General features: G+C 68.9%; 55 protein-coding genes (1 of these 55 running past the window's edge). 19 read left to right on the top strand and 36 right to left on the bottom strand.

Annotation, left to right across the window (positions count from 1 at the left end; all coding sequences use genetic code 11):
* Window positions 1–236: the end of a cytidine deaminase gene (locus tag N2M23_RS19535; protein ID WP_265447882.1), read on the top strand. It extends 241 nt beyond the left edge of the window; 236 of the gene's 477 nt are visible here — the last part of the coding sequence; its start codon lies beyond the left edge, outside the window; the stop codon is at window positions 234–236.
* A gap of 7 nt (window positions 237–243) precedes the next feature.
* Here the strand turns inward: N2M23_RS19535 and N2M23_RS19530 are convergent, their stop codons facing one another.
* Both N2M23_RS19530 and N2M23_RS19525 read right to left on the bottom strand, forming a co-directional pair.
* Window positions 244–681 carry a hypothetical protein gene (locus tag N2M23_RS19530; RefSeq protein ID WP_265447880.1) on the bottom strand — a complete coding sequence of 146 codons (438 nt, stop codon included), beginning with the start codon at window positions 679–681 and terminating at the stop codon, window positions 244–246.
* Window positions 682–789: 108 nt separating this feature from the next.
* A complete protein-coding gene (locus N2M23_RS19525) occupies window positions 790–1,143 on the bottom strand; it encodes a hypothetical protein (protein ID WP_265447878.1) in 354 nt (117 codons plus the stop codon).
* 106 nt (window positions 1,144–1,249) lie between these two features.
* On the opposite strand from N2M23_RS19525, the gene N2M23_RS19520 reads away from it, so the two are divergent.
* Entirely contained in the window at window positions 1,250–2,533 is a 1,284-nt protein-coding gene (locus tag N2M23_RS19520; RefSeq protein ID WP_265447876.1) for a thymidine phosphorylase, read from the top strand.
* 10 nt (window positions 2,534–2,543) lie between these two features.
* On the opposite strand, the gene N2M23_RS19515 is transcribed toward N2M23_RS19520, so the two are convergent.
* A complete protein-coding gene (locus N2M23_RS19515) occupies window positions 2,544–2,750 on the bottom strand; it encodes a hypothetical protein (RefSeq protein ID WP_265447875.1) in 207 nt (68 codons plus the stop codon).
* A gap of 400 nt (window positions 2,751–3,150) precedes the next feature.
* Here N2M23_RS19515 and N2M23_RS19510 point away from each other — a divergent pair, with 400 nt between their 5' ends.
* Both N2M23_RS19510 and N2M23_RS19505 read left to right on the top strand, forming a co-directional pair.
* Window positions 3,151–3,507, top strand: a complete 357-nt coding sequence (locus tag N2M23_RS19510) for a cupin domain-containing protein (RefSeq protein ID WP_265447873.1) — start codon at window positions 3,151–3,153, stop codon at window positions 3,505–3,507.
* Entirely contained in the window at window positions 3,500–4,600 is a 1,101-nt protein-coding gene (locus tag N2M23_RS19505; protein WP_265447871.1) for an adenosine deaminase, read from the top strand. The genes N2M23_RS19510 and N2M23_RS19505 overlap by 8 nt, the downstream gene beginning before the upstream one ends.
* On the opposite strand, the gene N2M23_RS19500 is transcribed toward N2M23_RS19505, so the two are convergent.
* On the bottom strand, window positions 4,578–5,432 hold the full coding sequence (locus N2M23_RS19500; protein ID WP_265447869.1) for an RDD family protein: 855 nt from the start codon (window positions 5,430–5,432) through the stop codon (window positions 4,578–4,580). The genes N2M23_RS19505 and N2M23_RS19500 overlap by 23 nt on opposite strands.
* Window positions 5,433–5,454: 22 nt before the next feature.
* Between N2M23_RS19500 and N2M23_RS19495 the strand changes: the two genes are divergently transcribed.
* Window positions 5,455–6,450 carry a stage II sporulation protein M gene (locus N2M23_RS19495; RefSeq protein ID WP_265447868.1) on the top strand — a complete coding sequence of 332 codons (996 nt, stop codon included), beginning with the start codon at window positions 5,455–5,457 and terminating at the stop codon, window positions 6,448–6,450.
* A gap of 325 nt (window positions 6,451–6,775) precedes the next feature.
* On the opposite strand, the gene N2M23_RS19490 is transcribed toward N2M23_RS19495, so the two are convergent.
* From N2M23_RS19490 to deoC, 9 genes are read right to left on the bottom strand one after another with little or no spacing between them, the layout of a single operon-like run.
* Window positions 6,776–8,065 (bottom strand): DUF58 domain-containing protein, encoded by a 1,290-nt coding sequence (locus N2M23_RS19490; RefSeq protein WP_265447867.1) that lies wholly within the window; start codon window positions 8,063–8,065, stop codon window positions 6,776–6,778.
* A gap of 7 nt (window positions 8,066–8,072) precedes the next feature.
* Window positions 8,073–9,056 carry an AAA family ATPase gene (locus tag N2M23_RS19485; protein ID WP_265447865.1) on the bottom strand — a complete coding sequence of 328 codons (984 nt, stop codon included), beginning with the start codon at window positions 9,054–9,056 and terminating at the stop codon, window positions 8,073–8,075.
* Window positions 9,053–10,162, bottom strand: a complete 1,110-nt coding sequence (locus N2M23_RS19480; RefSeq protein WP_265447863.1) for a DUF4350 domain-containing protein — start codon at window positions 10,160–10,162, stop codon at window positions 9,053–9,055. The genes N2M23_RS19485 and N2M23_RS19480 overlap by 4 nt, the downstream gene beginning before the upstream one ends.
* Window positions 10,159–10,797: a DUF4129 domain-containing protein gene (locus N2M23_RS19475; RefSeq protein WP_265447862.1), complete on the bottom strand. Its 639-nt coding sequence runs from the start codon at window positions 10,795–10,797 to the stop codon at window positions 10,159–10,161. The genes N2M23_RS19480 and N2M23_RS19475 overlap by 4 nt, the downstream gene beginning before the upstream one ends.
* Window positions 10,787–11,926, bottom strand: coding sequence for a DUF7847 domain-containing protein (locus N2M23_RS19470; protein ID WP_265447861.1), 1,140 nt, complete (start codon window positions 11,924–11,926; stop codon window positions 10,787–10,789). Before N2M23_RS19470 ends, N2M23_RS19475 begins: the two co-directional genes overlap by 11 nt.
* Before the next feature lie 9 nt (window positions 11,927–11,935).
* A complete protein-coding gene (locus N2M23_RS19465) occupies window positions 11,936–12,544 on the bottom strand; it encodes a uridine kinase family protein (protein WP_265447860.1) in 609 nt (202 codons plus the stop codon).
* Window positions 12,541–13,425, bottom strand: coding sequence for an aldehyde dehydrogenase family protein (locus tag N2M23_RS19460; RefSeq protein ID WP_265447858.1), 885 nt, complete (start codon window positions 13,423–13,425; stop codon window positions 12,541–12,543). Before N2M23_RS19460 ends, N2M23_RS19465 begins: the two co-directional genes overlap by 4 nt.
* Window positions 13,425–14,876, bottom strand: coding sequence for an aldehyde dehydrogenase family protein (locus tag N2M23_RS19455; RefSeq protein ID WP_265447857.1), 1,452 nt, complete (start codon window positions 14,874–14,876; stop codon window positions 13,425–13,427). Before N2M23_RS19455 ends, N2M23_RS19460 begins: the two co-directional genes overlap by 1 nt.
* An 18-nt stretch (window positions 14,877–14,894) precedes the next feature.
* On the bottom strand, window positions 14,895–15,878 hold the full coding sequence (deoC, locus tag N2M23_RS19450) for a deoxyribose-phosphate aldolase (protein ID WP_265447855.1): 984 nt from the start codon (window positions 15,876–15,878) through the stop codon (window positions 14,895–14,897).
* 18 nt (window positions 15,879–15,896) lie between these two features.
* Between deoC and N2M23_RS19445 the strand changes: the two genes are divergently transcribed.
* Window positions 15,897–16,571 (top strand): hypothetical protein, encoded by a 675-nt coding sequence (locus N2M23_RS19445; protein WP_265447853.1) that lies wholly within the window; start codon window positions 15,897–15,899, stop codon window positions 16,569–16,571.
* 12 nt (window positions 16,572–16,583) lie between these two features.
* Here N2M23_RS19445 and N2M23_RS19440 read toward each other — a convergent pair whose 3' ends face one another.
* The gene (locus tag N2M23_RS19440) at window positions 16,584–18,233 is read right to left on the bottom strand and encodes a phospho-sugar mutase (RefSeq protein ID WP_265447852.1); all 1,650 of its coding nucleotides are present in this window, start codon (window positions 18,231–18,233) and stop codon (window positions 16,584–16,586) included.
* Complete coding sequence (locus N2M23_RS19435) at window positions 18,230–19,078, bottom strand: purine-nucleoside phosphorylase (RefSeq protein ID WP_265447850.1); 849 nt, start codon at window positions 19,076–19,078, stop codon at window positions 18,230–18,232. Before N2M23_RS19435 ends, N2M23_RS19440 begins: the two co-directional genes overlap by 4 nt.
* A 38-nt stretch (window positions 19,079–19,116) precedes the next feature.
* Between N2M23_RS19435 and N2M23_RS19430 the strand changes: the two genes are divergently transcribed.
* On the top strand, window positions 19,117–20,529 hold the full coding sequence (locus N2M23_RS19430; protein WP_265448123.1) for an NAD(P)H-quinone dehydrogenase: 1,413 nt from the start codon (window positions 19,117–19,119) through the stop codon (window positions 20,527–20,529).
* 6 nt (window positions 20,530–20,535) lie between these two features.
* On the opposite strand, the gene N2M23_RS19425 is transcribed toward N2M23_RS19430, so the two are convergent.
* Together N2M23_RS19425 and N2M23_RS19420 are read right to left on the bottom strand one after the other, a co-directional pair.
* Entirely contained in the window at window positions 20,536–20,715 is a 180-nt protein-coding gene (locus tag N2M23_RS19425) for a hypothetical protein (protein WP_265447848.1), read from the bottom strand.
* A 98-nt stretch (window positions 20,716–20,813) separates the two neighbouring features.
* Window positions 20,814–20,993, bottom strand: coding sequence for a hypothetical protein (locus N2M23_RS19420; RefSeq protein ID WP_265447846.1), 180 nt, complete (start codon window positions 20,991–20,993; stop codon window positions 20,814–20,816).
* A 144-nt stretch (window positions 20,994–21,137) separates the two neighbouring features.
* On the opposite strand from N2M23_RS19420, the gene N2M23_RS19415 reads away from it, so the two are divergent.
* On the top strand, window positions 21,138–21,791 hold the full coding sequence (locus tag N2M23_RS19415) for a TetR/AcrR family transcriptional regulator (protein WP_265447845.1): 654 nt from the start codon (window positions 21,138–21,140) through the stop codon (window positions 21,789–21,791).
* Window positions 21,792–22,022: 231 nt separating this feature from the next.
* On the opposite strand, the gene N2M23_RS19410 is transcribed toward N2M23_RS19415, so the two are convergent.
* A complete protein-coding gene (locus N2M23_RS19410) occupies window positions 22,023–23,795 on the bottom strand; it encodes an acetyl/propionyl/methylcrotonyl-CoA carboxylase subunit alpha (protein ID WP_265447843.1) in 1,773 nt (590 codons plus the stop codon).
* Window positions 23,796–23,909: 114 nt separating this feature from the next.
* Between N2M23_RS19410 and N2M23_RS19405 the strand changes: the two genes are divergently transcribed.
* Together N2M23_RS19405 and N2M23_RS19400 are read left to right on the top strand one after the other, a co-directional pair.
* Window positions 23,910–24,770 (top strand): aldo/keto reductase, encoded by an 861-nt coding sequence (locus N2M23_RS19405; protein WP_265447842.1) that lies wholly within the window; start codon window positions 23,910–23,912, stop codon window positions 24,768–24,770.
* Window positions 24,771–24,981: 211 nt separating this feature from the next.
* Window positions 24,982–26,244 (top strand): serine/threonine-protein kinase, encoded by a 1,263-nt coding sequence (locus N2M23_RS19400; RefSeq protein WP_265447841.1) that lies wholly within the window; start codon window positions 24,982–24,984, stop codon window positions 26,242–26,244.
* Between the two features lie 16 nt (window positions 26,245–26,260).
* Here N2M23_RS19400 and N2M23_RS19395 read toward each other — a convergent pair whose 3' ends face one another.
* The 6 genes from N2M23_RS19395 to N2M23_RS19370 all read right to left on the bottom strand — a co-directional run bounded on the left by N2M23_RS19395 (window position 26,261) and on the right by N2M23_RS19370 (window position 32,392).
* Window positions 26,261–27,526 carry a hypothetical protein gene (locus N2M23_RS19395; protein WP_265447840.1) on the bottom strand — a complete coding sequence of 422 codons (1,266 nt, stop codon included), beginning with the start codon at window positions 27,524–27,526 and terminating at the stop codon, window positions 26,261–26,263.
* 48 nt (window positions 27,527–27,574) lie between these two features.
* Window positions 27,575–29,050 carry a VWA domain-containing protein gene (locus N2M23_RS19390; protein ID WP_265447838.1) on the bottom strand — a complete coding sequence of 492 codons (1,476 nt, stop codon included), beginning with the start codon at window positions 29,048–29,050 and terminating at the stop codon, window positions 27,575–27,577.
* On the bottom strand, window positions 29,034–29,912 hold the full coding sequence (locus tag N2M23_RS19385; protein WP_265447837.1) for an AAA family ATPase: 879 nt from the start codon (window positions 29,910–29,912) through the stop codon (window positions 29,034–29,036). The genes N2M23_RS19390 and N2M23_RS19385 overlap by 17 nt, the downstream gene beginning before the upstream one ends.
* 45 nt (window positions 29,913–29,957) lie before the next feature.
* Entirely contained in the window at window positions 29,958–30,926 is a 969-nt protein-coding gene (locus N2M23_RS19380; RefSeq protein ID WP_265447836.1) for a cutinase family protein, read from the bottom strand.
* A 63-nt stretch (window positions 30,927–30,989) separates the two neighbouring features.
* The gene (locus N2M23_RS19375) at window positions 30,990–31,898 is read right to left on the bottom strand and encodes an SMP-30/gluconolactonase/LRE family protein (protein WP_265447835.1); all 909 of its coding nucleotides are present in this window, start codon (window positions 31,896–31,898) and stop codon (window positions 30,990–30,992) included.
* Window positions 31,899–31,990: 92 nt separating this feature from the next.
* Complete coding sequence (locus N2M23_RS19370; protein WP_265447834.1) at window positions 31,991–32,392, bottom strand: MerR family transcriptional regulator; 402 nt, start codon at window positions 32,390–32,392, stop codon at window positions 31,991–31,993.
* 80 nt (window positions 32,393–32,472) lie between these two features.
* On the opposite strand from N2M23_RS19370, the gene N2M23_RS19365 reads away from it, so the two are divergent.
* The 3 genes from N2M23_RS19365 (at window position 32,473) to N2M23_RS19355 (ending at window position 36,740) form a co-directional block, all read left to right on the top strand.
* Window positions 32,473–33,654 (top strand): acyl-CoA dehydrogenase family protein, encoded by a 1,182-nt coding sequence (locus N2M23_RS19365; RefSeq protein WP_265447833.1) that lies wholly within the window; start codon window positions 32,473–32,475, stop codon window positions 33,652–33,654.
* 133 nt (window positions 33,655–33,787) lie between these two features.
* A complete protein-coding gene (locus tag N2M23_RS19360) occupies window positions 33,788–35,344 on the top strand; it encodes an acyl-CoA carboxylase subunit beta (protein WP_265447832.1) in 1,557 nt (518 codons plus the stop codon).
* Between the two features lie 136 nt (window positions 35,345–35,480).
* Window positions 35,481–36,740, top strand: coding sequence for a YihY/virulence factor BrkB family protein (locus tag N2M23_RS19355; protein WP_265447830.1), 1,260 nt, complete (start codon window positions 35,481–35,483; stop codon window positions 36,738–36,740).
* Window positions 36,741–36,758: 18 nt separating this feature from the next.
* Here the strand turns inward: N2M23_RS19355 and thpD are convergent, their stop codons facing one another.
* The 6 genes from thpD to N2M23_RS19325 form a co-directional block, all read right to left on the bottom strand.
* Window positions 36,759–37,655 (bottom strand): ectoine hydroxylase, encoded by an 897-nt coding sequence (thpD, locus tag N2M23_RS19350; RefSeq protein WP_265447829.1) that lies wholly within the window; start codon window positions 37,653–37,655, stop codon window positions 36,759–36,761.
* 20 nt (window positions 37,656–37,675) lie between these two features.
* On the bottom strand, window positions 37,676–38,077 hold the full coding sequence (locus N2M23_RS19345; protein ID WP_265447827.1) for an ectoine synthase: 402 nt from the start codon (window positions 38,075–38,077) through the stop codon (window positions 37,676–37,678).
* Window positions 38,078–38,123: 46 nt separating this feature from the next.
* Window positions 38,124–39,410, bottom strand: a complete 1,287-nt coding sequence (gene ectB / locus N2M23_RS19340) for a diaminobutyrate--2-oxoglutarate transaminase (protein ID WP_265447826.1) — start codon at window positions 39,408–39,410, stop codon at window positions 38,124–38,126.
* A 27-nt stretch (window positions 39,411–39,437) separates the two neighbouring features.
* Entirely contained in the window at window positions 39,438–39,956 is a 519-nt protein-coding gene (gene ectA / locus N2M23_RS19335; RefSeq protein WP_265447824.1) for a diaminobutyrate acetyltransferase, read from the bottom strand.
* A gap of 231 nt (window positions 39,957–40,187) precedes the next feature.
* Complete coding sequence (locus N2M23_RS19330; RefSeq protein ID WP_265447822.1) at window positions 40,188–41,471, bottom strand: MFS transporter; 1,284 nt, start codon at window positions 41,469–41,471, stop codon at window positions 40,188–40,190.
* A 77-nt stretch (window positions 41,472–41,548) separates the two neighbouring features.
* A complete protein-coding gene (locus N2M23_RS19325; RefSeq protein ID WP_265447820.1) occupies window positions 41,549–42,175 on the bottom strand; it encodes a Maf family protein in 627 nt (208 codons plus the stop codon).
* A 266-nt stretch (window positions 42,176–42,441) separates the two neighbouring features.
* On the opposite strand from N2M23_RS19325, the gene N2M23_RS19320 reads away from it, so the two are divergent.
* Window positions 42,442–43,581, top strand: coding sequence for a Cmx/CmrA family chloramphenicol efflux MFS transporter (locus N2M23_RS19320; protein WP_265447818.1), 1,140 nt, complete (start codon window positions 42,442–42,444; stop codon window positions 43,579–43,581).
* 10 nt (window positions 43,582–43,591) lie between these two features.
* Here N2M23_RS19320 and N2M23_RS19315 read toward each other — a convergent pair whose 3' ends face one another.
* Both N2M23_RS19315 and N2M23_RS19310 read right to left on the bottom strand, forming a co-directional pair.
* The gene (locus tag N2M23_RS19315) at window positions 43,592–45,478 is read right to left on the bottom strand and encodes a Na+/H+ antiporter (RefSeq protein WP_265447816.1); all 1,887 of its coding nucleotides are present in this window, start codon (window positions 45,476–45,478) and stop codon (window positions 43,592–43,594) included.
* Between the two features lie 45 nt (window positions 45,479–45,523).
* Window positions 45,524–47,176 carry a DUF885 domain-containing protein gene (locus N2M23_RS19310; RefSeq protein WP_265447815.1) on the bottom strand — a complete coding sequence of 551 codons (1,653 nt, stop codon included), beginning with the start codon at window positions 47,174–47,176 and terminating at the stop codon, window positions 45,524–45,526.
* 64 nt (window positions 47,177–47,240) lie between these two features.
* Here N2M23_RS19310 and N2M23_RS19305 point away from each other — a divergent pair, with 64 nt between their 5' ends.
* The 3 genes from N2M23_RS19305 to N2M23_RS19295 all read left to right on the top strand — a co-directional run bounded on the left by N2M23_RS19305 (window position 47,241) and on the right by N2M23_RS19295 (window position 48,984).
* Entirely contained in the window at window positions 47,241–47,945 is a 705-nt protein-coding gene (locus N2M23_RS19305) for an MOSC domain-containing protein (RefSeq protein ID WP_265447813.1), read from the top strand.
* A gap of 86 nt (window positions 47,946–48,031) precedes the next feature.
* Complete coding sequence (locus N2M23_RS19300; RefSeq protein ID WP_265447812.1) at window positions 48,032–48,721, top strand: HNH endonuclease family protein; 690 nt, start codon at window positions 48,032–48,034, stop codon at window positions 48,719–48,721.
* Window positions 48,721–48,984, top strand: a complete 264-nt coding sequence (locus N2M23_RS19295) for a hypothetical protein (RefSeq protein ID WP_265447810.1) — start codon at window positions 48,721–48,723, stop codon at window positions 48,982–48,984. The genes N2M23_RS19300 and N2M23_RS19295 overlap by 1 nt, the downstream gene beginning before the upstream one ends.
* A gap of 42 nt (window positions 48,985–49,026) precedes the next feature.
* On the opposite strand, the gene N2M23_RS19290 is transcribed toward N2M23_RS19295, so the two are convergent.
* Complete coding sequence (locus tag N2M23_RS19290; protein WP_265447808.1) at window positions 49,027–49,635, bottom strand: TMEM165/GDT1 family protein; 609 nt, start codon at window positions 49,633–49,635, stop codon at window positions 49,027–49,029.
* Window positions 49,636–49,913: 278 nt separating this feature from the next.
* On the bottom strand, window positions 49,914–50,927 hold the full coding sequence (locus N2M23_RS19285; RefSeq protein WP_265447806.1) for an alcohol dehydrogenase catalytic domain-containing protein: 1,014 nt from the start codon (window positions 50,925–50,927) through the stop codon (window positions 49,914–49,916).
* Window positions 50,928–51,114: 187 nt separating this feature from the next.
* On the opposite strand from N2M23_RS19285, the gene N2M23_RS19280 reads away from it, so the two are divergent.
* Window positions 51,115–52,134 carry an AraC family transcriptional regulator gene (locus N2M23_RS19280; RefSeq protein WP_265447805.1) on the top strand — a complete coding sequence of 340 codons (1,020 nt, stop codon included), beginning with the start codon at window positions 51,115–51,117 and terminating at the stop codon, window positions 52,132–52,134.
* A gap of 202 nt (window positions 52,135–52,336) precedes the next feature.
* Here the strand turns inward: N2M23_RS19280 and N2M23_RS19275 are convergent, their stop codons facing one another.
* Both N2M23_RS19275 and N2M23_RS19270 read right to left on the bottom strand, forming a co-directional pair.
* Window positions 52,337–52,540 (bottom strand): acyl-CoA carboxylase subunit epsilon, encoded by a 204-nt coding sequence (locus tag N2M23_RS19275; RefSeq protein ID WP_265447803.1) that lies wholly within the window; start codon window positions 52,538–52,540, stop codon window positions 52,337–52,339.
* Entirely contained in the window at window positions 52,537–54,177 is a 1,641-nt protein-coding gene (locus tag N2M23_RS19270; protein WP_265447801.1) for an acyl-CoA carboxylase subunit beta, read from the bottom strand. The genes N2M23_RS19275 and N2M23_RS19270 overlap by 4 nt, the downstream gene beginning before the upstream one ends.
* Before the next feature lie 109 nt (window positions 54,178–54,286).
* On the opposite strand from N2M23_RS19270, the gene N2M23_RS19265 reads away from it, so the two are divergent.
* Window positions 54,287–56,101: a biotin--[acetyl-CoA-carboxylase] ligase gene (locus N2M23_RS19265; protein WP_265447799.1), complete on the top strand. Its 1,815-nt coding sequence runs from the start codon at window positions 54,287–54,289 to the stop codon at window positions 56,099–56,101.
* The last annotated feature ends 82 nt before the right edge of the window (window positions 56,102–56,183 follow it).

Here is a 56,183-nt window from a genome sequence, read left to right as displayed (position 1 = left end):
CGGAGTGCGGCATGGTCAGCGAGCTGATCCGCACCGGCGGTGGCCGGCTGGTCGCTGTGTCGTGCGTCAACGCGCAGGGTGAGGCGCTGATGCCGTGCGGCCGATGCCGCCAATTGCTTTGGGAACACGGCGGACCGGAGTGTCAGTTACGCACGCCCGAGGGTGTCTGGACCATGCGGCAGGTGCTGCCGCAGGCGTTCGGCAACGCCGACCTGGAGCACGTCGCCGGCGGCTGAGCCGGGCTCAGCCGACGCTGGGTATGGCGCTGCCCGCGCCCTTGGCGAGGCACGAGGTGGTGGTGGTTGCGAGCTTGGCCGAGTCGAGCGGGTTGAGCTTGTTGATCTGGCCGGACTGCAGCGCGCGCAGGGTGGCGTCGGAAAAGCTGTCGTAGCCGTCGTCGACTACGCAGTCGGCGACGTTGCTCATCAGTGCGCGCGGCACGCCCTTGCCGACGAAGTAGTCGTTCAGGCCGGTCTTGACCTGCTCCTTGGTCGGCTTGCCGCCGGTGTCGCTGGACCCGGCGCTCGGAGCCTTCGTCGCCTGCGACGTGGGGGCGGCTGCGCTCGAGGAGACTGCCGCCTTGTTGTCGGAGGATGAGCCGAAGCTGCAGCCGGCCAGTCCGACGGGCAGCGCCAGCAAGAGCGCGGCGGCGCCGAGCTTGGCGGGAGTGGTCGAGCGCATGTGGGTTCTCACTTTCGGCAGGGTCCAGGTCGTGAACTCCCGCGTTGGACGTGGCGAAGCCGGTGTCGGTTGCATGGCAACCGGCACCGGCTTCGGCGGGAGCAGAGCTCAGCTGCCCGGCGTCATCGTCTTCTGGCAGGAGTCGGTTGCGTCGGTCAGGGTCTTCTCGTCGTCCGACTTGATCTTGGTGTCCTTGGTGAAGTTGCCCGAAGCCAGCTTGTCCAGGGTGTCGGCGCTCACTTTGTCGTAGCTCTTGTCGAAGATGCAGTCGGCCATCTTGTTGAACGTGGCATCCGGGACCGAAGAAGCGGCGGAGCCGGCCTCCTTCTTGATCGCCTTCACGTAACCGGCCTTGACGTCGTCCTTGCTCGGCTTGTCGCCTCCGCCGCTTCCACAGGCGCTCAGGGCGATCGGCAGGCTGACGAGCATGGCGGCGGCCGCGGTGCGAGTGATGATCTTCATGGTGTTTCCCCTCCTGGATGATGGTGTGCGATGTGGATGTCGGGGCATCGCAGAGACTGACGCACCGGTGTGACGACCGGTTCCCCCGCCCTGGCAAGATCCTTTCATGAGTGAAAAGTTCGATGCCGTCGACGTGATCCGGGCCAAGCGTGACAAGCAGCCGCTTGCGCCGGAGCAGATCGACTGGGTGATCGACGCCTACACCCGCGGGGCGGTCGCCGAGGAGCAGATGTCGGCCCTGGCGATGGCGATCCTGCTCAACGGGATGAGCCGCGAGGAGATCTCCCGCTGGACGGCGGCGATGATCGCCTCCGGTGAGCGGATGGACTTCGGATCGCTGTCCAAGCCAACCGCCGACAAGCACTCGACCGGCGGTGTCGGTGACAAGATCACCCTGCCGCTCGCTCCGCTCGTCGCGGTGTATGGCGTTGCGGTGCCACAGCTTTCGGGTCGCGGCCTGGGTCACACCGGCGGCACACTGGACAAGTTGGAGTCGATCCCGGGCTGGCGGGCGAGCCTGACCAACGAAGCGATGATGCAGCAGCTCGAGAATGTTGGCGCGGTCATCTGCGCGGCCGGCTCCGGGCTCGCGCCGGCCGACAAGAAGCTCTACGCGTTGCGCGACGTCACCGGCACTGTGGAGGCGATTCCGTTGATCGCCAGCTCGATCATGAGCAAGAAGATTGCCGAAGGCACCGGCTCACTCGTGCTCGACGTCAAGGTCGGCAGCGGCGCCTTCATGAAGTCCACCGACGACGCGCGCGAACTCGCCCGCACCATGGTCGACCTCGGCACCGATGCGGGAGTCACCACCGTTGCGCTGCTCACCGACATGTCGACCCCGCTCGGCCGCACCGCGGGCAACGCGCTCGAGGTGCAGGAGTCGATCGACGTGCTCGCCGGCGGTGGCCCGTCCGACGTGATCGAACTGACCGTGACCCTCGCCCGCGAAATGCTCGCTGCCGCAGGCAAATCCGACGTCGACCCGGCCGAGGCGCTGCGTGACGGCCGCGCGATGGACGTATGGCGCCGAATGATCGAGGCACAGGGCGGCGATGCTTCCGCGGCGCTGCCGGTAGCCGCCGAACAGGAGGTGATCACCGCCGACGCGACCGGGGTCGTGCAGCGCCTCGACGCGCTCTCGGTCGGGGTCGCGGCGTGGCGGCTCGGTGCGGGTCGGGCTCGCAAGGAAGACCCGGTGCAAGCCGGGGCCGGCGTCGTCATACACGCCAAACCGGGGGAGCCGGTGACCGCGGGCCAGCCGCTGCTGACCCTGCACACCGACACCCCGGAGCGGTTCGCGCGGGCGAAGGAAGCCCTGCAAGGATCCTGGACGATCGGTGAATCCGTTGCCGACACAACGCCGTTGGTCATCGACCGGATAGCGTGACCCGCGCAGATCACCTGGCGCAGAACCGGAAGGTGTTCACCAGGAGGGTGCCGTTGTGCCAGGTCTCGTTGTACTGATAGGCGATGCAGGGGTCCGTGGTTAGCAGGCGCTTCACCGGGTAACGCCAAGCAGGCCCGCCGGCTCTGGCGTGCACCTGGCGGCCGCCACGATCCCAGCCCGCCCAGTGCTGCAGGTAGGCCGAGGAACGGTTCACCATCTTTCTGTTCGTCACCCAGACCGTCACTGCGCGACAGTTGGGCGAGTAGTAGACCGTCAGCAGGGTCGCCGTGGACGGTCCCCCTTGGTGACCTTGGCTCACCCTGGCTTCAGGGATGTATGTGACCATGTGACCACCGGCGTAGGCGCCCGCCGCGATCTTCCAACTGCAGCTACTCGCGGCCGTCGGGTGACTGACCGCGTCCGCCCGGCTCTGAAAACCGACCGCACTTGCGCCGACAGTGGCGCACGCGACCGTCGTGATCGCCAAGGCTCGAATGGGCTTGCGAATGAATGACATTGGATTTCCCCCTGTGTGTTATCGCACGCTCTCCCCAAGAGCGTGCGACTCGGACGCGGATAGCCACTCGGCGGTTCCGGCGGCGCACTACAGTGAGCGAATGGTTGACCTCTATCCCGAGCCGGTGCGCATCCCGGTCCCCGGCGGCAAGATCATCGACGAGCACATCGGCCTGGCGAGCACCGGTGAGCCGCGCGTGAGTGTGGCGCACATGGTGGCGCCGGCCGGCTGGGACGAGCCGTTCCAGACGCCCGAGTTCGACGAGTTCACAGTCGTATTGCGTGGTCAGGTGATCGTCGAGCACGGCGACGGCGAACGCACCACGGTTGATGCGGGGCAGAGCGTCAAGACGACCGCTGGTGAACGCATCCGATACTCCTGCGGGCCGGACGGCGCCGACTACGTCGCCGTGTGCCTGCCGGCGTTCAGCCCGGAGACGGTGCACCGCGATGAGTGAGACCGCAATGACGGCAGCGAACGATGCGGCCACCCTGATCCGCCCGGAGATCAAGGCATTGCCGAAGGTGCTGCTGCACGACCACCTCGACGGGGGTCTGCGGCCGGCAACGATCGTGGAGCTGGCCGAAGAGAACGGCTACGAGGACCTGCCCACCACCGACCCCGAGGCGCTGGGCAAGTGGTTCCGCGAGGCCGCCGACTCCGGGTCGCTGGAGCGCTACCTGGAGACGTTCGACCACTCGGTCGCGGTGATGCAGACTGCGGGCGCGCTGCGCAGGGTCGCCTCGGAGGCCGCGCAGGAGCTGGCGGAGGACGGCGTCGTCTACGCCGAGATCCGTTACGCCCCAGAGCAACACCTCGAAGGAGGGTTGACCCTCGAGCAGGTTGTCGAGGCCGTCAATGAGGGCTTCCGCGAGGGCGAACGCGCTTCGGGTAACCGCATCGTCGTGCGGGCGCTGCTCACCGCTATGCGGCACGCGGCCAAGTCCACCGAGATCGCGCAACTGGCCGTCCGCTACCGTGACCAGGGCGTCGCCGGCTTCGACATCGCCGGCGCGGAGGCGGGTTTCCCGCCCACGCGCCATCTTGATGCGTTCGAATACTTGCAGAGGGAGAACGCGCACTTCACCATTCACGCCGGCGAGGCGTTCGGCCTGCCGAGCATCTGGGAGGCGATCCAGTGGTGCGGGGCAGAGCGACTCGGCCACGGCGTGCGGATCATGGACGACATCTCGACCGATGAGGCGGGCGCGGAGCAGCTCGGGCGCCTGGCGGCATACGTCCGGGATCGTCGCATCCCGCTCGAAATGTGCCCGTCCTCCAATCTGCAGACTGGTGCCGCGAATTCCATTGCGGCACACCCGATCACGCACCTGAAGGACCTGCGTTATCGCGTCACGATCAACACCGACAACCGGTTGATGAGCGGCACCTCGATGTCCAAGGAGATGCAGCTGCTGGTCGACGAGGCGGGCTGGACCGTCGACGACCTGCGCTGGGCGACGATCAACGCGATGAAGTCGGCGTTCCTGCCCTTCGACGAGCGGCTGGCGATCATCGACGATGTGATCAAGCCCGGATATTCGCGTTGAGCTGATCGGGCGGCAGCAGCCTCGCGCGGATCCCGTTGTCCCGCTGCAGTCTTGCGCCGTCGCGGGCGCTGCGCTCAGCCAGCACCGCGGACAGGAAGTCCTCGGGGTTGGTGCGCGGTGGGGGCGGCGGCGACACCAGCGGTTGCACTTGCGCCAGCAGGTTGTCGGTGAGCGCCGCGCGAGCCGCGGGGGAGAGGGTCCAGCGCCGGATCAGGAACTGGCGCATGGCCAGCGCCACGCCATCGGGCAGCGGCGCGATGTCGGCGCTTCGCGCCCACTCCCGCAGGTATGGCGGGGGCTCCGGCGGCGCCACGAGCTTCATGCCGGTCTGCTCGCGCACGACATACGTGCCCGCGGCCAGGTCACCGAGGCGTTTGCTGCGCAGGTTGCTCGCCGCGGCCACCAGGGCGGGCACACCCTGCAACGTCCAGATCTCGACGATCGACAACAGGCCACGGACGAACGCGTGGCGAAACACGATCGGCCCGCCGTCGTCGCGCACCACGCGCAGTTTCATGATCAGCTTGCCGAGTGACCGGCCGCGGGTCAGCGTCTCGATTGTCACCGGGATCACGAGCAGGCAGAGCACCATCGACAACAGCACCAGTGTGCTGAAGGTGGCGTCGCTCGCACCGCCGGACATGAACGTGAGCGCGAGGATCAGCCCCACGAACAGCAGCAGGTAGAGCGCCCGGTCGATGACGGCACCGACCACTCGGGTCGGCAGCGGTGCGGCGGGCACGTCGATGAGGACGGCCTCGCCGGTGATCATCAGGTCGCTGTCGGCGCCGCGCAGCCGCCGAGGGCGCTGCGGCGTGCTCGGCGCGGACATGTCAGCACCCTATATTGAGCGCGTGGATCTGGACGCTTACGTCGTGGCGCATCACGCCGAGTGGGAGCGGCTGCGGGTGCTCGGCGCCCAGCGACGGCTGAGCGGGGCCGAGGCGGACGAGCTGCTCGACCTCTACCAGCGGGTCGCCACTCAGCTGTCGGTGATTCGTTCTGCCGCACCGGATCCGACCGTCGTGCAATACCTTTCGACCCTGCTGGCCAAGGCGCGCACCGCGGCCCTCGGCCGGCGCACGGCGTCGTGGTCAGGGGTCGCGGACTTCGTGGTGCGACAGCTGCCGGCGGTGCTCTACCGGGCGCGCTGGTGGTGGATCGGCGCGGCGGCAGCCAGCATCCTCGCGGCGTTTGTGGTCGGGGCGTGGATCGCCCGCAACCCCGACGTGCAGACGTCATTCGTGTCGCCGGAGCAGGCCAGGCAGTTGGTGAACGGCGACTTCCGCGACTACTACTCCGAGTATGCCGCCACCGACTTCGCGGCGCGGGTGTGGACCAACAACGTCTGGGTCTCTGCGTTGTGCATCGCCTTCGGGGTGCTCGGCGCACCCGTCATCTACCTGCTCTGGCAGAACGTCGTCAATGTCGCGATCTCCGGCGGCATCATGGTGTCCTACGGCCACGGGGGAGAGTTCTTCGGCCTGATCCTGCCGCACGGAATCCTCGAGCTGACAGCGGTTTTCGTCGCTGCCGGTGCCGGGCTGCGATTGTTCTGGTCCTGGGTGGAGCCGGGGGCGCGCACCCGCTCGGACTCCCTCGCGCACGAGGGCCGCGCGACGGTGATCGTGGCGATCGGCCTGGTCGGCGTGTTGCTCGTCAGCGGCATCATCGAGGCGTTCGTGACGCCGTCGTCGCTGCCGACCTGGGCGCGGATCGGGATCGGCATACTCGCCGAGATCGCCTTCCTCGCCTACGTTTTCGTGCTGGGCAGGCGTGCCGCCCGAGCCGGCGAGACCGGTGATGTAGGCGAGATCGACCAGGCCGCGGTACGACCGGTCAGCGCCTGAGCGTGCTGGTGCGTTGATCCCGATGCGGGCCCGCGCGCGCTTCGCGGCGGCCGGGCGCGAAACTCACCGATAAGGTGTGCGGCGCGCCGCGCGAGCGCTGTTTTTCGGCGTGTCGGGCGCCTATTCGGTGAGTTATGCGGGCTCGCCCGTGCCCGCGCGCGCTTCGCGGCGGCCGGGCGCGAAACTCACCGATAAGGTGTGCGGCGCGCCGTGCGAGCGCTGTTTTTCGGCGTGTCGGGCACCTATTCGGTGAGTTATGCGGGCTCGCCCGCGCCCGCGCCCGCGCCCCGTGCCCGCCCGCCCCCCGCGCCCCCGCGACGCCGACCTAGAGCAGCCCGCGGCTCTTGAGCAACAGGTAGTGGTCGACGAGCGCGACCGGCAGCTTGTCCGGTGGCTCGTCGAGCACGGTGACGCCGAGGCGTTCGAGAGCCTCCCGGGTGCGTCGCCGGAGCAGCTCGGTGCGTTCGGCGGCTGCTGCGTCATACACCTCGGCGGGAGCGTCGCGACGCTCCGCCATCGCCCGCACGCTCGGGTCGGCGACGGAGGCGAGGACCACGCGATGCCGGGTTGCCAGGGTGGCGAGGACGGGGAGCAGTCCCTCCTCGATCGCGGCCGGCTCGAGCGGTGTCACCAGCACGACGAGTGACCGGTTGCGCGGCAGACCGGCACCGACCAGACGCGTCCAATCGGCTTCCACGAGAGTGGGTTCGAGCGGTGCCATGGCGGTGACGAGGGCGTGCAGGAGCTCTGCGCGATCAGTGATTCCGGACACCCGGGAGCGCACCCGTCGGTCGCCGGCGAGGAACTGCACCTTGTCACCCGCCCGCGACGCGAGTGCTGCGAGCAGCAACGTCGCGTCCATGCCGGAGTCCAGCCGGGTGATATCCCCGATGCGGCCGGCGGAGGTGCGGGAGGTGTCCAGCACGACGACGATGCGGCGGTCACGCTCGGGCTGCCAGGTGCGCACGACCGGGTGCTGCCGCCGCGCTGTCGCGCGCCAGTCGATGCTGCGTACGTCGTCGCCGTCGACATAGTCCCGCAGCGAGTCGAACTCGGTGCCTTGGCCGCGCACCCGCACCGCCGACCGTCCATCGAGCTGTCGCAGCTGTGCCAGCTTGCTCGGCAGATGGCGACGGGACGGGAAGGCCGGCAGCACGCGGACACTGCCCGGCACCGGTGTCGAGCGCTGCCGTTGGGCGAGGCCGAGCGGTCCGGCGGTGCGCACGGTCAGCAGATCGGTGCGACGATCGCCCCGTCTGGTGGGGGTGAGAGCCGTCTGCAGCCGAGTCTGTTCGCCCGGTGGGAGCCGCAGCGCCATACGCTCACCGACGGCGCCGGCGGACGGCGGCCACGCATCGCGGACACTGCCCCGGAGAGTGCGATCACCGGTGTTGCGCAACAACAGCGTGCTCTCCGTCGACTCACCGAGTCGCACCTGGCCGATCGGAACCCGCTGCGGCATAAGCGTTTTCGTCGGAGGCGCCAGCCAGAGATCGACTCCGACCAGCATCGCGACGAGCAGCAGCCACCAGAAGACCGTCCACAGCCCCGGGTGGATGACGACCGCGACGAAGCCGACCGCTGCGAGCAGCGCGGTGCGGCCGGTCAGCCTCATCGGCCAATCACCGTGGCACCGGGACGGATCCGATCGCGGAGTCCAGCACCGTCGCCACTCCGACGCCCTCCAGCTCCGCCTCCGGCCGCAGCTGGAGCCGGTGCGCGAGCGTGGGCACGGTCATCGCCTTCACGTCGTCCGGGGTGACGAAGTCGCGACCGTTCAGCCAGGCCCACGCGCGGCTCGTCGCGAGCAGGGCGGTCGTCGCACGGGGGCTGGCGCCGAGCGAGAGCGACGGCGAGGTGCGGGTCGCCCGCGCCACGTCCACGATGTATGACGCGACATCGCTGCCGACCTGCACCCGGCGCACCGCCTGGGCCCCCGCCTCGAGGTCGGCCGGGCCGGCCACCGCACGGACGCCTGCGGCCCGTAGGTCCTTCGGGTCGAATCCGGCGGCGTGCCGGCGCAACACCTCCAGCTCGGCATCTCGTGCGGGCAGCGGGAGCAGCACCTTCATCAGGAACCGGTCGAGCTGGGCTTCGGGCAGTGGGTAGGTGCCTTCGTACTCGACCGGGTTCTGCGTCGCCGCGACCAGAAACGGCTGCGGGAGCGGACGCGGTGTGCCGTCGATCGACACCTGACGCTCCTCCATCGCCTCCAGCAGCGCGGACTGCGTCTTGGGTGGCGTGCGGTTGATCTCGTCGGCGAGCAGCAGGTTGGTGAAGACCGGACCGGGGCGGAAGGTGAACTCCGATGTGCCGGCGTCGAAAACGAGCGAACCGGTGATGTCGCCGGGCATCAGGTCGGGGGTGAACTGCACGCGCTTGGTGTCGATGGCAAGCGCCGCGGCGAGTGCCCGCACCAGCAGGGTCTTGGCGACGCCGGGCACTCCTTCGAGCAGCACGTGACCCCGGCTGAGCAGGCCGATCACCAGCGCGGACACGGCGGCGTCTTGTCCCACAACGGCTTTGGCGACTTCGCCGCGCACCTCGCCGAGTGCCTGCCGCGCACGCTCAGCGGCCTCGTGTTCTTCGGGGGAGAGCGGGGTCATCCGCGGACCTGCCTTTCCAGGAGTTGCAGTCGCTTGCCAATGTCGGTCATCGATTGTTCGTCGGTGGCGTCCGGCCCGAGCAACAGCTCGTGCACCTCACGCGGGTCGATGCCGGCCGCATGTGCGACGCGCTCGACCAGCGGCCCGGTCGGCCCGGTCGGTGGCAGCCCGAGGTAACGGGCCAGTCGTCCCCGGGTCGCTGCGCGCAGCACGCGAGAGCTGCGCTCGGTGTCGCCGGCCTTGCGGTAGAGCAGTCCACGGCTGCGGGTCGTCTCGTCGGCACGCACGACGACCGGCAGCGGCTCCGGGACCAGGCGGCCGAATCGCCTTGCCCGCCATACGATCACCAGCACCGCGACAGCTCCGGCAAGCCAGACCGACGGTCCGAACCAGCGCGGCCAGGCCGGGCCCTGGGCAAGGGGATTGTCGGCGCTGCCGAGCGTCGGCGCGAACCAGACCAGCCGATCGGTGGACCCGAGCGTGCGCAGCGCAATGGCCGCGTTGTCGTCGCGCACAACCGTCTTGTTGGTGAACACTGCGCGGCTGCCGACGAGCACGGTCTCCGGGCGGCCGCCGTTGATCTCGGGCAGCACCAGCACCGCGCCGCTGCCGCCCTCGCCGAAACACGACGTGCCAACCGGCCCGGCGGTGTACTCGACGTCGGCATAACTCATCCGCAACCCCTCGAGCCACGGCACCGAACACACCGTGCTGGGCCGGCCCGCGACCGGGCCACCCTCAAGGTCGGGCAGCTGCATCGCGTGGGCTGTCTGCGGGTCGGCGTCGACGACCACGACCCGACGGGCACCGGAGGTGTGCCGCATGGCATCGCCAAGTGTGTCGTCGGCGAGCAGCTGGGGGCGAGTGATCAAAACCGTTGCCCCGGCTACCGATTGGTCGCGGAATTCATCGGGACTGCGTGCGATGTCGACCGAGACTCCCTGTTGCCCGAGCACTTGTGCGACAGCCCGGGTGCCGTCCGGGCCCGGGGCGTCGGGGTCCAACGGCTCGCTCGCGTTGCGCGGCAGCAGCAGGCTCACGCCGATCACGACGAGCACCAGCAGCGCGACGATCCCGCCGAGGATGAGGCGGCCGCGGGTGATCACGCGGGTGTTCCCGCCGTTGCGACGTGCTGCGGTCGGGCGCGGGTGAGCTCGTCGTCGAGGCTGCGCACGTGGGCGACGTCGTCGGCCGTTGCGGTCGCCCCGCCATACCGGACCCGGTCGAAGAGGTTCGCGCTGGCGAGCAGCGCGTCGTGGTGGCCCGGGAAGAAGGGTGCCAGTTCGAGACCGACTTCGTGCGCGGTGCGACCCGGGCGGGGGACGACCAGTGCGCGCTCCTCGGCCGACCGCGCGATCGCACGGAACAGGTCGAGCACGGCCGATCGCGAATCACCTTGTGACAGCGCGTGATTGGCCCGGCGACGTAACTGCTCCGCGGTCAGGGTGGTGTCGGCCAGCACCCCCGCCGCGGCAGTCGCGCGCCCCGGTCGGTCTCGTCGTCGCAGGTGGGCCAGCGCGTAGATGATGACGGCGACGAGCACGAGGAGCGCCGGCAGCAGCACCCACAGGGGGAGTGCGTCGCCGATGCCGTTCAGCAGCTCGTCGAGCTTGCCGGTGGCCCAGTCCCAGAGTCGCTGCAACCAGCTGCGCTGGTCGGCGTACGCCGGTTTGGCCAGCTCCCGGCGGAGCAGCTCGCGCGCCTCGCCGCCGCCCGGGTGCAGCGGAGCGTCACGCTGCACCGGCTTTGTCCTGACCGGCCGCCTGCATCAAGGTGACGTCGAGGGCTTCCTTGCGAATCCGCTGGTCCAAGTAGAGCAGGGCGACCACGCCCGCGGTGAACGGTGCGGTGAGTGAGCTGATCGCGACGGCCACCAACTGGTAGACGATGATCGCGCCGACCGACGGGGTGCCCGAGTCGGCCGCGCTAATGCCGAGGATGATGCCGGCCGGCATCATTGCGATCCCCGACACGAAGCCGACCATCAACTGCCCGAGGACGGTGATGCCGAAGATGCGCCACCACTGGCCTCTCGTGAGCGCCCAGGAGCGTTTGAACGCCGCGATCGGCCCGACGCGTTCCAGCACCAGCGCCGCACCGGCGAAGCTCAGCTTGAACCAGACGTAGACGAAGGCGACGAGCGCAACGAGGGCAAGGATGATCCCGACCGTCACCGTGAGCAAGACCGGCGCAGTGAGTGCCAGCAGCACGACGATGCCGACACCGACGCCGAGGACCACCAAGAAGGCGAGGGTCTGCAGCAGCGTCATCCCGAGCAGCGGCAGCAGCCGGCCGCGCACCTTCTGCCACGTCTCCCCGATCGAGATACGCCGGCCGAGCACCGCCTCGGACACCACGACCGTCAGCATGCCGGTGAGGAAGATCCCGGCGAACCCCATGTAGATGGTGCTGACGTTCTGCCCGATCTGGGTGCCGAAATTGAGCGTCGTGCCCGAGTCGTCGGTGGTGGTCAGATCGGCGTTGCTGAACGCGATCGTGGTCAGGATCGCCGGGATCGCCACGACGAGAGCGACGATTGCGGACAGCCCGAGCGTCGCCCCGGGGTTGCCGCGGATGGTGGCGAAGGTGCCCTCGAAGACGTCCCCGAGTCGTAGTGGCCGCAGCGGTATGACGCCGGGCTTCGGCGCCAGCTGGGCGTAACCGGGTTGCGGGCCGTGGCCAGGCGGCGGGCCGTAGCCCTGGTGCGGCGGCTGATATTGCTGCTGTGGCGGTTGTGGAGGGCCGTACTGCCCGTACTGCGGAGGCTGCTGGCCATACTGCGGCGGGGCCTGCTGGCCATACTGCGGTGCCGGCTGCTGCTGATCACCGCTCGGCGAGTCTCCCCCGGGGCTCGTCCAACCATTGCTCATGGAACGACCCTAGATGACGGCACGTTCGGCGAGCCGTCGCGCCAACTCCTTGGGCCGGATCGGTTCGGCGCCGAGCCGCGCCTGCTCGCCGACGATGCGCGGCTCGGCACGGGCCAGGCGCAAACCGCGGCGGATCAGCACGGTCGGCGGCTTGCGCCGCTCGGACAGGTCGCGCACGAGCCGCCTGGCGAAGGTCACCCACCGGTTGTGACACACACAGAAGGCACCGTCCAGCAGCCCGCGCTCGCGCAGCGGTTCGATCACGTATGGCGCGAAGATCCCTTCCGCCACGACGATCTCGGCACCGGCGAGCGTCAGCCGCTCGGAGCCGGTCGCCGACGACGCGCCGATGTCGTAGGTCGGCTTGACCACTTCCCCGGTGCGGCACAACTGCTCCAGCGCAGCGACTGCCATGTCGAGGTGCCAGGACCGCACGTCGTCCCAGTCGGCGATCCCGAGGCTCGACATCGGCAGGGTCGGGTCGTCGCCGTCCTTGTAGAAGTCGTCCAGCCGCAGGATCGGCCAGCCGTAGTCACGGGAGAACTGCGCGGCCCAGCGTGACTTGCCCGACCCGCTCGGGCCGCCGAGCACGAGCACGCGGGCGGGTGGAATGCTCACATTCCCTTGGGATGCCAGACCGTCTTGGTCTCCAGGAACGCGTGCATCCGCGAAAGGTCAGGCGTGACAAGCCAATCCGGCTCTTCGGCGCCGGAGCCGTCGCCCGCCGGGCGGACGACCCGCTTGAGGGTCTCCGCGGCCGACGCCTCCAGCTCGGCCCATGGCAACTCGGTCGCGCCGGTCAGGTCGAGGGCGTTGACGTCGGCGTGCGAGGCCAGCCAGGGCGCGAGTTCCGCCGTACGGCCGGTGACGATGTTGACCACGCCAGCGGGCACGTCGGAGGTGGCCAGCACCTCGCCCAGGGAGATGGCCGGCAGCGGCCGGTCTTCACTCGCGACGACCACGACGGTGTTGCCGGAGACGATGGCCGGCGCGATCACCGACACCAGGCCGAGCAGCGAACTGTCCTGCGGCGCAAGCACTCCCACGACGCCCGTCGGTTCGGGCGCGGAAATGTCGAAGTAGGGCCCGGCGACCGGGTTGAGGTTGCCCAGCACCTGCGCGAGCTTGTCCGGCCACCCGGCATACCAGACCCAGCGGTCGATGGCCGCGTCGACGAGCTTGGTCGCCTGCGGCTTGGTCAGGCCCTCGCTCGCCGCGACCTCGGCGATGAACTGGTCGCGGCGTCCTTCCAGCACCTCACCGACTCGGTAGAGCACCTGGCCGCGGTTGTAGGCGGTCGCGCCGGACCAGCCCTTGACCGCGCCGCGCGCCGCCACGACCGCGTCGCGAATGTCCTTGCGCGAGCCCTGCGCCGCGTTGGCGAGGAACTTCGGCGACCGTCCCGCGGAGCTGACCTCGTAGGAGCGGCCGGACTCCGAGCGGGGAAACTTACCGCCGATGTAGAGCTTGTAGGTCTTGCGGACCTCGAGGCGGGGCATCAGTGGGTTCCTTCCGTGTCGAGGTATGCCGCAAGGCCCTGTCGGCCGCCCTCGCGGCCGTAGCCGCTCTCCTTGTAGCCACCGAACGGCGAGGTGGGGTCGAACCGGTTGAACGTGTTGGCCCACACCACGCCGGCGCGCAGCTTGTCGGCGATCGCGAGGATGCGCGAGCCCTTCTCCGACCAGATGCCGGCCGAGAGTCCGTATGGCGTGTTGTTGGCCTTCGCGACGGCCTCGTCGGGGGTGCGGAAGGTCAGCACCGACAGCACAGGGCCGAAGATCTCCTCGCGCGCGATGCGGTGCGTTTGCGAGACGCCGGTGAAAACCGTTGGGGCAAACCAGTATCCGCGTTTCGGTAGCTCGACGTCCGGGCTCCATCGTTGCGCGCCCTCGGCGACGCCGGCGTCGGTGAGCTCGGTGATGCGGGCGAGCTGCGCGGCGGAGTTGATCGCGCCGACATCGGTGTTCTTGTCCATCGGGTCGCCCACGCGCAGCGTGCGCAGCCGGCGCTGCAGCCGGTGCACGACGTCGTCGGCGATCGACTCCTGCACCAGCAGTCGGGAACCCGCGCAGCAGACGTGGCCCTGGTTGAAGAAGATCCCGTTGACGATGCCCTCGACCGCCTGGTCGATGGCCGCGTCGTCGAAGACGATGTTGGCCGCCTTGCCACCCAGCTCCAGGGTGACCCGCTTGCGGGTGCCGGCGACCGCACGGGCGATCGCCTTGCCGACGTCGGTCGATCCGGTGAACGCGATCTTGTCGACACCGGGGTGGTCGACGATCGCCTGCCCGGTCGGGCCGGCGCCGGTGACGATGTTGACGACCCCGGGCGGCAGGTCGGCCTGGCGGCATACCTCGGCGAAGAGCAGGGCGGTGAGCGGTGTGGTCTCGGCCGGCTTCAGCACCACGGTGTTGCCGGTCGCGAGGGCGGGCGCGATCTTCCAGGCGAGCATCAGCAGCGGGAAGTTCCACGGGATGACCTGGCCCACGACGCCCAGCGACTTCGGCGCGGGGCCCAGCCCGGCATACTCCAGCTTGTCCGCCCAGCCGGCGTGGTAGAAGAAGTGCGCCGCGGCGGTCGGCACGTCGACGTCGCGCGACTCCTTGATCGGCTTGCCGTTGTCGAGCGTCTCCAGCACCGCGAACTCACGCGCCCGCTCCTGCAGGAGGCGCGCGATGCGGTAGAGGTATTTGCCCCGCTCGGCGCCGCTCATCCGGCTCCAGGTGCGGTCGTAGGCGCGGCGCGCGGCGCGCACTGCCTTGTCGACGTCGGCGGCGCTCGCCTCGGAGACGTCGGCGAGCTTCTCCTCGGTCGCCGGGTTGACCGTCTTGAAGGACTTTCCGTCGGTCGGATCGACGAAGTCACCCCCGATGAACAGCCCGTATGACGAGGCGATGTCGACGACGGAGCGTGATTCCGGAGCTGGTGCGTACTCGAACTTTGGTGTCATTGCTTGTCTTTCGCGGGATCAGTCGATCGTGACGTAGTCGGCGCCGGAGTAGGCCCCGGTGCGCAGCTTCTGGCGTTGCAGCAGCAGGTCGGTCAGCAGGCTGGACGCGCCGAAGCGAAACCACTGCGGCGTCAGCCAGTCGTCACCGGCGATCTCGCTGACCATCACCAGGTAGCGCAGCGCGTCCTTACTGGTGCGGATGCCGCCGGCCGGCTTCACCCCGACCATGGCTCCGGTCAGCTCCCGCCAGTCCCGCACCGCCTCGAGCATCAGCAGCGTCACCGGCATGGTGGCGGCGGGCTGGATCTTGCCGGTCGAGGTCTTGATGAAGTCCGCACCGGCCAGCATTGCCAGCCACGAGGCGCGGCGCACGTTGTCGTAGGTGGCGAGCTCACCGGTCTCCAGGATCACCTTGAGGTGGGCGTCCGGGGCATCGTCCGGCCGCGCGCAGGCCTGCTTGACCGCGGCGATCTGGTCGAAGACCAGCCGGTAGTCACCGGCGAGGAAGGCGCCACGGTCGATGACCATGTCGACCTCGTCGGCACCGGCCTCCACCGCGTCCCGGGTGTCGGCGAGCTTCACCGGCAAAGTGGCCCGTCCAGACGGGAAGGCGGTGGCCACTGCCGCGACGTTGATGTCGCTGCCCCGCAGCGCGTCCTTCGCGACGCCGACCAGGTCGCCATAGACGCAGACCGCGGCAACCTGCGGCGTGGAAAGGTCTGTGGGATCAGGCAGTTCGGCCTTGGCGCACAGGCTGCGCACCTTGCCGGGGGTGTCCGCACCCTCGAGAGTGGTCAGGTCGATCATGCCGATCGCGGTGTCGATCGCCCACGCCTTGCTGTCGGTCTTGATCGACCGGGTCGCAAGCGCCGCCGCGCGTCCTTCGAGGCCAACCTGGTCCACCCCCGGCAGGCCGTAGAGCCAGGTGCGCAATGCTTTGTTGGTGAGAGAAGAGACGCCGAGCAACTCCCGGGCCTGCGACGTTGCAGATGTTGGGCTCACCGCAGCAGCCTACCGGGCATGCGCCATCCGCTCGCTTCGTCCGGGTCGGGTGAGCCCTCGATGAACCCGTTCCGTAACGCCCCCGCCGAGGGGAGTCCGCGTCGCACCTATCGCCAGCCGACGATGCTGGTCACCGGTCTGGTCATCGCGCTCGCCTGTGCGGTCATTCTGGTGATGATCCTCGTCTCCGACGGTTTCGGTCAGGCGCGTGAGTTGCTCTGGCCGGTCGCCGGCTTCCTACTGGTATGGGTGGTCTTCATCCGGCCTTGTGTCGTGCTCGACCAGACCGGGGTGCGGATCAAGAACCTGGTGCGTGACGTCTTCGTCGGATGGCCGGCGGTCTCCTTGGTCGAACAACGTTGGAACCTCAAGGTTTACGGGCCTGACGACAAGGGTTACGGCTCCTGGGCGATCGCGGCGCAACGCCCCAAGCGTCCCGCCGGGCGGGGCACCGGTCTTGGGCTCGGAGCGATGCGCGGCACGACCGCAGAGCCGTCGGTCGAGTTTGACCACCGCCCTTCCTCCTCCGCAGGAGTCGCCGACGCGATCCGCCGGGGCAAGGACGACTACGACCTGGCGATCGCCCGCGACGCGGTCGGCAAAGCGCCCGATCGCGTGGTCGTGCGGCCCGCCGTGGACGCACTGATCGCGCTCGCGGCCGCCGTGCTCTGCATCCTCATCGCCGTTGTATGACGAGAGCCCCGATCAGGCCGGAGTCGTGAGCCGCTCGAACTCCGCCCGGGTCGCCGCGAGCTTGGCCGCGGCCACCGCCGGGTCGGGATCGATCGTCTCCAGGTAGACCTTCAGCTTCGGTTCGGTGCCGCTCGGCCGCACGATGACGCGGGTGTCGTCGTCGAGGAAGTAGCGCAGACCCTCGGTCGGCGGCAGACCACCGGCTCCCTGCGCCAGGTCGTCCACCCGCGCCACCTGCCGGTCGGCGACCGTCTGCGGCGGGTTCTCCCGCAGCCGCGCCATGATCGTGCCGATGATTGCCAGGTCGGTGACCCGCACCGAGAAGCTGTCGGTGGCGTGCGTGCCGTGAGCCGCGGCGAGATCGGCCAGCACGTCGTCGAGGGTGCGCCCCTTCGCCTTCAGGCCGGCCGCGAACTCGGCGATCAGCAGTGCCGCGCTGATGCCGTCCTTGTCGCGCACCGCGGCGGGGTCGACGCAGTAGCCGAGCGCCTCCTCGTAGCCGTAGGCCAGGCCCGGCACCCGGCTGATCCACTTGAAGCCGGTGAGGGTCTCGGCGTGCGGTACCCCGGCCGCGCGCGCCATCGCGGCGAGGAGCCGGGAGGAGACGATCGAGTTGGCGAAGACCGCGCCGGGTGCGACGCCGCGCTCCAGCAGGTAGGCACCGAGCAGGGCACCGACCTCGTCGCCGCGCAGCATCGTCCACTCGCCGTCGCGAGGGACCGCCACGGCGCAGCGGTCGGCGTCGGGGTCGTTGGCGATGACCAGGTCGGCCCCGGTGTCCCCGGCCAGGGCGAGTGCGTGGTCGATCGCGCCGGGCTCCTCCGGGTTGGGGAAGGAGACCGTCGGGAAGTCCGGGTCGGGCTGCTCCTGGTCGGTGACCGGGTCCGGGGCCTGAAAACCCGCCTGCAGGAAGGCTTTTCGCACCACGGCCGCACCCACGCCGTGCAGCGCTGTGTGCACGATCGCCAGGTCGCGCGGCCCGTCGGCCTGCACCACCCGGCACACCGCGTCGACGTAGTCGTCGATGACGTCATCGTCCAGGGTCTGCCAGCCGTCGTCGGCGAGCGGCACGTCGGCAGCGCGCGGGAAGCGAGCGATCGCGTCGGCGATCCGCGCGTCCGCGGGCGGCACGATCTGGCTGCCGTCGCCGAGGTAGACCTTGTAGCCGTTGTCCTGCGGCGGGTTGTGGCTCGCGGTGACCATCACGCCGGCGTCCGCGCCGAGATGGCGAATCATGAACGCCAGCACGGGTGTCGGCAGCGGGTGCGGCAGGATCATCGCGCGTCCGCCGGCGCCGACGACGACCGCCGCGGTGTCCCGCGCGAAGGTGTCGGAGTGATGCCTTGCGTCATACCCGATGACGAGGGTGACGTCGGGCTTGCCGAGCTCCTGCTGCAGGTATGACGTGAGTCCCGCCGCGGCGCGGAGCACCACGACTCGGTTCATCCGGGCCGGGCCCGCGCCGAGCGCGCCGCGCAGTCCGGCAGTGCCGAATGCCAGCAACCCGGAGAACCGGTCGGCGAGGTCGTCCAATGCGTTCTGATCGCCGGATTCTGCTGCGGCCACTACCTTTTCGAGCTCCGCCCGGGTGGCGACGTCGGGGTCGTCGGCGATCCAGTCGCGCGCCTGCCCGATCAGGTCGGCGCTCGTCGACGTGCTCACTGTGCGCCGCCTTCGGCGATCCGGGCGACGACCTGGGCCAGCAGCGTCCCGCAGCGTTCGGCGGCGGCCTTACCGGCCTCGATCACTTCCTCGTGCGACAGCGGCTGGTCGCTGATGCCGGCCGCGAGGTTGGTGACGAGGCTGATGCCGAGCACCTCCAGCCCGGCCTGCCGCGCGGCGATTGCCTCAAGAGTGGTCGACATGCCCACCAGATCCGCGCCGATGATCTTGGCCATCTGCACCTCGGCGGGCGTCTCGTAGTGCGGCCCGCGGAACTGCGCGTAGACGCCCTCATCGAGGCCGGGATCGACCGACGTGGCGATGCCGCGCAGCCGCGCCGAGTAGAGGTCGGTCAGGTCGACGAAGTTGGCGCCCTCGACGGGGGAGGTCGCGGTGAGATTGAGGTGGTCGCGGATCAGCACGGGGGTGCCTGGACCCCAGGCCGGATTGAGGCCGCCGCAGCCGTTGGTCAGCACGACCGTGTGGCAGCCGGCGGCGGCCGCGGTGCGCACGCCGTGCACCACGGCGCGCACACCCTTGCCCTCGTAATAGTGGGTGCGGGTGCCGAAGACCAGCGCCCGCGCGTCGGTGTCGCCGATCCGCACCGAACGCATGGCGCTGCCGTGACCAGGCACCGCGGCGGCGGCGAAGCCCGGCACGTCCGCGTTGTCGACGGTCGCCACCGTCTGCCCGATCCGGTCCGCCGTCTGACCCCAGCCGGATCCGAGCACCAGCGCGATGTCGTGACGCGGTGCGCCGGTGCGATCGGCGATGACCTCGGCGGCGGAGCGGGCGACCTCGAACGGGTCGGTCGACGGATCGGAGAGCGATGCGGTGTCAGTCACGCGCGCCAGCGTATGCCGTGATCGGTCGGCGTGAAATGATGCGGGCCGTGAGTGGACCGCAGAAGCACGTCGTGATCATCGGCGGTGGCCCCGGCGGATACGAATCCGCGCTGGTCGCTGCACAACTCGGCGCACGGGTCACCATCGTCGAGGACGACGGGCTCGGCGGCGCTGCCGTGCTGACCGACTGCGTCCCGAGCAAGGCGCTCATCGCCACCTCCGACTTCATGTCCCGGTTCGCGACCGCCGGCCGACTCGGGGTCGGCTTCGAGGGCACCGAGGAGGACCAGCACGCCGAGGCCAACGTCGACCAGGTCAACCACCGCATCATCGACCTGGCCAAGGCGCAGAGCACCGACATCCGCGCCCAGTTGGAAAGCGTCGGGGTGCAGGTGCGTCCCGGCCGCGGGCGGCTGCTCGGCAACGGCCGGGTCGCGGCGGACCTGTCGTCCGGGCAGACCGAGGAGTACGACGCCGACGTCATACTCGTCGCGACCGGGTGCAAGCCGCGCATCATGGACACTGCGACGCCGGACGGCGAGCGGATCCTCACCTGGCAGCAGATCTACGACCTGACCGAGCTTCCCGATCATCTGATCGTCGTCGGTTCCGGTGTCACCGGTGCCGAATTGGCGCATGCCTACTTGGGATTGGGTTGCGAGGTGACCCTGGTGTCCTCGCGGGACCGGGTGCTGCCGGGCGAGGACGCCGACGCGGCGACCGTCATCGAGAACGTCTTTCGCCGGCATGGCATGAAGGTGCTCAACCGCTCCCGCATGCAGTCCGTGCGGCGCGAGGGCGACGGCGTCGTGGTCACGCTGGAGGACGGGCGCGAGGTCACCGGCTCGCATGCGCTGCTCGCGGTCGGCTCGGTCCCGCAGACCAAGGGGATCGGGCTGGAGGAGGCCGGTGTCGAGCTCAGCAAGTCCGGGCACATCGTGGTCGACCGTGTCTCGCGCACCTCCGCCCAGGGTGTGTATGCCGCAGGCGACTGCACCGGGGTGCTCCCGCTCGCGTCGGTCGCGGCGATGCAGGGTCGCATCGCGATGGCGCACTCCCTCGGCGACGCGGTCGCACCGCTCAACCTGCGCGGCGTCTGCGCGAACATCTTCACCGACCCCGAGATCGCCACCGTCGGCTACTCGCAGGCGGATGTCGAGGAGGGCCGGATCGAGGCACGAGTCGTGACGCTGCCGCTGTCGACCAACCCGCGCGCCAAGATGCGCAACATCCGCGACGGCTTCGTCAAACTCTTCACCCGCCCAGGCAGCAACACGATCATCGGGGGCGTGGTAGTCGCGCCGCAGGCCTCGGAGCTGATCTACCCGATCGGTCTCGCGGTGCAGAACCGGCTGACCGTCGACCAGGTCGCGAACACCTTCTCGGTCTATCCGTCGATGACCGGTTCGATCGCCGAGGCAGCGCGCCGGCTGCACTCGCACGACGTCTGAGCCGGGTCAGCCCCGCGGGTCAGGCCGGTCGTCCTCGCGTGGCGCGTAGGGGTCGACCTGGTGGGGGAGCAGGCCCTCCTGCTCCCACTTGCGGTGCCGCTGCTCGCGCAGCTTCGGACGCACCACCCGGATGAAGCCGACGACCAGCACGACGGCGACGACGAGGGCGACCACGCTCCAGAACATCCCGCCAACCTACCGGGACGGCGAAGGCCCGCGACCGATCGGTCGCGGGCCTTCTGCGCGGGTGCGGGGCGGGTATGGCGGGAGCCCCGGCATACGGCTCAGTGACCGAGCGCGAGGGTGCGGTAGTAGGTCACGAAGGGCTCGCGACGGGCCAGCCGCTGCTTGCGGTTGGCGCGGAAGAACTTCACGCTCTCGGTGGCGGCGAAGGCCACGAACAGGGCCAGCGCGATCGCGTTAATGATCACGAAGCCGATGAAGAAGGTGGTGATGTCAGCCATGACTCGACTCCTGTCGAAACTTTGTCGATGACTACTACGGATGTAGTGGTCATGACTTAGAAACTACACTTGTAGTGAATCGATCGCAACTCGACCCGTGGTGTCCTCGCTCACACCACCGGTCGCCCGTGAGAAAGTGAGCAAATGCCGGTCTCCGCCAAGCGTCATCACCACCGTCGTCGCCGCAGCAGCAACGCGCCCGAGGGTGCGCAGGCTCGGCAGGAGCACCTGCTCACCTGCGCGATCGCCGTCGTCGGACAGTCGGGGATGCGCGGACTGACGCACCGCGCCGTCGACCGGGAGGCGGGCCTGCCGGAGGGCACCTGCTCGGTCTACTACCGCACCCGGCTCGCGCTGCTGACCGCGCTCACCGACTTCGTGGCGGGCAAGCTCAACGACGACGTCAAGCAGATGGCGGCCGCGCTGCCGGACCCGGGCGGCGACGAGGGTCGCGATGCGGCGATCGCGGCGACCACCGATCTGTTGCTCGGTTGGTCGGTGCACCCGGAATTCATCATCACCATCTCCGAGTTGGCGCTGGAGGCCGCGCGCAACCCGTCGCTGAGCGGACCGATCACCGCCTGGCGTGAGGGCCTGACCGTGCTGGTGGAAGAGATCGTGCGGCGCGGGGACAGCACCGAGCCGCGGCGACGGGCCGAGGCGATCGTGGCCAGCCTGGACGGCGTCGTGCTCAGTGCGCTGCTCGCAACCAACCCGGCGGACCGCCCGGCCTACCTGCGCTCCACGGTCGACATGGTGCTGCGCAGCCTGATCGACAGCAGCGACGGCGCCTGCTGAAGCCCTTCCCCCCTCCGCCCCGCACTACCCGCACTACCCCCGCCATACCCCGCACTACCCCCTCCGCCGAGAGGCTCACTTACTGCCGAAAGGCCCACTTATCCGGGCAGATCGAGCCCCGGATAAGTGAGCCTCTGGGCGATAAATGAGCCTGTCGGCGCAGGGGGAGCGAGCGGAGGGGGAGCAGGCGGAGCGGGGCGGGGCGGTGGGGAAGCGAGCGGAGCCGGGGTGTCAGTCCTTGATCTCGGCGAGGACCGCGCCGGCGGAGACGGTTTCGCCGACCTTGGCGGTCAGGCCGCTGATCGTGCCGGCCTTGTGTGCGGTGATCGGCTGCTCCATCTTCATCGCCTCGAGCACCACGACGGTCTCACCGGCCTCGACGGTCTGACCGTCCTGCGCCACGAGTTTCACGATCGTGCCCTGCATGGGTGCGGTGAGGGAGTCGCCCGACGCGGCGGCGCCGCCACCGCCGGAGCGGGTGCGCTTGGGTGCCTTCTTGCGGGCGCCGCCTGCTGCTGCGCCACCGCCGAGCTGCAGGTCGCCGGGCAGGGAGACGTCGAGGCGTTTGCCGCCGACCTCGACCACGATGGTCTGCCGGGGCGTCTGCTCGGTGTCGGCGGAGGGGGTGCCGGCATACGGCTCGATCTGATTGTCGAACTCGGTCTCGATCCACCGGGTGTGCACGCTGAACGGTGTCTCGTCGTCGGTCGCGAATGCCGGGTCCGCGACGACCGCGCGGTGGAAGGGCAGCACGGTCGGCATGCCGTCGACGACCATTTCGGCAAGGGCGCGGCGGGAGCGTTCGAGTGCTTCGGCGCGGGTGCGGCCGGTGACGATGAGCTTGGCCAGCATCGAGTCGAAGGCGCCGCCGATGACGTCACCGGACACGACGCCGGAGTCGACCCGCACGCCGGGACCGCCCGGTGCCTTGAAGACCTCGACGGTGCCCGGTGCGGGCAGGAAGCCGCGGCCGGCGTCCTCGCCGTTGATGCGGAATTCGAAGGAGTGCGCGTGCGGCTCGGGGTCGGCGTAGCCCAGCTGCTCGCCCTGTGCGATGCGGAACTGCTCGCGCACCAGGTCGATGCCGGTGACCTCTTCGGAGACCGGGTGCTCGACCTGCAGCCGGGTGTTGACCTCAAGGAAGCTGATCGCGCCGTCCTGCCCGATCAGGAACTCGCAGGTGCCGGCGCCGACGTAGCCGGCTTCGGCGAGGATCGCCTTCGAGGCGCGGACGAGTTCGGCGTGCTGCGCTTCGGACAGGTATGGCGCAGGCGCCTCCTCGACCAGCTTCTGGTTGCGGCGCTGCAGCGAGCAGTCGCGGGTCGAGACCACGACCACGTTGCCGTGCTCGTCGGCCAGGCACTGGGTCTCCACGTGCCGGGGCTTGTCCAGGAAGCGCTCCACGAAGCACTCGCCGCGACCGAAGGCGGTCACTGCCTCGCGGACCGCCGAGTCGAACAGCTCGGGGATCTCCTCGATCGTGCGGGCGACCTTCAGGCCGCGGCCGCCCCCGCCATACGCGGCCTTGATCGCGACCGGCAGGCCGTGCTCCTTGGCGAAGGCCACGACCTCGTCGGCGTCGGCGACCGGGTCCTTGGTGCCGGGCACGAGCGGGGCGCCGGCCTTGGTGGCGATGTGACGTGCCTTGACCTTGTCGCCGAGGGAGTCGATGGCCTGCGGCGGCGGGCCGATCCAGGTCAGCCCGGCGTCGATCACGGCTTGGGCGAACTCGGCGTTCTCGGAGAGGAAGCCGTAGCCGGGGTGCACCGCGTCGGCGCCTGAATCCTGAGCAACCGCAAGCAGTTTCTCCTGCACCAGGTAGGAGTCGCCGGGTGTCGAACCGCCGAGCGAGTAGGCCTCGTCGGCGGCCGTGACGTGGATGGCGTCGCGGTCCGGGTCGGCGTAGACGGCGACCGAACCGATGCCGGCGTCCGCGCAGGCGCGCGCGACCCGGACGGCGATCTCACCACGGTTGGCGATCAGGACCTTGTGCAGTTGCGGCATGGGCCCGACTCTAGCCAGCGACCTGGTCGGCCGGTGACGCGGATCACGCATTGGATTGGTGAGAACATGCGCGTGTCACGGCATACAACGACGATGAGTGAGGTTGGCACAGACATGACGGACAACACCACCAATCCTGTCCCGACCGTTCCACTGCGCGCAGGCGATGGCACCGTGGAGATCCCACAGCTCGGCTTCGGCGTCTGGCAGGTGCCCGACGACCAGGTCGGCGGCGCCATCCAGACCGCGCTGCAGGACGGCTATCGGCACATCGACACCGCCAAGGCCTACGAGAACGAGGACGGCGTCGGCAAGGCGCTCGCGTCCTCCGACGTGCCGCGCGACCAGATCTTCCTGACCACCAAGCTGTGGAACTCCGACCAGGGGTATGACGAGACCCTCGCGGCCTTCGAGGGCTCGCACGAGCGCCTCGGCAAGGACACCCCGGTCGACCTCTACCTCGTGCACTGGCCGACGCCGGAGCGCGACCGCTACGTCGACACCTTCCGCGCGCTGCTGAAGCTGCGCGACGAGGGCAAGATCCGCGTCGCGGGCGTGTGCAACTTCGAGGTCGAGCATCTGCAGCGGGTCAAGGACGAGCTCGGGGAGTTCCCGGCGGTCAACCAGATCGAGCTGCACCCCTACCTGCAGCAGCAGCAGCTGCGCGACTTCCACGCCGCCAACGACATCGTGACCGAGGCGTGGAGCCCGCTGGCGTCCGGTGGCGACGTGCTGACCGACGAGACGATCAAGGGCATCGCCGACAAGCACGGCAAGACCCCGGCCCAGGTCATCCTGCGCTGGCACCTGCAGCTCGGCAACGTGGTGATCCCGAAGTCGGTGACGCCCGAGCGCATCGCGCAGAACTTCGACATCTTCGACTTCGAGCTGGACGAGCAGGACCTGGCCGCGATCAAGGGGCTGGACAAGGGCCAGCGCACCGGCCCGGACCCGAAGACGTTCAACCTGGCCTGAGTCACTTGTCGTCACTTGTCACGTAATCGGTGACTTGTCACGTCAAACCCCGACTTGTCACGTGATCGGTGACTTGTCACGTCAAACCCCGACTTGTCACGTGTTCCTGCACGTGACAAGTCGGGGTTTGGTGGCACCAGTCCGGTTTTCGCGGGCCGAGTCCGGCGGTCGGGCCGTGCCCGTATCCGGTGACCTGGCATGCTGCTGAGCCGTGGGAGAGGTTTTCGCGGGACGCTACGAGCTCGTCGACATCATCGGCGAGGGCGGCATGGGCTCGGTGTGGCAGGTGCACGATCGCAAGCACGACCAGTTGCTGGCCGCCAAGGTGCTGCGCCAGTCCGACGCAGGGTCGCTGCTGCGTTTCATGCGTGAGCAGGGCGTGCGCATCCACCACCCCAACGTCGTCACACCGCTCGGCTGGGCCGGTGAGGACGACCGCGTGCTCTTCACGATGCCGCTGGTCGACGGTGGTTCGGTCAGCGATCTGATGCGCGACGGGCACCGCACCCTGCCACCGATGTATGTCGCAGAGTTGGTCCGGCAACTCCTCGCCGCGCTGGACGCGGTGCATCAAGCCGGTGTCGTCCACCGTGACGTGAAGCCGGCCAACCTGCTGCTCGCGGCGACCGGCACCGACCGGCCGCAGCTTCGCCTGACCGACTTCGGCATCGCCGTGCCGGTCGACTCACCCCGTATGACGACGCAGGCCGTCGTGCTCGGCACGCCCGGCTACCTTGCGCCGGAGCAACTGCGCGGTGGCGACCCCGAGCCCAGTTGGGACCTCTACGCGACGGGAATCGTTGCGCTGCAACTGCTTTCGGGTGAGAAGGCCGGCGACAACAGGCGGCATCGCGACGATCTGCCGGTCCGCCCCACCCACGTGCCCGACCAGTTGTGGCGAGTCGTCGTGGACCTCGCCGACCCCGACCCGGCAGGGCGCCCGCCGTCGGCCGCGGCCGCGGCAGGTGCCCTCTCCGGGCCAGACCTCGACTGGGTGCCACAGACCGCGATCAGCGTGCCACGCCGGGTCGACTCCGACCCGGAGCGCACCCGGGCGCAGAGTTTTGACGCGACCGGCACCGCCCCCTTCGGGCAAACCGCGACCCCGCTGCAACCCGGCGGTGCACCGATGAGCGGCGAACCCACCCAGGTCGAGGGCAGCCACCAGCAGCCGACCCGTGGCGCGCATCCGGTGGGAGCTGCTTCGACGCACGGGAACGCACCAGCCGGCGATCCGAGCAAGCGCGCGAGGCTCGCCGGGCTGATCGCGGCGCCGCTCGTCGCGCTCGCTGCCCTGGCATTCGTCTGGTGGCCGCAGGGCAGCGAGCCGAGCAAGCTGACGCCCGGGGCCGCGAAGCTCGGCGGCACCTGCCAATGGCAGGACGCCGGCACCACCGAGGCCGACAGCTCCGGCAAGAACCTCCTCGTCTGCACCGCCCAGGGCAGCGAATACACCTGGCAGCGGGTCAAATAGCGCGACGCGCCGCCGGTCAGCCCAGGCGGCGCAGCCAGACCACGACGCCGACGGCGGCAGCGACGATCAGTGCGCTGATGCCGATCTTCGGCAGCGCCGAACCACCGCCGCTCGAGTCGGCCCCGCCGATCGACAGCTGGCTTGCCGGCGGAGCGGTGACGGCCGCGCCGGCGGCATCGGCATACGTCGGGCCGGTGGCCGGGTTGCCGACCACCTCGAGGTTGAGCCGGGCCGGCACCGGCTTGCTCGGGTTGGGTTCCTTGTCGTCCAGCGGCTTGACGTAGATGGCCACGGTGTACCAGCCGGCGGCCGTCGTCCACTGCGCCGAGCCGATGCCGATGTCTCCGGTGTCGTTGCCGTAGTCCAACTGCCGGTTGGCGGCGTTGACCGTCGGGGTGTAACTGCCGACGGTCTGCTGCTCGGCGCTGTTCTTGCTCAGCACGCCGGTGGCGCCGCGGCTGACCTGGGCCAGTTGTGGGCTGAAGAAGGTCAACGCGACGCCCAGCGAGGTCGCGGGTGCGATGTTGGAGCCGTTGCGCGGAGCGTCGACCGACGCCGCGAGCCGCTGCCCCCAACCGACGCGCACCCGGGCGACGGCGAGCTTGCCCGGCTGGAGCGCCACCGGGTAGCTGCCCGGCGTCAGCGTGTCCGGTGCGAGCAACTGGTCGCTGAGCGTCCGGTCGGGTCCGGAGGTCGACTTCGACGCTGCGGTGATCTCGCTGAATCCGGTTGCGGGCGTGGCGGATCCGAGCTTGGTGATTTTGGGTTCCTGAGTGAGCACAAGCTGCACGTCGCGGTCGGGCGGTGCGCTGCTCGATGATGACGTCGTGCTGCTCGGGTCCGGTGCCTTGAGCGTGAGGCGCAGGTCGGTCAAGCCGTCGCAGCTGCTGTCGACGTAGGACTGTCGCTTGGTGGCGGCGCCGTCCAGGAAGATGAAGGAGTAACCGCTCACTGCCTCGAAGGAGCTGGAGTCGCTCGACGAGCAGTCGGTCTTGCCGTCGGCGCTGGTGATATTCGCCTTGACCGCGCCCAGGACGGCGACGGTGACCGAGCCGCCCGCCGGGCGCTTGATCGTCGCGTAGGTCGTGGTGTTCCCGGTCGGTGCCTGCGTCGCGATCCGACCGGGGGAGAGCACCGGCGCGTCGCCGAGCGCGGTGCTGAACTGCACCGGCTGGGCGCCGGGGGCCGCGCTCGGGCTTGCCGTCTCGGCGAACGCAACCGGACTGGCCGCGAGTCCGGTCAGCAGCAGCGCGGGCACGGCGGCAAGTTTTCGCAGTCGCATGATGCGGGACAGTATGCCGGGGCAGGCCATCGAACTTTTGCGGATGTCTCAAATGGGCAGCGTGCGCGCCACGAAGTCACGCAGCTGTTCCAGATTGCGGCACTCGTGCATCGGAGCGATCCGGCCATAGAGGGAGGCGGCCGAATCCCCTTGCCGCCAGAGCACTTCCGGCTCCGGGTTGAGCCAGGTCAGGTGTCTGGCCCGGTCGGCGATGCGGTGCAGGTCGGCGGTGTTCGGGTCGGCGAAGTTGCCCCGCGCGTCGCCGAGCACCAGCACGGTCGAGCGCCGGCCGAGCGCGTCGAGGTGGCCTCGCACGAAGGTGCGCAGCGCCCAGCCGTAGTTGGAGTTGGTGCCGCGACCGATGAGGTCGGGCGTGCTGAGTGCCCAACTGGTCAGCGAGGTGCCGGGCGGCAGCTCACGCACCACGTCGGTGATCTCAGCGGTGCTGCTGACGAAGCCGAAGATGCGCACCTTTCGGAAGTGCTGGTGCAGCGCCTGCATCAGCAGCATGGTGAAGCTGGAGAAGCCGCCGACCGAGCCGGACAGATCGGCGAGCAGGACCAGGTCCGGTCGGTGCGGCGCCCGGCGCTGATAGACCGGATCGATCGGCACCCCGCCGGTCGACATCGACGCGCGCAGTGTGCGGCGCACGTCGACCGCTCCGCGCCCGGCACGCTCCCGGGAGGTCAGCCGGGCGGCGAGCTTGCGGGTCAACGGGTCGAGCTCGCGCCGCAGCTGGTGCAACTGGTCGCTGCCGGCGGTCAGGAAGTCGCGTTGCCGGATCGACGGGGGTATGCCGAGGCGCGCGATCCGCTCGCGGTCGCGCACCTCGGCGCTGCGACGCCGGCTCTCGGTCTCGACCTGGCGGCGGAACGCCTCGACACCGGCCCGCAACTGATCGCGGTCGACCCGGTCGGTGAACCGCTCCGGGCGGCGCGGCTGCCGATCCCAGGGGTTTATCGCCCAGTCGGTGTCGGCGTCGGCCGCGCCACCGGTGCCCTGGCCGCTGCCGGGGCCTGAACCCGCGCCGGGGCCGTCACCGCGCAGCAACTCCTCGGCGGCCGAGATCGCCCGTTGCGGCGCCAGGGCGTCCAGGGTTTGCGCGGCGCTCCAGCCGGCCGCTTCGTCGCCGACCCGGCCGAGGAGTTCGACTGCGGCGGCGGCCAGTTGCTCGGCCGCGGCCAGGTCGCCGGTCGCGAGCGCGTGAGCGAGTCGGTCGCGCAACTCGTCGGCGTCCAGTGCCGCGGCCGGGGCTCCCGTCATACGGCGCCCGGCGGCAGCCGGGAAGTAGATGTCGAAGAGCTGGTCGAACGCCGACCGGTCGTCGCTGCGCCGCAGCATCGCGGCTGCGACGCCGGCTCGCAGGCGCTCGCGGCGATCGAAGCCGAGCGCGTCCGCGACCCGGGCCGCATCGGTCACCTCGCTGGTGCCGACCCGCATGCCGTGAGCGCGCATCGCTTCGCCCAACGCCACGAATCGCGCTGGCAGTGTTTCGGTTTCGGCCGTCTCAGCCGGCAAGTTCACGATCGAGATCCAGCTTCGCGTGGGCGAGCTCGATGTCGCTCTGGTGTTTGAGCACCACGCCGAGGCTGTTGCGCACCAGCCGCGGGTCGAGCCGGTCAGCCCCGAGACTGAGCAGCGTGCCGGCCCAGTCGACGGTCTCGGCGACCGACGGCGCCTTGCGCAGCTCGAGCCTGCGCAGCGCGCCGACGACGCGCACCAGGGATTCGGCGAGGACGTCGTCCAGGTCGGGCACGTGCGATTGCACGATGCGCTGCTCCAAACTCGCGTCCGGGTAGTCGATGTGCAGGAAGAGGCAGCGGCGCCGCAGTGCCTCGGACAGCTCACGGGTGGCGTTGGAGGTGAGTACGACGAGCGGCCGGTGGCGCGCTCGTATGGTGCCGAGCTCGGGGATGGTCACCTGGAACTCCGAGAGCAGCTCCAGCAGCAGCCCCTCCATCTCCTCATCGGCCTTGTCGAGCTCGTCGATCAGCAGCACGACCGGTTGCTCGCTGCGCACCGCGGTCAGCAGTGGCCGGGCGAGCAGGAACTCCTCGCCGAAGATGTCGGTGCGCACGTCCTCCCAGTCGCCGCGCTGCTCGGCGGAGATCCGCAACAGCTGCTTGGCGTGGTTCCACTCGTAGAGCGCGCGCGCCTCGTCGACGCCCTCATAGCACTGCAGTCGCACCAGCCGGTTGCCGGTCGCGGAGGCGAGGGCGCCGGCGAGGGCGGTCTTGCCGACACCGGCCGGCCCCTCGATGAGCAGGGGCCGGCCGAGCGTGGCCGCGAGGTAGACCGTGGTCGCGATCGCGTCCGACGGCAGGTAACCGGTGGCGGCCAGCCGGTCGCGGGCGTCGTCGACGCTGGTGAAGACGGGCGTACTCATGAGTACATCCTCGCGTATGACGCCGCGACCGGCCATGGCGATCCGTTAGTTACTGACGCCGGCTTCCGCGATCAGACCGTCGATCGGCAAGGCGAGCTGGTTGGCTCCTGGCACCCCGAAGCGGCTGAGCAACTGGCCCGCGACAGCGCCGTCGATGACGTCACCGATTGCCTTGACGGTGGAATTCCACAGCGCGTTGTCCTTCAACAACGCGTTCGGTGTCGGCGCCGGGATCGGCAGCGGAGCACCGTAATTGATCCGCGGGGCCTGCGGGATGTAGTGGTCGCCGGGGTGGGAGTCCGCGCCGAACGGGTTGAACCGATAGCCGTGGTCCCCGCTGCGGTAGCCCTGCACCTCGTTGGCGACCGCGAGCGCGTTGGTGAACGGGTTGGCGGCGTTGCAGATGACGTCGTTCTGGTTGCACACCTCGCTGACATCGACGTCCCGGAAGTTGCGCGGGCCCGGCGCGTCGATGGTCGGCAGGTTGGGCAGCATGGTCAGCACGCCACCGGCCGGGCCCTCGATGCCCTTTGCCTGCGGGGCGCGGCGCGGGTCGCCATACAGCACTGCGTTCAGCTGGTTGTGCGGTATGACGTTCTTGTTCGCCAAGGACTCGACCACGTTGCCGGCCACCAGGGCTCCGAACGAGTAGCCCATGAAGGCGATCTTCGCGCTGGGGCAGGCGTTGTGGTAGTCGACCGCCTTGCGCTCCAGGCTCGGGACCGCCTTGGCGACGGTGTTGTTGAGCGTGGTCGGGTCGATGACCGGGATGATGCCGTTCTGGTAGTAGAAGATCTCCCGGTCCCAACCCGGCGCGGACGCCACGTTGCTCATGCTGGGGCCGCCGAAGCTGGCGGCGCTCTCGCCGCTCTTGTAGCCGTCGACGAGGAAGATCTTGTTGCTGCAGCCGGCCGCACTCGCGGTCGGTGCGGTGCCGACGCTCACGGCCGCCAGGCCGGTGGTGGCGGTCGCGGCTGTCGCCAGGGCGGCGAGGGTTCTGCTGAGGGGTCGCACGATGTCTCTCCTTGAACGGTTTTCGGTGATTTGTCCGGGGTGGGACGAGGGGCTTGACGGGACTCAGATCGGCAGGCGCTGGACGTTGCCGAAGAGGTCGGTGACGGTGAGGGAGTTCGTGTCATACGGCTTGGCACTGGTGGCCCCGACGACGAACGCCTGCACGGTGCGCCGGCCGGTGGCCGGGTCGATCTTCCAGAGCGGCCCGGCCTCGGTGGCCTGGTAGAGGTAGCCGTCCGGCATCGCGGTCAGGTCGTCCGGCAGTGGCACCCAGTTGGCCGTCAGAGTGGTGGCGCCGGTGTCGGCGTCGACCTTCCAGACCTCGCCCTTGAGGATCGCCGACACGTAGAGCTGGTTGCCGATCGCGGTGATGCCGTCCGGGGTGCGGATCGAGGAGGAGATCCGGCGGGCCGTCGTCTTGGCAGGGTCGGTGCGCCAGACGCCGGCTCCGTCGCCGAGGATCACGGTGAAGGCGAGCGACCCGTCCGGGAGGCCGACCAGGCCGTTCACCTGGTTGAAGCCGGTGAGCACCTCTCGGGTCTGACGGGTGCGCAGGTCGAGCGCCATCAGCGTGCCGATCGGCTTGCTCGACGCGTCGCCGCCGTTGCCGACCAGGTAGTAGAGCGTGTTGCCCTGCACGACGATGCCGCCGAGCAGCGCACCGTAGTCAGGCGTGAGCGTCGTGACCTCGCCGGTTGCCGGGTCGATCTCGTTGACGCTCTGGGTGGTGACGATCAGGTGGCCGTTCGGCAGGCGCACCGAGTTTTCGGCCCAGGTGCCGAGTGCCGCGATGGTGGCCCGGCCGTCGGTCGCGGTGGCAGGGATGTCGGTTGCCGCGCGGGTGGCGGCGTCGGTCAGGGTGCGGGTGATCGAGTTCGACGTGATGTCTGCCGGTGCCGGGGCGGCCTCGGCGGCGGAGGCGGGAGCGATCAGTGCGGTGAGCAGGAGCGGGGCGAGTAGTCGCTTCTTCATCGGGGGTCTTTCGTCGATCCGGTGATGCGACCGACGCTAGCCAGGCTCCGACGTAAAGGGAACAGCTGTAAGGGTAAGTAATACGTAAATTATTACCGTGCGCCGCGCAGCTTGCTGAGATCGGCTTGGCAGCGCTGCTCCATCGATGCCATCTCGGCGAGCGTGCGGTCGATGTCGGCCCGGCGCAGCTCCAGCTCCGCGCGACGTGCGGCGATTTGGTCGAGCAGGTAGACCAGCTGGCCGGACTCGCCGGGCGTCTCGTCATACATGTCGATGATTGTGCGAATTTCGTCCAACGGGAAGCCGATTCGTTTGCCGCGGACGATCAGCTCGAGGCGGGTGCGGTCGCGTCGATGGAAGACGCGCACGGTGCCGCGGCGCTCGGGTGAGATGAGGCCGAGCTCCTCGTAGTGCCGGATCGTGCGGTGGGTGAGGCCGAACTCGTCGGCGAGCTGCGCGATCGACCAGGTGGTCTCGATGTCCGGGGTTGTCATGCCGGCGATCATGCTTTACGTTTACGTCAACGTCAAGCGTTCTGTGACGGCCCACACACTCGAGATTGCGAAGGACGAGGATGTTCGAGCTGAGCAAGGAGCACGAGGAATTCCGGCGGCTGGTGCGGGATTTCGCTGAGCGTGAGGTCGCGCCGCACGTCGCGCAGTGGGACAGGGAGCACCACTTCCCGACCGACCTCGTCCCGAAGATGGGCGAGCTCGGCCTCTTCGGACTGGTCGTGCCGGAGGAGTATGGCGGGGCCGGCCTGGCCGAGGGCGGCTTCACCTACCTCTGCCTCGCGATCGAGGAGCTCGGCCGGGTCGACCAGTCGATCGGCATCACGCTGTCGGCCGGTGTCGGCCTCGGGATCAACCCGATCCTGACCTACGGCAACGCCGAGCAGAAGCAGCGCTTCCTGCCGGACCTGGTGGCCGGCCGCGCGCTCGCCGGCTTCGGGCTGACCGAGCCCGACGCCGGCTCCGACGCCGGGGCGACCCGCACCAAGGCCACGCTCGCCGACGGCAACTGGACGATCAACGGCGCCAAGGCATTCATCACCAACTCCGGCACCGACATCACCTCGGTCGTCACGGTCACCGCCCGCACCGGCACCGACGACAAGGGGCGCGCGGAGATCAGCGCGATCATGGTGCCGGCCGGCACGCCGGGCTTCACCGCCGAGCCCGCCTACGACAAGCTCGGTTGGCACATCTCCGACACTCACGGGCTGACCTTCTCCGATTGCGTGGTGCCCGAGGGCAACCTGCTCGGCGAGCGCGGGCAGGGCTTCAAGCAGTTCCTCAAGACGCTGGACGACGGCCGCATCGCGATCTCGGCCCTCGCGGTCGGGTTGTCCCAGGCCTGCCTGGAGGCGGTCACCGAATATGCAAAGACCCGAACCGCTTTCGGCAAACCGATCGCGGTCAATCAGGGTGTGTCCTTCCAGATCGCGGACCTGGCCGTGATGGTCGAGGCATCCCGGCAGCTGACCTACAAGGCGGCGTGGCTGAAGGACGAGCTCGAGGCCGAGCGGCGTTCGGTCGCCGAGGTCAAGCAGGCCGCGGCCATCGCCAAGCTCTACTCGACCGAGGCCGCGGTCAGCGCGACCCGCATCGCCACCCAGATCTTCGGCGGCAACGGCTTCATGGAGGAGTATCCGGTGGCGCGGTTCTACCGGGACGCCAAGATCCTCGAGATCGGCGAAGGCACCTCCGAGGTGCAGCGCATGGTGATCGCACGCGGGCTCGGACTGCCGGCATGAGTGAGCAGGCAGTGACCGCGGGCCGGGAGCCGCAGACATTTCTCGACCCTCGGCAGGCAAACACGCCGAGGATGCGGCCGACCGCGGCGCGTCAGTATGCCGAGGGTCGACTTTTGTGCGAGCGAGGGACTCGATGAGCGCCGAACTGAACCGCGACCCGCGGGTCGCCGATGTCCGCGAGCGGCTGGCCGCGGCCTACGAGGCGTCCGCGACGGCGCCGGAGCGGGCCCAGGCGAAACTGGACTCACAGGGCAAACTCTATGTGCGCGAGCGGATTTCACTGCTCTTCGACGAGGGTTCCTTCGTCGAGGACGGCCGTTACGCCAACGCCACCGCGGGCAACCTGCCGGCCGACGGCGTCGTCACCGGCCGGGGCACGGTCGAGGGCCGGCCCGCCATCGTGGTGGCCAACGACCCGACCGTGAAGGCGGGCTCCTGGGGGGCGCGCACGGTCGAGAAGATCGTCCGGGCGACCGAGGCCGCGCTGCGCGAGGAGCTGCCGGTCTTCTGGTTCGTCGATTCGGCCGGCGCCCGCATCACCGACCAGGTCGAGCTGTTCCCGGGCCGCCGCGGCGCGGGGCGCATCTTCCACAACCAGGTCGCGTTGTCGGGCAAGGTGCCGCAGATCTGCTGCCTGTTCGGCCCGTCGGCCGCCGGCGGCGCCTACATCCCGAGCTTCACCGACATCCTGATCATGGTCGAGGGCAACGCGTCGATGTATCTCGGCAGCCCCCGTATGGCGGAAATGGTTGTCGGAGAGAAGGTTTCGCTGGAAGAGATGGGCGGTGCGCGGATGCACTGCACGGTCAGCGGCGTGGGCGATCTGCTCGCCTCCGACGACACCGAGGCGATCGAGCTGGCCAAGTTGTTCTTCTCCTACGTGCCCTCCACCTGGCACGACGAACCCCCGTCATACGTGGGGGAGGAGCCGGCGACCGAACTCACCGAGCACACTGTGCCGGAGATCGAGAGCCAGCCGTTCGACGTGCACGAGGTCATCGACGGGATGATCGACGACGACTCGTTCTTCGAGATCAAGCCGCTCTTCGCGCCCGAGCTGGTGATCGGCTTCGGCCGCATGGACGGCAAAACCGTTGGCATCGTTGCCAACAACTCGATGGTCAAGGGCGGCGTGCTCTTCACCGACAGCGCCGACAAGGCGGCCCGCTTCATCTGGATGTGCGACGCCTACTCGATCCCGCTAATCTACCTGGCCGACGTGCCGGGCTTCATGATCGGCTCCGAGGTGGAACGCGGCGGCATCATCCGGCACGGCGCCAAGATGGTGTCGGCGGTGTCGGAGGCCACCGTGCCGCAGTTCTGCATCGTGGTCCGCAAGGCGTATGGCGCGGGCCTCTACGCCATGGGCGGGCCCGGCTTCGGGCCGGACGCGACGCTGGCGCTACCGACCGCCCGCATCGCCGTGATGGGGCCCGAGGCCGCGGTCAACGCGGTGTACGCCGGCAAGATCGCCGAGATCGAGGACCCGGCCGAGCAGGAGGCCTTCGTGCAGGCCAAGCGCGAGGAATACCTGGAGGACGTCGATCTCGAACGGCTCGCATCGGACCTGGTCATCGACGGAGTCGTCGAGGCGTCGTCGTTGCGCACCGAGCTGTTGCACCGGCTCGCCTACGCCTCCCGCCGGGACCGCCGGTTCAGCGAGCGCCGCCGCGCCATACCTCCGGTTTAGTCACCCCACGAAGTTCCTCCCCCCGCTTCGCTCCTTCCGGATACTTCGCGGGGGCCCCGACACTCACCCCACGAAGTTCCTCCCGACCACGCGTGGGGTGGCCGGGACTCATGAGTCTCGCCGGTACCGTTGTGCCGTGAGCGTCGCCGAATCAATCGACCGGACCCAGCGGAAGTTCCCGCCGCTGGGCTACCCGATTGCGGTCGTCTACAAGTTCTTCGACGACCTCGGCAACTTCATGGCCGCGCTGTTCGCCTACTACGCGTTCGTGTCGCTCTTCCCGATGCTGATCCTCGCGACCACGATCCTCGGTGTCGTGCTCGACGGCAACCCGGGCCTGCAGCAGGATCTGATCAGATCCGCATTGAGCGAATTCCCGATCATCGGTGACGAGATCAAGGCACCGAGTGCGTCCACCGGGAGCTGGATCTCGATCGCGGTCAGCGCCGTGGTCGCCCTCTACGGTGCGCTCGGCGCGGCTCAGGCGTTCCAATACATCGCCAACTCGGTGTGGCAGGTGCCGCGCAACTCGCGGCCCAATCCGTTTGCTGCGCGCGGCAAGTCGGTCGGTCTGATCGCGGTGCTCGGTACGACGCTGCTGGCCACGATCGGTCTGACCTCGGTGGTGCCTCGCGTCATACACCTCGCCGGGCTGGCTGCGTTCGGGGTGCGCGTCGGCACGATCCTGGTCGACGTCATCGCGATCACCTTCGCCTTCCGCATCGCGACCGCGCGCCGGGTCCCGACTCTGGGCCTGCTACCGGGCGCGGTCTTCGCCGGGCTCATGTGGCAGGTGCTGCAGACCGTCGGCGGGATCTATGTCGAGCACGTGGTGCAACGCAACACCGCGATCGCCGGGCAGTTCGCGGTCGTCGTCGGTCTGATGATCTTCCTCTACATCGCCGGCGTCGTGATCGCGATCAGCATGGAGATCGACGCCGTCCGGGTGCTGCGGCTCTGGCCGCGCGCGCTGCTCACGCCGTTCACCGACAACGTGCGACTGACCGCCGGAGACATCCGCGCCTACACCGGCCTCGCCGAGGCGACCCGGCTCAAGGGTTTCGAGCGCATCAATGTGTCGTTCGACCGATCCGAGGACCCGGTCGACGACAGCGCGAGTCACGAAGAGGTCGAGCTGCCACTCGATTTCGACGACGACGGTGTGCCGGGCAACGAAGTCGAGTCCCTGCCCCCGCACCCCACCGAGCCGATGCCGGCCAAGACTCCCGCGACGAGACCTGCGGCCCAGCATCGGCTGCCGGAGCGTCCGTCCGAGGAGGACGATTTCGATCCCGGTAGCGAGCAGACGATCCCGTTGGTCACCCGGAGGCGACCGACCGACCGCGACGCCGACGATTCTTCGGTGGTGCGTGGTCCGTGGTCGAAGGGCAGCTGACACCGCCCGGATCAGCGGTCAGTGCAGCGGGGTGAAGTCCCGCGCGCCGAGGAAGGACGGCCGGGGCGCCGGCGCGGCATACGGCTCGACGCAGGTGTTCTCGACGCTGTTGTAGACGATGAACACGTTGGACCGGGGGAACGGCGTGACGTTGCCGTTGGAGGCGTGCATGCAGTTGGAATCAAACATGATCGCGCCGCCCGCGCTGCCCTCGAGTACGTCGATGCCGTGCTCGTCGGCCAGCGCCGTGAGCGTCTGCCGGTCGGGCGTGCCCGCGCCCTGCATGACCAGCGAGCTCTTGTAGTTGTCCTCGGGAGTGCCGCCGACACAGGACACGTAGCTGCGATGGGAGCCCGGCATGATCATCAGCGGACCGTTGAAGGAGTGGTTGTCGGTGAGCGAGATCGAGATGCTCACCGCCCGCGGGCCGGGCATGCCGTCCTCGGCGTGCCAGGTCTCGAAGTCGGAGTGCCAGAAGAAATCCTTGCCCTCGAAGGCAGGCTTGGCGTTGACCCGGCTCTGGTGGATGTAGACGTCCGAACCCAACAGCTGCCGTGCGCGGTCGACGACCCGGCGGTCGCGCGCGATGGCACCGAAAACGGGGCTGGTCAGGTGCACGTCGAAGATGCTGCGCACCTCCTGCGATTTCGCCTCGATCACTGTGCGCTCGTCGGCACGCACCGCGTCGTCGGACGACATGCGGGTCAATTCCCTTCGCATCGCTGCAAGTTCGTCGCCTGTGACCAGCTGGTCGATCATCAGGTAACCAGTGTCGTCGAAGCGCTGCAGCGTGACGGTGTCGAGTGGGCCGTCGTCGGCGGATCCGTGCACGACCGGCCCGGTGCGCGGCAGCACGCGGGGCTGGTCGTCCAGTCGGGTCGGGTAGTGGTCGGTCGTGGTGGGTGCGGTCGTCATACCTCTCCTTTCCGCTGTGGTCAGACGGCTGCTGCTTCCTCGTGAATGACGGGGTACACGCCGTTCTCGTCGTGCACCTCGCGGCCGGTCACCGGCGGGTTGAACACGCAGGCGCAGTGGATCTCCTCCTGCACGCGCACGGTGTGCTTGTCGTGCTTGTCGAGCAGGTAGACCGTGCCGGGCTCGAGGGCGAACTCCTCGCCCGTGTCGCGGTTGAGCAGGGTGCCCCGGCCGGCATACACGTAGACGCACTCGACGTGGTTGGCATACCAGAATTCCGACTCGGTGCCCTCGTAGAGCACGGTGTCGTGGAAGGAGAACCCGACACCGTCCTTGGCGAGCACGAAACGGCGACTGCGCCAGTTGCCGTGCTCGACGTCGTTGTCGGTGTCGTCGAGATCGTGCAGGTTGATGACCTTCATGAATGTCCTTTCAGCACAATGTTTTCCGCTGTATGACGGGGCCTGCTCAGCCGACGAGCGCCGACTCCCGCACCGGCGCGGCGACCGCTGCGCAGGCCTTGGTGAGCAGGTGCAGTCCCTCGTCGAGCTCTTCCTCGGTGATCGTCAGCGGCGGCATCACCTTCACGACCTCGCTGCTGGGGCCAGAGGTCTCGACCAGCAGCCCGCGCTCGAAGGCGGCTGCCTGGACCCGGCCGGCGATCTCGGTGTCCTCGAAGGCGATTCCGGCGAGCAGGCCACGTCCGCGCACCCACGCGCCGTCATGGCCCTCGGCGATGCGCTGCAGACCCGCGTGCAGTTGCTCGGCACGGGCGGCCACCTGCTGCTGGAAGCGGTCGTCGGCCCAGAACAGCTCAAGGGCCGCGGTGGCGGTGACGAATGCCGGGTTGTGGCCGCGGAAGGTGCCGTTGTGTTCGCCGGGCTCCCACTGGTCGAGCTCGGGCCGCAGCAGAGTGAGCGCCATCGGCAGTCCGTAGCCGGAGATCGACTTCGACAGGCAGATGATATCGGGTTCGATGCCGGCCTCCTCGAAGGAGAAGAAGGTGCCGGTGCGGCCGCATCCGGCCTGCACGTCGTCGACGATCAGCAGCACGCCGTGCCGGCGGCAGAGTGCCTGCAGTGCCCGCAGCCACTCGGCGCGGGCGGCCTTGAGACCCCCCTCGCCCTGGACAGTTTCCACGATCACGGCGGCGGGTAGCTCCAGCCCGGACCCGCTGTCGCTCCACGTGCGGTCCAGCCACAGGAAGTCCGGTGTCTCGCCGTCGAAGTAGTCGTCGTAGGGCGCCACGTCGGAGTGATAGAGCGGGGTGCCGGCGCCGGCCCGCTTCATGGAGTTGCCCGTGACCGCGAGAGAGCCGAGCGTCATACCGTGAAAAGCGTTGGTGAAGCTGACGATTCCCTGTCGTCCAGTGCACTTGCGGGCGATCTTCAATGCTGCCTCGACCGAGTTGGTGCCGGTCGGTCCGGGAAACTGCACCACGTGATCAAGTCCGCGCGGGGTGAGGATCAGGTCCTGGAAGGTCTGCAGGAAGTCGCGCTTGGCGACGGTGTAGGTGTCGAGCGAATGCACGACGTGGTCGCCCGCGAGGTAGTCGATCAGCCGCTTCTTGAGGTCGGGATGGTTGTGCCCGTAGTTGAGCGCGCCGGCGCCGGAGAAGAAGTCGAGATAGCTGCTGCCGTCTTCGGTGAACTGGTGCGCACCGTGCGCCCGGTCGAAAACGGCCGGCCAGTCGCGGCAGTAGCTGCGTACCTGGGATTCGCGTGTCTCGAAGATCGTCGTTCCCGTGCTCGTCATCGGTATGTCCTTCCGTGGCAAGGTGATTCAGCGAAGGGGAGCGATGCGGTAGAGACGCTCTGCGTCATGCGCATCGGGGAAGTGGCCTTTGCCGAACAGGTCACGTCGGTCGATCTCGGCGCTCCTCGACTCCGCGAAGCGGCTGAAGAGACCGATGGACGCGGCGTTGTCGTCGGTGATGGTGGTTTCCAGCACCGTGGCGCCGGTGACGCGGTCGGTGAGCTCGTGCAGCATGCGCAGCGCGATGCCCTGCCCGCGGAAGCCCTGGTCGACGGCCACCTGCCAGATCATGAGCGTCTGCGGCTGCTCAGGGCGCAGGTAGCCACTGACGAATCCCGCTGCGAGACCGCCTGATTCGGCGATGATCGAGGTGCTGGCAAAGTCCCGCGCCCAGAGCAGGTAGGCGTACGACGTGTTGACGTCGAGCTCCCCGGCGCCTCGCGCGAGCATCCAGAGCGCGCCGCCGTCGGTCACCTCGGGTGTTCGGAAGGTGACCTGCGAGGTCGTGTTGAGTGGTCGGGTGGGCGTTGTGGTGGGGCTGTTCACGCTCAACGAACGTAACGACTCATCAGTAACAATCAACCGTCATGCGACCCGATCGCACGCCTGGCGGGTGACCAGCGAGGGGGTCGCTGAGCGTAGTTAGCGGCGACATCTCAGGCAATACCCCGCGTGCCACCGGGTGGTGAGAATTTCTTCCGGATCACCGTCCACGATATGGACAGTGGCACCGAATTGTGTTCTGGATCATAGCAATTCGGGGCCCGGCGTCGATGCTCAGCCGGTCTCCGCGACTGCGCTCGTGCGTTGGGTCCCGAACTCAATGCCCTTGCGTTCCTTGCCGATCAGGGTCAGCACGATCACCGCGATGAACACCGGCACCATCGTCGCCGCGAGCGCGAACGGGTAGCCGTGTGACGACGCGAGCGACTCCTGGATCGGCAGGTTGAAAGCGGCCAGACAGTTGCCGAGCTGATAGGTCACGCCCGGGTAGAAGCCGCGGATCTCGTCAGGTGACATCTCGGTCAGATGTGCTGGTATGACGCCCCAGGCGCCCTGCACCATCACCTGCATCAGGAACGAACCGAGGATCACCATGCCCACCGTCGTGGAGTAGGCGAACAACGGGATGACCGGCAGTGCGAGCACCGCGCACACGACGATGATGATCTTGCGGCCGTAGCGCTCGGAGAGTGCGCCGGCGGTCGCGCCGCCGACGATCGCGCCCAGGTTGTAGATCACCGCGATCCAAGTGGCCGTCGAGCTGGCGAAGCCGAGGCCGTCGTCCACGTGCTCCTTGAGGAAGGTCGGGTAGACGTCCTGGGTGCCGTGGCTCATCCAGTTGAACGCGGTCATCAGCAGCACCAGGAAGATGAAGCGCTTCCAGATGGCGGGGTTCTTCAGGATGTCGGAGGCCTTGGTGGTGCTCTGTTTGAAGCGCTGCTGCGTGGACTCCCAGACCTCGGACTCCTCCACCCGGGACCGGATGATCAGCGAGATGAGCGCGGGCACGATCGACAGCGCAAACATCCACCGCCAGGACAGGCCCCACCAGGTGTTGACCACCAGGAAGGCGAGCGACGCGAGCAGGTAACCCATCGAATAGCCGCCCTGCAGGATGCCGGAGAACAGCCCGCGCCGCTTGCTCGGAATCTTCTCCATCGCAAGCGCCGCGCCCAGCCCCCACTCGCCGCCCATGCCGAGTCCGTAGAGCATGCGCAGCACCATCAGGACGGTGAAATTGGGTGCGAATGCGCACAGGAATCCGACGATCGAGTAGAAGACCACGTCGACCATCAACGGGATGCGCCGGCCCGCCCGGTCGGCCCAGAGCCCGAAGAGGAACGCGCCCACCGGCCGCATGACGAGCGTCATCGTGGTGATCAGCGACATCTCGGTCAGCGACTTGCCGAAGTCCTTGGCGATCTGAGCGTAGATCAGCACGACCAGGAAGTAGTCGAACGCGTCCATCGCCCAGCCGAGGTATGCGGCGGCAAACGCGTTGCGCTGGTCCGACGTCAGTTTCTGCGGGGCTCCCGCCGCGGCGGCTGCGGACGACATGCGGCTCCTTCGGCAGTTTTCATAGCCTGACGAAGGGTCACCGTAGACCCGTCACCTGGAAATCCGGCGGCAAGCTCTCAGCCGCGCAGGTCGTGGAAGCCGACGCCGACTTCGGCGAGCATCTCGCGCAGCACCGGCAGGCTGAGCCCGACGACGTTGTGGTGGTCGCCCTCGATTCGCGTCACGTAGGGCCCGCCGAGGCCATCGATCGTGAAAGCGCCTGCGACGTGGAGTGGTTCGCCGGTTGCGACATACGCGTCGACCTCGTCGTCGGTCAGATCGGCGAAGTGCACGACGGTCGAGGCGACCACCCCGAAGGTCGCACCCGACGACTCGTCGCGGGCGTCAACCAACCAGTGGCCGGTGTGCAGCGTGCCGGACCCGCCCCGCATCGCTTGCCAGCGTGCCGTCGCCTGGTCCGCATCAACCGGCTTGCCGAAGGTCTCACCGTCGAACTCCAACACCGAATCACAGCCCAGCACAAGGGAATCCGACTCGACCTGCGAGGCGACGTCCTCGCCTTTCGCACGGGCGAGCAGCAGCGCGACGTCGGCCGGGTCGAGCGTCCCCAAGGTCTTCTCGGCGGCTGCGACGACCGCCGGCTCATCGACCGACGACACGATCACCTCTGGTTCGACACCGGCCGAGCGCAGCGTGGTCAGGCGGGCGGGCGACGCGGAGGCGAGCACGAGTGACACGGTCATGGGCGTCACTGTAGAGCTTGCGTGCCCGACGCAGACCGGCGCGATCAATTGGTTTGGGGCGCGGCCGGCCAACTCACTACCGTGGTGGCCATGTCTAGCCCAGAGGCATCCAGAACCAGGCCGACGGTCACGCCGTCGGCCTGCCCCGACTGACCCCGAGACTTCGGGCATCCCTGCCCTGACGCGATGCGTCACGGCCCGGGTCGGGCGGCGACGGTGGTGGCGAATCAGCCTCTCACTATTCGCTTCTCGCTCTGGAGCCTTAGATGCCTCTCCCGTTGTACCTGCTCGCCGTTGCCATTTTTGCCATGGGGACCTCCGAGTTCATGCTTGGCGGAATCACCCCACGGATCGCCGAGTCGCTCGATGTTTCGCTTGGCACAGCTGGTCTGCTCACCTCAGCGTTCGCCGTTGGCATGGTGGTCGGTGCACCGGCGGCCGCCATCTTGGTACGCCGGTGGGCGCCTCGGTGGAGCCTGCTCGCCTTCCTCGCCGCGTTCGCAACAAGCCATGTCGCAGCAGCACTCACCGACCGCTTCATGGTGCTGCTGGCGATGCGAGTCCTCTCCGCGGTCGCGAACGCCGGCTTCCTAGCGGTCGCGCTCGCCACGGCGACGGCATTGGTAGGTCGGGACCGCGCGGGGCGCGCCTTGTCCGTCCTGCTGTCAGGCACCACGTTGGCCACGATCGTTGGAGTGCCTGCGGGCTCCCTGCTGGGCAATGCAATGGGCTGGCGAGCGACCTTCTGGGCGGTGGCATCGCTCTGCGTGATCGCCGGAGTCGGCATCGCACTGAGATTTCCGGCGATGCCCGCAAGCGGGAACGGTCGATCGGACATCCGTGGCGAACTCTGTGGACTGCGACGCAGCACGCTGCTGCTGATGATGACGCTCGGTGCGCTGGTCAACGCGGCGACGTTCGGGAGCTTCACCTTTCTCGCGTCCTTGGTGACTGGGCGCGCCTCCCTGACCGCAGGCTGGGTGCCGTTCGCGCTGGTGATTTTCGGAGTCGGGTCCTTCGTCGGGGTCACGGTCGCGGGGCGCCTGTCAGATCGGCATCCGAGATTCCTGATCCTGATCGGTATGCCACTGTTGGCGATTGGCTGGGCGGTAGTCGCGATGAGCGCTTCGGATCCGGGATGGCTCTTCCCGATGTTGTTTCTGCAGGGCGCGTTGGCATTCGGCGTGGGCAGCACGCTCATCGCGCGAGTGCTCCACGAGGCCGTCGGCGCCCCGACGCTCGGCGGGTCCTATGCCACCGTTGCGTTCAACGTGGGTGCCGCTGCCGGACCCCTGCTCGGTGGTGTGGCCGTCGAGTCTTCCTTGGGGTCACTCGGACCGCCCGCGATCAGCAGTGGATTGACCGTCGTGGCCACCGCACTCGCGGTTATCCGTATGCGGCTGTGAGGCGGCCCACTCACCCCAGCCGGTCGTCGACGAAGCACCACCGCCACGCCTCGCCCGGCTCGAACGAGCGCATCACCGGGTGCCCGTGCTGCTCGAAGTGTTTGCTCGCGTGCCGGCCGACCGAGGAGTCGCAGCAACCGACATTGCCGCATTGCAGGCAGAGCCGGAGATGGACCCACGTCATACCTTCACGCATGCAGTCGGCGCAGCCCTCGGGGGTGAGCGGGTCGATCGCCAACGGCGCGGCCGCCAAGTGTTCACAACCGAATTGGCGCTCCTCCGGGGTGAGCAGCAACCGATCCGATGCCTCGACGTCGGCACCTTCGTAGCGCGTGATCATCGACTCCTCGATGTCGAGGCTCGCCATCACCGCGTTCAAGACCTCGTGGTCCATGACGCCCTTGTCCCGCAGCCGCAGCACCTTGCAGCGTTCGGCGTCGAGCATCGCCGCGCGCAGCCGACGGTAGGCATCCCCCGGAGTCTCCACCGAGACGTCGTTGCTGCCGAGCCGCTCCCAGGCCAGGTTGGCGCGGCGGGTGCCCTGGGTGCGCAGCGAGGTGACGACCTCCTCGGGCACCTCGTGCTCGCCGTCGTCCAGCTCCTGGTCGAGCCGCTCCGCGCCGGCTGTCACGGTGGCCTGCATCAGCTGCGCGGTCTGCAGCGCGTCCTCGCGGGGGTCGGGTCCGTGCAGGTCGAGCAGTTTGGCCACGAATCCAAGCGAATATCCTTGAATCACAAGGGTGCCCACGGTGACGACGAGTGCGATGAAGACCATCGACTGCCGGTGCGGGGTGTCCGTGGGCAGCAGCGAAGCGGCCGCCAGCGTGACCACGCCTCGCATGCCCGCCCAGGAGGCGATGGCCGACTCCTTGCCGGTGAGGGTGGTGTTGGTCCAACCCATGATCCGGCTCACCGCGGCCAGGCCGAGCAGCCAGATCGGCCGGAGCAGCATGACCGTCGCGAGCACCGCGAGCGCGATGAGCGACGTCTCCGCCAGGCCCGGGTCGGACTCGCGCACCTCGTCGACGATCGTGCGGGTCTGCAAGCCGATCAGCAGGAAGACCATGTTCTCGAGCAGGAACGTGATCGAGACCCAGTTGAGCCGCTCGGACACCCGCGCCTGCGCGGTCTGGATCACCGGCGCCGAGTGGCCGAGTGCCACACCGCAGACCACGGCCGCAATGACGCCGGAGGCATGCACCTCCTCGGCGGGCAGGTAGGCGATCCACGGGCTGAGGAAGCTGACCGCGACGCTCGGCACCGCGTCGGTGACGTAGCGCCATACGAGAGACACGAGGCGGTAGGCGAGGTAACCGATCAGCGCGCCGCCGAGCGAGGCCCACAGGAAGTCCCGACCTGCGGTGAGCACCGTTGCCGCGCCCGCGCCGCCGGCGATCAGGCCCTTGGCGGTGTTGACCGTCACGAGCGCGGTCGCGTCGTTGAAGAGCGACTCGCCCTCCAGCACTGACACGACCCGGCGCGGCAGCCCGATCCGCCGCGCGACGGCCGTCGCCGCGACCGCGTCCGGGGGCGCGACGACGCCGCCGAGCGCGACGGCGGCCGCGAACGGGATGTCGAGCAGCTTCCAGGCCACCAGCGCCACCCCGGACGCGGTGAACAGCACCAGCAACACCGACAGGCTGAGGATCTGGCGACGTTCCCGGCGCAAGTCGATGAGCGAGGTGTTGTACGCCGCTCCGAAGAGCAGCGGCGGCAGGAAGCCGAGCAGGATGATCTCCGGCTCCACCTCGAACGGGTGCGGCATGAACGGCAGGAACGACGCTGCGGCGCCGAGTGCGGTCAGCAGCAGGGGAGCGGACAGCCCGAACCGCCGGGCGAGCGTGGCCACCACGACGACGGAGGCGGTGAGCAGGAAGATCGGTAGGGCGAGGTGCACCGCACCATCCTTGCAGCGCGGGCTCGGCCGCAGGGCCGGAGCCGCTCAGAGCGTGCCGAGCACCGCACCCCGTAGGGTGTCCAGACCAACCGAACCGATGTCGAGCGCGCGGCGGTGGAACGCCTTGAGGTCGAAGCCGGCGCCCTCGCGCTCCTTGACCTCGTCGCGCAACTGCATCCAGATGCGCTCTCCCACCTTGTATGACGGGGCCTGTCCCGGCCAGCCGAGGTAGCGGTCCAGCTCGAAGCGCAAGAACCCCTCGGCCATGTCCGCGTGCGCGGTGAGGAACTGCCACGCCTTGTCGTAGGTCCACTCACCGCCGCCGACCTCGGCCGGCGCCTCGAACCCGCAGTGCACCCCGATGTCGAGCACGACGCGCGCGGCCCGCAGCGATTGCCCGTCGAGCATGCCCATCCGGTCGCCGGGGTCCTTCAGGTAGCCGAGTTCGTCCATCAGGCGCTCGGCATACAACGCCCATCCCTCGCCGTGCCCGGAGCACCAGACATCCATCCGGCGCCAGGTGTTGAGCAGGTTCGATCGGTAGATCGTCTGCCCGCATTGCAGGTGATGTCCGGGCACGCCCTCGTGGTAGACCGTGGTCAGCTCACGCCAGGTGCCGAAGTCCTCGACGCCCTTGGGCACCGCCCACCACATCCGGCCCGGCCGCTCGAAGCCGTCGCTCGGCGGCGTGTAGTAGATGCCGCCGGATTGCGTTGGGGCGATGCGACATTCGATCGTCCGCACCGGCTCCGGGACGTCGAAGTGGGTGTCGGCGAGCTCGCTGATCGCGGCGTCGGCCTTCTCCTGCATCCAGCGTTGCAGCGCGTCGGTGCCGTGGAGTGTGTAGGCCGGGTCCTTGTCGAGCGCGTCCATCGCCTCGCGCACCGTCGCTCCGGGCTTGATCTGCTCGGCGACGTGCGCCATCTCGGCGGTGATGCGGGCCAACTCCTCCTGGCCCCACGCGTAGGTCTCCTCCAGGTCGATCTGCGCACCGAGGAACGCGCGCGAGTGCAGCGGGTACTTGTCACGTCCGACACCGTCGGACTCGGGCGCCTGCGGCAGGATCTCCTCGCGCAGCCGGTCCCCGGCCGCCGCGTACGCCGCCGCCGCCTCGTCGATCGCGTCGCCGATCTGCGGGTGCTGCTTTTTCAGGGTGGCGAAGTAACCGTCGGCTGCGGTGTGGTCCTTCGTCTGCTGGATGCAGGCGGTGACCTGGCGGACCGGACTGACCATGCCCCGCCCGGCGGCTTCGTGCAGCGACTCGAACCAGCCGTCGAGCGCGCGAGGCACCGCGCGCATGCGGCGGCCGACCGTGTCGACCTGGTCCGGGGTGTCGGTCGGCATCAGGTCGAAGATGTCGCGAATCCCCTGCAGCGGCGACTCGATCACGTTGAGCGCGGCATGCTGGATGCCGGCGTCGTAGACCTCGACATCGAGACCGAGACGCTCGCGCATCGCGTCGATCGTGACCTTGTCGACGTCGTCTTGTGCCGTGGCCGACGCCACCTCCGCCAGCGCCTCCCGGGTGGCGGTGTTGCGCGCGGCCAGACCTGCGGGGGAGAAGTCGTCGAGCTCGTCCTGACGCTCCGGCAGGCCGAGGTAGGTCGCCAGCATCGGGCTGAGCGCGACCGCCTTCTCGTGGTGACGATCCGCGATGGCATCGACGGGCGTGGGGGTGCGCGTGGTGTCTTCAGTCACGCCGTCGAACGTATCGCGTGTTAATGCGGGTGCGCGCGGGGATTCGATCGGGGACAATGCGGGCGTGCCACGTGCAAGCTCTGCGTCATACGGGATCGGGAGGGTGCTGTCGGTGAATGTCGGCCGGCAGCAACCCAACTCGGCCAAGGACACCGCGACCGGGATCGACAAACAGGCGGTCGAGCAGGTGCAAGTGCGGGCGCCAGGGCCCAAGCACGGTGGTCTCGGCAGCGGTGTCGTCGGCGATTTCATCGGCGACACCCGGCACCACGGCGGCGACAATCAGGCCGTGTATGCCGTGGCGCGCGAGGAACTCGACTGGTGGTCGGCGCAATTGGGTCGCGACCTGCGCAACGGCACCTTCGGGGAGAACCTCACCACCACCGGCCTCGACGTCGACCACGCCCTGATTGGCGAACGCTGGCAGCTCGGTGACGAGGTGGTGCTGCGAGTCGCCGGGCCACGCATCCCGTGTGGCACGTTCCGGATGCACATGGGGGAGCGGGGCTGGCTGAAAAAGTTTGTCGCACATGGGCTTTCGGGTGCCTACCTGGCCGTCGAGACTCCCGGCACGGTGCGACAGGGTGACGCGATCCGTGTGCTGTCGCGACCGGAGCACGACGTCGACGTGCCGACCACCTTCCGGGCGTTCTACGACGACGTCGACGCGGTGCGCGCGGTCGTCGACGCCCGGGTCTTCGGAGCGGAGGGCCACGAAGGCATGGTGAGCCGGCTGGCGAAGCTCGAACGCCGGACGGCACGGACCTGAACCGGCCGAAACCTCACCAAGTCTTGACGCAGCCCTGACCCGCAGTTCACTCTTCGGTCAGCGGCGCCGCACTAGCGTCGTCATACATGAAACGTCGCACCCTCATTGCGTTTTCGTTGACAACTGTCCTGGCCGCGGCGACCGTGACGCCGGCTGAGGCATCCCAGATCGGCACGGTCTCCGGCGCCACTGCCGCCAACCAGCTGAAGCTCGGCATGAGCGGCACCTCGACCCAGGCCAAGTCGGATCTGGCCACCCTCACGGTCAAGGCTCAGGACCCGATGACCGGCTACTCGCGCGACCTCTTCCCGCACTGGCGGGACGCCTCCACGTGGGGCTGGCCGGTCGCACCCAACGATGCCTGCAACGCCCGCAACGCCGCGCTCTACCGCGACGGGCAGAACGTGCAGATGTCGTCCACCTGCACCAATCTGACCGGCACCTGGATCGACCCCTACGGCGCCGGCAAGTACAACGCCGCGTCCGACATCGACATCGACCACATGGTGCCGCTCGGCAACGCGTGGGCCACCGGTGCCGACAACTGGACCACCACCAAGCGCACGCAGTACGCCAACGACCCGCTGGTGCTGGTCTCGGCCAAGGACACCCTCAACCAGAGCAAGGGTGACAAGGACCCGTCGGTCTGGAAGCCGCCGAACACCGCGGCATACTGCCTCTACGCGACCCGCTGGGTGCTGGTGAAGAAGAAGTACAACCTGTGGGTGACCAGCGCCGAGAAGTCGGCGCTGAACACGATGTTCGGGAGTTGCTGATGGCCGACGACAAGCGCGATTTCACCGCACCTCCCGGTGGCGTGATGACCGACGAGGTCGGCGCGATCACCGGTGACCTGTCGACCTGGCTGGACCCGGAGCAGGCCGGTGCCGTGCGGGTGTCGTATGTCGGGGCGCTCGACACCTACACCGTCACCGGGTCACCGGTCGACGACCTGACCATCGACCAGGTCGTCGAGCGGCTGTCGAAGGACCCGGGCCCGGACGAGACCGGCAACCCGGGCAGCGCCGACCTGCGCTGACCTGCGCGGGCCGGTGCCGCCCCCGGATCGGCGGCAGCCGGTTCAGCCGCGAATCGCGTTGACGGCGCTGAGGATTCCGAGGACGACCATCACCACGGCTGCCGCACGGGTGATCCACTTGATCGGCAGGAACTTCAGCAGCGTCCGCCCGCCGAGCAGCGCGATCAGGCTGACCGCCCAGAGGCCGAGCACGGCGCCGATGCCGACCGACAGCGGGTCGTGATACTTGGCCGCCAGGTTGGCGGTCATGATCTGGGTCAGGTCGCCCCATTCGGCCACGAAGATGACGCCGAAGCCCACCGAGGCGACCTTCCAGAAGCCCGCGCCGTCGGCGACCGACGTCGCGGCCTCCTCGGCGTCGTCTGCTTCGTCCTCGTCGTCGTCCTGCCCTTCCCGCCAGATCAGGAACGCGCCAAGCAGGAAGAGCACCGCGATCACCGCCTCCAGCAGTTGCGCGGGCAGCAGGTGCAGCAGCTGTCCGGCCGCGAGGGCGACCAGGACGTGCACCACGAACGCGGCGCCGGTGCCGGCGAAGACCCAGATCCAGGGGAAGCGGGTGCCGAGCACCAGGCTGGCGATCGCCGTCTTGTCTGGTAGCTCCGCGACGAAGACGAGCGCGAAGACGGTCAGGATGATGCCGATGTCGAGCACGGAGATCCTTGCGGTCGAGCCGGCCGCCGCGCTCGCGGGCAAAGAAAAGGACGAGCGCGCCGAACCGGCAGCGGATAACACTGACGGTTCGAACGTCTCGTCCAGTCACCCGCTCCTGCTGGTGACCCCGGACACCGGGCGGCGGACCGCCAGTATGTCGACATCCGGTCGAGGGACTACTCCCGTTCGGGCAGGGAGCTTAGCGGGCCGGTGCGCTCGCACGCAAAAGTCTGTCGCCCCGCGGCCGGTGCGTGGGGCGACAGACTTTTTGCGTGGGATCAGTAGGTGACGACCGCGCGGAAGCGGACGTCGCCGGCGGTGACCTTGTCGACCGCCTCGGTGATTCGCTCCTTCGGGAAGACCTCGACCATCGGCTTCACCGCGCCCGACGCGGCGATGTCGAGCGCCTCGGTGAGGAAGTTGAGGCCGTTGTGGGTCGCGCCGATCACCTTCTGCCGCTGGGCGAAGAACGGCTGCGGCTCGGTGGGGATGGTGAAGTCGGCGAACGGGTCGAGCCCGACGAGCACCGCGCGCCCGTCGTGCCGCAGACCCTTGAACGCGTCGCGGCCTGCGTCATACGAGTTGGAGCAGAGGAGCAGCACGTCGGCGCCGCCGGCGGCCTGCAGCTCGGCACCGTTCGCGACGACGAGGTCGGCGCCGAGCTCGCGCGCCAGGTCGTGCTTGTCGGCGGAGTGGGTGACCGCGATCGTCTCGTGCCCGGCCGCTTTCGCGTACTGCACCGCAAGGTGCCCGAGGCCGCCGATGCCGACGACCGCGATCTTCTCGTGGGGCTGCGGCTCGGCGGCGCGCAGGCCGCTCCAGACGGTGTAACCGGCGCAGAAGATCGGCGCGGCCTCCTCGTAGGGCAGGCCGTCCGGGATCAGCACGGTGCCGGTCGCGGTCGCGGCGAGATATTCGGCGTGCCCGCCCTGGGTGGTGAAACCGGTCAGTCGCGCATTGGGACAGTTGACCGCTGCCTGCCCGGACAGCGGGAGGTTTTCGCGGCAGTAGTCGCAGCGGCCGCAGGTCGACTGGACCCAGGTGGTGCCCACCCGGTCGCCGACCTTGCGGCTGGTGACGCCTTCGCCGACCTCGACCACCTCACCCACCACCTCGTGGCCCGGCGTGTTGGGGAAGAGGTCGCCGGCGGCGCCGCGGGTGGTCCAGATGTCGGTGAAGCAGATGCCGGTGGCGTGCACCTTGATGAGCACCTGGCCCGGCTCGGCCTTCGGGGTGGGGATGTCGCGCAGTTCCCAGGTGCCGTTGAGCTCCGGGATGACAGCTGCCTTCATGATCGGTTCCTCTCGTTGCACCGGATGTGTTGGTGAGCAGGAAATTACGCCGTACGCCGGGCAAAGCCACTGGCACGGAACGCCATGCTGCTTGCAGTTCGCGCCAATCGTCGATGGCGCGGATTGCGGGTGGAACGGCGGGCGATGCGTGTTCGGGTCGACCTGCCGGTGGCTAGTGTCGTGCTCCATGGCGGGTGACAACTTCGACCTCGACCCGAGCTTCACGGTGCTGCTGCGTGACCTCGGCATACGTCCTGCGCAAGTGCTGCGACGAGCGTCGCTGCCCGGAGACACCTTCGCCCGGCGGCCGTCCGAACTGCCGATCGCCGACTACTACCGTTTCTGGGAGGCGATCGAGGTCGAGGGCCGCGCAGGGGAGGGTGCCGGCGATCTTGCGGTTCGACTCGGCGAGGCGATCTCGGTCGAGCACTTCTCGCCGCCGATCTTCGCGGCACTGTGCAGCCCCGACCTGCGCACTGCCGCGCGCCGCCTGGCGGTCTACAAACCGCTGATCGGGCCGGTGCGGCTGGAGATCGGCGCGGCTGACGAGCTGACGATCACGTACCGGTGGCCGTCCGGCTCGACGCCGCCGCGACTGTTGGCCACGGCGGAGCTGGTGTTCTGGGTCGCGTTGGCCCGGATCGCGACCCGGGAGCAGTTGCGCCCGGTGCGGGTCACGATGCCGAGCCGGCCGGAGCATCCGGCGCAGCTCGAGCGCTACCTCGGCAGCCGGGTGCGCACGGGCGACGATTTCTCGGTGGTCTTCACCGCAGCTGACGCGGCGCGACCGTTCCTGACCGAGAACGACTCCATGTGGCGGATCTTCGGGCCCGATCTGCGACGTCGTCTCGCCGACCTGCAGGCGACCGCGACCACTGCCGACCGGGTGCGGGCCGCGCTCGTGGAGACATTGCCGGCCGGTGACGCCTCGATCGAGGCGGTCACCGGACAACTCGCGACCAGCTCGCGCACCCTGCAGCGCCAACTCAGCCAGGAAGGCACGTCGTTCCAGGCGGTGCTGGCCAACACCCGGGAGAAGCTGGCGCGCCACTACCTGACCCGGGACGACCTGCGCACCTCGGAGATCGCGTTTCTGCTCGGTTACAACGACACCAACTCGTTCTACCGGGCCTTCAAGGCGTGGACCGGTGTGACGCCCGAGCGCGCGCGGGTGGGTGCCGGTGGCGGTAGCGCGGTGCGCGCATAACTCGAAACGGTTGCGGGTTGTGCGCGGGTTTGGCGGCTGGGGCGTGCATAACTCGAAACGGTTGCGGCTTGTGCGCGGGTATGGCGGCTGGGTGCGCGCATAACTCGAAACGGTTGCGTGTTGTGCGCGGGTTTGGCGGCTGGGGCGTGCATAACTCGAAACGGTTTCGGGTTGTGCGCGGGTATGGCGGCTGGGGCGCGCCTCAGTAGGGCAGGCCGGACGATCGCCAGCTCGGCCGGCCGCGGCCGGCCCAGGCCGACCCGCTCGGCGGCTCCGAGGCCGCGTCGCCACCACCGACCGCGGAGAGCACGGCGACGATCGCCGCGACCTCCTCGGGCGTCGCGTTGCCCGAAAGCACCTGCACCTGCGGCGTTTTCGCTACCTCGGGCGTCTGCTGGTCGCTCACAGCGGGATGTTCCCGTGCTTCTTGGGCGGCAGCTTCTCCCGCTTGGTGCGCAGCGCACGCAGCCCGCGGATGACCTGCATGCGCGTCTCCGACGGGGGGATGACCGCGTCGACATACCCGCGCTCGGCCGCGATGTAGGGGTTGGCGAGGGTGTCCTCGTATTCGGCGATCAGCTCCTGGCGTTTCGCGTCGACCGCCGCCGGGTCACCGCCGGAGGACTCCTCGACCTCGGCGATCTGCTTGCGGTAGAGGATGTTGGCCGCGCCCTGCGCGCCCATCACCGCGATCTGCGCGGTCGGCCAGGCCAGGTTGAGGTCGGCGCCCAGGTGTTTGGAGCCCATCACGTCGTAGGCGCCGCCATACGCCTTGCGGGTGATCACGGTGATCAGCGGCACGGTCGCCTCGGCGTAGGCGTAGAGCAGCTTCGCGCCGCGGCGGATGATGCCGCCCCACTCCTGGTCGGTGCCGGGCAGGAAGCCGGGCACGTCGACGAAGGTCAGGATCGGCACGTTGAACGCGTCGCAGGTGCGCACGAAACGCGCGGCCTTCTCCGAGGCGTCGATGTCGAGGGTGCCGGCGAACTGCATCGGCTGGTTGGCCACGATGCCGACCGACTGGCCGTCGACGCGCGCGAATCCGGTGACGATGTTGGGCGCGAAAAGCTCTTGGGTCTCGAGGAATTCGTCGTCGTCGGCGACGGTGCGGATGACCTGCTTGATGTCGTAGGGGACGCCGGGTGAATCCGGCACCAGCGTGTCGAGCTCCAGGTCGGCCGCGTCGATCTCCAGCTCCTCGTCGGCGACGGGCTCGAAGCGCTCCGGCTCGTCGAGGTTGTTGGACGGCAGGTAGGAGATCAGCTCCTTGACGTAGGAGATCGCGTCGGTCTCGTCCGAGCCCATGTAGTGCGCCACGCCCGAACGGGTGTTGTGGGTGCGCGCACCGCCCAGCTCCTCGAAGCCGACCTCCTCGCCGGTGACGGTCTTGATGACGTCCGGGCCGGTGATGAACATGTGCGACGTGTGGTCGACCATCACCACGAAGTCGGTGATCGCCGGCGAGTAGACCGCGCCACCGGCCGACGGTCCCATCACCAGCGAGATTTGGGGTATGACGCCGGAGGCGTGCACGTTGCGGCGGAAGATCTCGGCATACAGCCCGAGGGCGACAACGCCCTCCTGGATGCGCGCGCCGCCCGAGTCGTTGATCCCGATCACCGGGGCGCCGATCTTCATCGCCAGGTCCATGACCTTGACGATCTTCTCCCCGAACACCTCGCCGAGGGACCCGCCGAAGACGGTGAAGTCCTGGCTGAACACGCAGACCGTGCGGCCGTCGACGGTGCCGTAGCCGGTCACCACGCCGTCGCCGTAGGGGCGGTTGCGGTCCTGCCCGAAGTTGGTCGACCGGTGCCGGGCCAGCGCGTCGAGCTCGACGAACGAACCCTCGTCGAGCAGCAGCTCGATCCGCTCGCGCGCGGTCTGCTTGCCCCGGGCGTGTTGCTTCTCCACGGCTCGTGCCGAGCCCGCGTGCACCGCCTCGTCCACCCGGTGCCGCAGGTCGGCCAGCCGGCCGGAGGTGCTGCGCATATCAGGTGTCTCAGGGGAGTTCGCGGCATCGGGGGCCGCTGCGTCGCTCATGACCACTCACAGTAGTGCGGCGTCTGCGGGCGAAGTGAGGGCGGTCACGTACTGGTCGGTTCGGTGCTGTGACAGGGGCCGCAGACGGCGCCGACTAACCTTCAGTGGTGTGAGCCACTTCCTCGACCGCGCCGAGATGAACCACCGGCTGGCCGACACTCCCTGGGAAGAGCTCGACGTCAGCCCGCAGATCGGCTCCACCAACGCCGAACTCCTGGCCGATCCGCACCCCTGGCGGGCACTGGTCACCGACAACCAGACCGACGGGCGGGGTCGGCTCGACCGCGCCTGGGTCGCCGAGCCCGGCCAGTCGATCGCGCTGTCGGCGACGCTGCCGCTGCCGGACGACGCAACCCGCTGGGGCTGGGTGCCGCTGCTCGTCGGCGTGGCGGTGCGCCGGGCGCTGCGGCAGGTCGCGCCGGTCGACGTCGGGCTGAAGTGGCCGAACGACGTGCTGGCCCGCCCCGACCCCGAGGCCGACTGGGGCAAGATCGCCGGCATCCTGTGCAACGCCACCGGCGGCGCGGCGCCCACCGTCGTGGTCGGCATCGGCATCAACGTGCACCAGGACCGGGACGAGCTGCCGGTGGATACCGCCACCTCGGTGCGGATCTGTGGAGCCGAGGTGCGCTGCGAGGACCTGGTGGTCGCGTTGTTGCGGCAGCTGGCCGACATACAACGGCAGTGGGGGCTGCCGACGCTCGACGACGCCTACCGCGCGGCGTGCCTCACGATCGGGCAGGAGGTGCGCATCGAGCTCGCCGGCGACGAGGTCGCTTCCGGGCGGGCGATCGACGTGGACGTGATGGGGCGCCTGGTGATCGAGACGCCGGAGGGTCCGGTGCCGCACGCGGCGGGTGACGTGGTGCACGTGCGCCCCAGCCCGGCGCGCCCCCTCGCCGGTCCGCACGACCGGGCGGCCTTCGTCGACGGGCTCGAGGAGCGGCTCGTCGGGCAGCCCCGCACGCTGCGCCGGGCGGACGTCGCCGAAGCCGCCGGAGTCACCACCGACGACACCCGACGGCTGTGGCGCGCGCTCGGCTTCGCCAACGCCCGGGACGAGGACGTGGTCTTCACCGCGAGCGACGTCGAGGCGCTGCGTGCGGTCGTTGCGACGATCCGCGACGGGGAGCTCGACGAGACCACTGCCCTCGGCCTGGCCCGCGCGGTCGGCCGGAGCACCGACCGACTTGCGATGTGGTCACTGCAATTGATCACCGACATGGTGAGCGGCGGGCAGGGCCTCGGCGTGGACAGCCACATCGCGCAGCTCGCCGCGGAGCGGGCGGTCGAGCTGTCCGATCAGATGGCGCCTCTCATCGACTATGTATGGCGGCGCAACCTCGCCGTCGCGATTTCGCGCATGATCGCCGACTCCGAGCCCGAGTCCCATGTGGGAGTCATCCGGACGATCGGCTTCGCCGACCTGGTCAACTTCACCCAGCTGGTCCGTCAGCTCAGTGAGCGCGAACTCGCAACGTTGGTGCTGCGATTCGAGTCCCTCGCCTCCGACGTGGTGAGCGCGCACGGTGGCGCCATCGTCAAGACGGTCGGTGACGAGGTGCTCTTCTCGCACACCACGGTGGAGGGTGCGATCGCGATCGCGTTCGATCTGCTCGACCAGGCAGCAGCCGACGACCTCATCCCGCGGATGCGGGTCGGCGTCGCGACCGGCCGCGTGTTGGCCCGCCTCGGCGACGTCTACGGCAACACCGTCAACCGGGCGAGCCGACTGACCGCCGCCGCCGAACCCGGCACGGTGCTGGCGGATTCGGACGTCGCGGCCGCCCTCGCGGGCAACGACGAAGTGCGCACGGTCGCCCGGGAAGCCATCCAGCTGCCCGGCATCGGACAGATCACGCCGTGGGTGCTTTCCCGGGTATATACGGAAATGAGGTGTCTCATGAGGCAAGTCCGCATGTAACCCGAGGATCAATCTGGCTGGGGTCACTGTGTAGTTGGTGAGACAGTCCACCGTCTCGTGTGAGACACCCCGGTGGCCTGCT

This window comes from Flexivirga meconopsidis, assembly GCF_026162425.1.
In the GTDB taxonomy this organism is placed as follows: Bacteria; Actinomycetota; Actinomycetes; order Actinomycetales; family Dermatophilaceae; genus Flexivirga; species Flexivirga meconopsidis.
The sequence above is the reverse complement of the archived record's forward strand: the minus strand, read 5'-3'. Positions and strand labels throughout refer to the sequence as shown.

Coding starts and splice junctions, on each gene's coding strand:
- N2M23_RS19530 (WP_265447880.1), bottom strand. CDS start 681: ATGCGCTCGACCACTCCCGCCAAGCTCGGCGCCGCCGCGCTCTTGCTG.
- N2M23_RS19525 (WP_265447878.1), bottom strand. CDS start 1,143: ATGAAGATCATCACTCGCACCGCGGCCGCCGCCATGCTCGTCAGCCTG.
- N2M23_RS19520 (WP_265447876.1), top strand. CDS start 1,250: ATGAGTGAAAAGTTCGATGCCGTCGACGTGATCCGGGCCAAGCGTGAC.
- N2M23_RS19515 (WP_265447875.1), bottom strand. CDS start 2,750: ATGGTGAACCGTTCCTCGGCCTACCTGCAGCACTGGGCGGGCTGGGAT.
- N2M23_RS19510 (WP_265447873.1), top strand. CDS start 3,151: ATGGTTGACCTCTATCCCGAGCCGGTGCGCATCCCGGTCCCCGGCGGC.
- N2M23_RS19505 (WP_265447871.1), top strand. CDS start 3,500: ATGAGTGAGACCGCAATGACGGCAGCGAACGATGCGGCCACCCTGATC.
- N2M23_RS19500 (WP_265447869.1), bottom strand. CDS start 5,432: ATGTCCGCGCCGAGCACGCCGCAGCGCCCTCGGCGGCTGCGCGGCGCC.
- N2M23_RS19490 (WP_265447867.1), bottom strand. CDS start 8,065: ATGAGGCTGACCGGCCGCACCGCGCTGCTCGCAGCGGTCGGCTTCGTC.
- N2M23_RS19485 (WP_265447865.1), bottom strand. CDS start 9,056: ATGACCCCGCTCTCCCCCGAAGAACACGAGGCCGCTGAGCGTGCGCGG.
- N2M23_RS19470 (WP_265447861.1), bottom strand. CDS start 11,926: ATGAGCAATGGTTGGACGAGCCCCGGGGGAGACTCGCCGAGCGGTGAT.
- N2M23_RS19460 (WP_265447858.1), bottom strand. CDS start 13,425: ATGCCCCGCCTCGAGGTCCGCAAGACCTACAAGCTCTACATCGGCGGT.
- N2M23_RS19455 (WP_265447857.1), bottom strand. CDS start 14,876: ATGACACCAAAGTTCGAGTACGCACCAGCTCCGGAATCACGCTCCGTC.
- N2M23_RS19445 (WP_265447853.1), top strand. CDS start 15,897: ATGCGCCATCCGCTCGCTTCGTCCGGGTCGGGTGAGCCCTCGATGAAC.
- N2M23_RS19430 (WP_265448123.1), top strand. CDS start 19,117: ATGCGGGCCGTGAGTGGACCGCAGAAGCACGTCGTGATCATCGGCGGT.
- N2M23_RS19425 (WP_265447848.1), bottom strand. CDS start 20,715: ATGTTCTGGAGCGTGGTCGCCCTCGTCGTCGCCGTCGTGCTGGTCGTC.
- N2M23_RS19420 (WP_265447846.1), bottom strand. CDS start 20,993: ATGGCTGACATCACCACCTTCTTCATCGGCTTCGTGATCATTAACGCG.
- N2M23_RS19415 (WP_265447845.1), top strand. CDS start 21,138: ATGCCGGTCTCCGCCAAGCGTCATCACCACCGTCGTCGCCGCAGCAGC.
- N2M23_RS19410 (WP_265447843.1), bottom strand. CDS start 23,795: ATGCCGCAACTGCACAAGGTCCTGATCGCCAACCGTGGTGAGATCGCC.
- N2M23_RS19405 (WP_265447842.1), top strand. CDS start 23,910: ATGACGGACAACACCACCAATCCTGTCCCGACCGTTCCACTGCGCGCA.
- N2M23_RS19395 (WP_265447840.1), bottom strand. CDS start 27,526: ATGCGACTGCGAAAACTTGCCGCCGTGCCCGCGCTGCTGCTGACCGGA.
- N2M23_RS19385 (WP_265447837.1), bottom strand. CDS start 29,912: ATGAGTACGCCCGTCTTCACCAGCGTCGACGACGCCCGCGACCGGCTG.
- N2M23_RS19375 (WP_265447835.1), bottom strand. CDS start 31,898: ATGAAGAAGCGACTACTCGCCCCGCTCCTGCTCACCGCACTGATCGCT.
- N2M23_RS19370 (WP_265447834.1), bottom strand. CDS start 32,392: ATGACAACCCCGGACATCGAGACCACCTGGTCGATCGCGCAGCTCGCC.
- N2M23_RS19365 (WP_265447833.1), top strand. CDS start 32,473: ATGTTCGAGCTGAGCAAGGAGCACGAGGAATTCCGGCGGCTGGTGCGG.
- N2M23_RS19360 (WP_265447832.1), top strand. CDS start 33,788: ATGAGCGCCGAACTGAACCGCGACCCGCGGGTCGCCGATGTCCGCGAG.
- thpD (WP_265447829.1), bottom strand. CDS start 37,655: ATGACGACCGCACCCACCACGACCGACCACTACCCGACCCGACTGGAC.
- N2M23_RS19345 (WP_265447827.1), bottom strand. CDS start 38,077: ATGAAGGTCATCAACCTGCACGATCTCGACGACACCGACAACGACGTC.
- ectB (WP_265447826.1), bottom strand. CDS start 39,410: ATGACGAGCACGGGAACGACGATCTTCGAGACACGCGAATCCCAGGTA.
- N2M23_RS19330 (WP_265447822.1), bottom strand. CDS start 41,471: ATGTCGTCCGCAGCCGCCGCGGCGGGAGCCCCGCAGAAACTGACGTCG.
- N2M23_RS19325 (WP_265447820.1), bottom strand. CDS start 42,175: ATGACCGTGTCACTCGTGCTCGCCTCCGCGTCGCCCGCCCGCCTGACC.
- N2M23_RS19320 (WP_265447818.1), top strand. CDS start 42,442: ATGCCTCTCCCGTTGTACCTGCTCGCCGTTGCCATTTTTGCCATGGGG.
- N2M23_RS19300 (WP_265447812.1), top strand. CDS start 48,032: ATGAAACGTCGCACCCTCATTGCGTTTTCGTTGACAACTGTCCTGGCC.
- N2M23_RS19295 (WP_265447810.1), top strand. CDS start 48,721: ATGGCCGACGACAAGCGCGATTTCACCGCACCTCCCGGTGGCGTGATG.
- N2M23_RS19285 (WP_265447806.1), bottom strand. CDS start 50,927: ATGAAGGCAGCTGTCATCCCGGAGCTCAACGGCACCTGGGAACTGCGC.
- N2M23_RS19280 (WP_265447805.1), top strand. CDS start 51,115: ATGGCGGGTGACAACTTCGACCTCGACCCGAGCTTCACGGTGCTGCTG.
- N2M23_RS19270 (WP_265447801.1), bottom strand. CDS start 54,177: ATGAGCGACGCAGCGGCCCCCGATGCCGCGAACTCCCCTGAGACACCT.